Source organism: Variovorax sp. YR634, assembly GCF_900106655.1.
Taxonomy (GTDB): Bacteria; Pseudomonadota; Gammaproteobacteria; order Burkholderiales; family Burkholderiaceae_C; genus Variovorax.
Window position 1 is genome coordinate 226264 of record NZ_FNOL01000001.1, and the last position, 55707, is coordinate 281970.

The window sequence follows — 55707 nt, forward strand, 5'->3', positions numbered from 1 at the left end:
GATCTTGATATTGGGCGGGGCCTTGTCGGAGAGGCCGGACTGCGCGGGCTTGAGGCCGTCGCCGGTGATCTGCACGGGGTCGCCGTTGCCGCGCACGGCGTCGATCTGCTTGGCAGTGGCCTTGAGCACGACCGCTGCCATCACGTCGCCGTTGTCGGGGTGGTCGCTGAGTGCGTCGTCCACCGCCTCGTCGAGTTCCTTGGCGTCGTTCGGCAGATCGACGAACTTCTCGGGGCCGCGATAGATCTGGCGGCGCTCGTAATCCATGATGCCCTTGCGCAGCGCCTTGTAGGCTGCCGCCTGGTCGGCCGCGACCAGCGAGGTGTAGACCTTCAGGCCACGCGTGTAGGTGCTGTCGCCGTACTGGGCGTACATCAGCTGGCGCACGGTTTCCGCGACGTATTCGGCGTGCAGGCGGTTCGGGTCGGCGGCATCGCGCAGATGCAGTTCTTCCTTCTTGGCTTCGGCGGCCTGTTCGGCGGTGATGAAGCCGGCTTCCTGCATGCGGTCGATCACGTAGAACTGGCGGCCGCGTGCACGCTGTGGGTTGTTGACCGGGTTGTTCGCACCCGGCGCCTTCGGCAGGCCGGCCAGCATGGCGGCCTGTGCGATCGTGAGTTCTTGCAGCGGCTTGCCGAAATACGCTTCGGAGGCGGCGGCGAAGCCGTAGGCGCGGTTACCGAGGTAGATCTGGTTCAGGTAGATCTCGAAGATCTGATCCTTGGTGAGCAGGTGCTCCAGCTTGAAGGTCAGCAGCACTTCGTAGATCTTGCGGGTGAGCGTCTTCTCCGAGCTCAGGTAGACGTTGCGTGCTACCTGCATCGTGATGGTCGACGCGCCCTGGCTCTTCACGCGATTCATGTTGGCCAGGCCCGCGCGCACCATGCCCTTGTAGTCCACGCCGCCGTGGTCGTAGAAGCGTGCATCTTCGGCCGCGAGCACGGCGTCTTTCACGACCTTGGGAATGGCGGAAATCGGGGTGAGATTGCGGCGTTCCTCGCCGAATTCGCCGATCAGGGTGCCTTCGGCCGAGAACACCCGCAGCGGCAGCTTGGGCCGGTAGTCGGAGAGTTCGCTGATGTCCGGCAGGTTCGGATACGCGACGGCAAGAGCCACCGCCACCACGCAAAGCACCGCCAGCACACCGGCCGCGGCAATGCCGAAGCCCCAGAAGAAAAAGCGCAACAGCCATTTCAGCCAGGTCGGGCGCTTGGGGGGAGGGGTCTTGGCTGGCCCTTTGGGGCTTGAAGTTTCTTGCATGAGGGGCCGGAGAGTCACCGGACATTATAAAAAGCCGTCCTCTTTTCACGATCCGATCTTTGCTGCCCTTGCATCGCCATAATTCAAAAGTTACAAAATGCGGATTTGACGTCAGGTTTTGACAACGCTTCAGGGTTTTGCCCCCCGGCGCTGCTTGGTTGCCGCTACGCCTGCTGCTAGCATGCAACCGAACGCACATTTTTCTATTGGTTACAAATACAGGGGGAGAGGGACTTAACTTGGCTGCTCTTGGATCATTGTTTCGTCGTCAGAACGCTCCCCTGCTTGGGCTGGATGTCAGTTCGTCCAGCGTCAAGCTGGTCGAGCTCGGCCGCGAGGCCAGCGGCAAGCTGGTCCTGGAACGCTGTGCCATCGAGCCCCTGGAACGTGGCTGGATCACTGACGGCAACGTCGAGAAATTCGACGAGGTGGCGGAAGCCGTCCGGCGCGTCGTCCGCAAGAGCGGCACGCGCACGCGCAATGTGGCGCTTGCACTGCCGCCGTCGGCCGTGATCACCAAGAAGATCATTCTTCCGGGCGGCATGAGCGAGCAGGAGCTCGAGATTCAAGTCGAGTCCGAAGCCAACCAGTACATCCCGTTCTCGCTGGACGAAGTCAGTCTCGACTTCTGCGTCACGGGGCCGAGCGCCACGTCCGCCGGCGACGTGGAAGTGCTGATTGCCGCGTCCCGCAAGGAAAAGGTGCAGGATCGCGAAGGCCTGGCGGAAGCCGCCGGCCTGAAGGCGATGATCCTCGACGTCGAGTCTTATGCCTCACGCTTAGCCACCGCCCGCCTGATCGAGCAACTGCCTGGCAAGGGCGTGGATTCGATCGTGGCGCTCTTCGAAGTGGGTGCCTTTACCACCAGCATGCAGGTGCTGCGCAATCAGGAAGTGCTGTACGACCGCGATCAGGCGTTCGGCGGCGCGCAACTCACTCAACTGATCGTGCGCCAGTACGGTTTTTCCGCTGAAGAAGCCGAAGCCAAAAAGCGCAGCGGCGATCTGCCCGACGACTACGGTTCCGGTGTGCTCAAGCCTTTTGTGGAAGGCATCGCGCAGGAAATCGCGCGTGCGCTCCAGTTCTTCTTTACGAGCACGCCGCACAATCGTGTCGACTACGTGTTGCTGGCGGGTGGATCGGCATCGCTGCCGGGCCTGACCAACGCCGTGACGCGACAGACCTCGTTCGCCTGCTCGCTCCTGAATCCCTTCGACGGCATGGACTTCAGTTCGAACATCCGCGAGAAGAAGGTTCGTCGCGAGGCGCCGTCCTATCTGACCTCTTGCGGGTTGGCCATGCGGAGGTTCCTGCAGTGATCCTCATCAATCTGCTTCCGCACCGCGAAGCTGCACGCAAGCGGCGGCGCGAGGCTTTCTTTGGCACATTGGGCGCCGCAGCGGTGCTCGGTCTTCTGATTGCTGGCTTGGGCTACCTCTGGTTCGAAGCCCAGATCGCGGCGCAGCAGTCGAAGAACAGCTTTCTCTCGGCCGAGATCAAGAAGCTCGAGGTCGAGATCAAGGAAATCTCGACGCTGCAGGAAGAAATCGCAGCGCTGCGCGCGCGCCAGCAGGCCGTCGAAGACCTGCAGGGCGACCGTAACCTGCCTGTGCACCTGCTCAACGAACTGGTCCGGCAACTGCCCGATGGCGTCTACCTGACCAGCATGAAGCAGGACAACCAGACGGTCACGCTGCAAGGCATGGCCCAGTCGAACGAGCGGGTCTCGGAGTTGCTGCGCAACCTGGGCAACAACAGCCCATGGCTCGTGAAGCCGGAGCTGGTCGAAATCACGTCGGCAAACGTGAACCTGAATCCGCGCGACCAGCGCCGCGTGGCGAACTTCACGATGCGCATTGGCCTGAAACGCCCCACCGATGCTCAAAAGGCCGCTGCCGAAAAGGCCTTGGCCGCAACGGCGCAATCCAAGGGGTAACCGATCATGGCAAGCAATCGCCCCTCCCAAAAAATAGATGTCGGCGCTGCGCTGCAGCGTTTCGGCGAACAGTTCCGCGGGCTCAACCCGAACGATCCGTCGATGTGGCCGCCGGTGCCCCGGTACGCGCTCTGCCTGGCGGTCACCGCGCTGGTACTGGTCGCCCTGTGGTTTGTCTGGCTGACCAATTCGAACGACGAGCTCGAAAGCGAACGTTCCAAGGAAGTTGCGCTCAAGGCCGATTACCAGAAAAAGGTGGCCCAGGCAGCGAACCTCGAACTGCTGAAGAAGCAGCGCGAACAGGTGCAGCAGTACGTGACCCTGCTCGAGAAGCAGTTGCCCAGCAAGGCTGAAATGGACGCTTTGCTGTCGGACATCAACCAGGCAGGCCTTGGCCGCAGCCTTCAATTCGAGTTGTTCCGTCCTGGCACAGTGTCGGTCAAGGATTACTACGCCGAACTGCCGATCGCCGTCCGCGTGACTGGGCGGTATCACGACATGGGCGCCTTCGTGGCCGATGTCGCTGGTCTCTCGCGCATCGTGACGTTGAACAACATCACCGTCACCCCGCAAAAGGACAAGGACGTGCTGACGATGGACACCACCGCACGCACCTTCCGCTACCTCGATGATGACGAGCGGGCTGCACAGAAGCGCGCCGCTGCGCCGAAGGCGAAGAAATGAAGATCGCCGCCAAAGTACTGTGGCTGACGATGGCCGCGTTGGGGCTGAGCGCCTGCGACTCGGGCCAGGACGACCTGCAACGCTGGATGGCCGAACAGCGCGCCCAGGTGAAGCCTTCGGTGCCGCCCATTTCCGAGCCCAAGAAGTTCACGCCGCAGGCCTATACCGAAGCCTCGTCGTTCGAACCTTTCAACATCCTGAAGCTGACGCAGGCACTGCGCCGCGACTCGAACCAGCCGAGCACGTCGGAGCTGATCGCGCCCGAACTGGCACGCCGCAAGGAGGCGCTCGAAGCCTTCCCGCTCGACTCGATGGCGATGGTCGGCAGCATGAATCGCAACGGCCAGCCGGTGGCGCTGGTCCGTGTCGACAAGCTGCTCTACAAGGTGCGCGTCGGCGAATACCTGGGACTCAACTACGGGCGCATTACCCGTATCAACGAAACCGAAGTCGCCTTGCGTGAAATCGTGCAAGACGCCGCCGGTGAATGGATCGAACGCGTCGCGACGCTGCAGCTGCAAGAGAGTGCGAAATGAACCAAAACAAATCAACGATGGCACAGTGGCTGCGCGCTGCCGGCCTGGGTCTGCTGGCCTTCGGTGCATTGGCCGTGGCCCATGCGCAAAACGCCATCGAGGCCGTGACCAGCTCGACACAGTCCGGTGCGGAAGTGATCCGCATCGACCTTGCGCAGCCGCTCACCGCGGTGCCCGCCGGGTTTGCCGTGCAAACGCCGGCTCGCATTGCGCTCGATTTCCCGGGTGTCACGAATGCCATCGGCCGCTCTGCCATCGAAGTGAACCAGGGCAACCTGCGCTCGGTGAACGTGGTTCAGGCTGGTGAACGTAGCCGGGTGGTGTTGAACCTGAAGCAGGCGACTGCGTACAAGGCCGAGATCCAGGGCAAGTCGCTGCTGGTCATTCTCGAACCGGTGGCCGGTTCGGCGCTTGTCACGTCTGCCGCCACGACTTTCGCGGAAAACCGCAACCGGGACATGTTGCCGTTGCGCGACGTCGACTTCCGCCTCGGTGCCGACAGCACGGGCCGCGTCATCGTCGATCTTCCGAATAATCAGGTCGGTGTCGACGTCAAGCAGCAAGGCAAGAACCTCGTTGTGGAGTTCACCAAGTCGACGCTGCCAGAGGGGCTGCGCCGCCGCCTCGACGTGGCCGACTTCGGAACGCCGGTCCAGCTGATCACCTCGCAGCAATCGGGCGACCGTGTCCGCATGACGATCGAAGCCAAGGGCGACTGGGAGCACAGCGCCTACCAGAGCGAGAACCAGTTCGTGGTCGAAGTTCGCGCCCGCAAGGTCGATCCGACCAAGCTGACGCAAGGCGTCGGCTACAACGGCGAGAAACTGTCGCTCAACTTCCAGAACATCGAAATCCGTTCGCTGCTGCAGGTGATTGCCGATTTCACGAACTTCAACATCGTGACTTCGGATTCGGTGAACGGCGCACTGACGCTGCGACTGAAGGACGTGCCCTGGGACCAGGCGCTCGACATCATCATGCAGGCGAAGAACCTGGGCATGCGCAAGAACGGCAGCGTGCTGTGGATCGCGCCCAAGGATGAAATCAACGCCAAGGAAAAGCTCGAATTCGAGGCCAAGGCCGCGATCGAGAATCTGGAGCCGCTGCGCACCCAGTCGTTCCAGCTCAACTACACCAAGGCGATTGCCATCGCGCAGGGGTTGACGGGCACGGGTGCTTCATCGGGCGGTGGCGGTGGCGGTGGCGGCGGTACGACGACGCGCATCCTGAGTCCCCGCGGCAGCGTCATCGCCGAGTCGCGCACCAACCAGCTCTTCGTGTCGGACATCCCGTCGCGCCTGGCTCAGGTGACCGAGTTGATCCAGAAGCTGGACATCCCGGTTCGCCAAGTGCTGATCGAAGCCCGGATCGTTGAAGCCTCTGACACCTTCGGCAAGTCGCTCGGTGTGCGACTGGGCGGCGGTATCTCGGGCGAGCGCTTTGCCTCGTCCGCTGGGAATCGGGCCTATGGCAACGTTGGCGTAATGCCCGTCGTCACGGCGGGCACCAACGGTGGCGCCAGCACTGCCACCACCACTTGGACTAATTCCAACTTCATCAACCTCCCGGCAGGCGATGCAGGCGGTACCGGCAACGCGGCGGGCACCTTCGCGATCTCGCTCTTCAATTCGAGCTTCTCGCGCATGCTGAACCTCGAAATCTCGGCGCTCGAAGCCGACGGCAAGGGCAAGCTGGTGTCCAGCCCCCGTGTCATCACGGCCGACCAGACCAAGGCGCTGATCGAGCAGGGTGAAGAAATCCCGTACCAGCAGGCCACGTCCAGCGGTGCTACCTCGATCTCGTTCCGCAAGGCGGTGCTGAAGCTCGAAGTCACGCCGCAGATCACGCCGGAAGGCAACATCATCCTGACGCTGGACGTGAGCAAGGACGCCCGCGGCGTGAATACCTCGGCGGGTCCAGCGATCAACACCAAGCACGTGCAAACCGAGGTGCTGGTGGAGAACGGCGGCACGGTCGTCATCGGTGGTATCTTCGAGCTCACCGAAACCAATGACGAATCGCGCGTGCCGGTGCTGGGTGAAGTGCCCTACCTGGGGGCACTGTTCCGCAAGCGCGAACGCGTTGCCAACAAGACCGAAATGCTCGTCTTTATCACCCCGAAGATGATTACCGACCGCAACGCCGCGCGCTGACGCGCGGGCGTAGCAGCCACCGCGTGGCGGTCGCACTCGTCGGCTTGCCCGGCGCCGGAAAATCCGCAGTGGGCCGGCGCCTGGGGATGCGGCTGGACCTTCCGTTCATCGACACCGATCACGTGATCGAGCAGCGCATAGGCTGCTCGATCCGCGATTACTTCGAGCGCGAGGGCGAAGTAGCCTTTCGGGATCTCGAACAAACCGTGATCGCCGACCTGGCCGCCAATGCCCAGGGCGTGCTGGCGACCGGAGGCGGCGCGGTGCTGCGGGAGGCCAACCGCACCCAGTTGCGCGATCACTTCCACGTGATCTACCTGCGCTCCTCCCCTGAAGACCTGTTCCGGCGCCTGCGCCACGACGTCAAGCGGCCCCTGCTGCAGGTGGCCGACCCGCTGGGCCGGCTGCGCGAGCTGCACGATGCGCGCGACCCGTTCTACCGGGAAACGGCCCACGACGTGGTCGATACAGGCCGCCCGTCGATCGCCATGCTGGTGAACATCATCGTGATGCAGCTCGAATTGGCAGGTGTCGTCGAGCCGGGCGCCCATCCCGAAGAGCCCCCCGCCTGAGCCTGTCTGGGCCGCAGCGCCTAAACTCGCTGCCCATGTCCTTGCCCGTACTTTCCGCTTCGCCAGAACGCGTCGACATCCAACTCGGCGACCGCAGCTACCCGATCCTGATCGGTACCGGCCTGCTGGACGACCCCAAGAGCTTTGCCGTCACGCCCGCCGCGGCCACGGCCCTGATCGTCAGCAACACCACAGTGGCGCCGCTTTACGCCAAGGCGCTGCAGGCCTCCCTGGCGGGCCGTTTCCGTACCGTGCACTTGCTCGAGTTGCCCGACGGCGAGGTCTACAAGAACCTGCAGACCCTGAACCTGATCTTCGATGACCTGCTGGGCCATGGCAGTGACCGCAAGACCGTGCTGTTCGCCCTGGGTGGTGGCGTGGTGGGCGACATGACCGGCTTCGCCGCCGCCAGCTACATGCGCGGCGTGCCGTTTGTGCAGGTGCCGACCACGCTGCTGGCGCAGGTCGATTCCTCGGTCGGCGGCAAGACGGCCATCAACCACCCGCTTGGCAAGAACATGATCGGCGCGTTCTACCAGCCGCAGCTCGTCGTGTGCGATCTGTCCACGCTGCAGACGCTCCCCCCGCGCGAACTGAGTGCCGGCCTGGCCGAAGTCATCAAGTACGGCCCGATCCACGACATGGCGTTCTTCGACTGGATCGAGGCGAACATCGAGGCCCTCGTCGCAAGAGACCCGGCCGCGCTGGCCTACGCCGTCAAGCGCAGCTGCGAGATCAAGGCGCTGGTGGTCGGCCAGGACGAGCGCGAAACCGGCCTGCGCGCGATCCTCAATTTCGGCCACACCTTCGGCCACGCGATCGAATCGGGCCTCGGCTATGGCGAATGGCTGCACGGCGAGGCCGTCGGCTGCGGCATGGTCATGGCAGCGCACCTGTCGCAGCGGCTCGGCGGCGTCGATGCTGCCTTCGTCGAGCGGCTCACGCGCCTGATCGAGCGCGCCGGCCTGCCGATCGTCGGCCCCGCGCTGGGAGCCGAGCGCTATCTGGAGCTGATGCGCGTCGACAAGAAATCGGAAGCCGGCGAGATCCGCTTCGTGGTGATCGACCGACCCGGCTCCGCCGTGGTCCGCAGCGCGCCCGACGCGCTGGTGCGCGAAGTGCTCGCGCAGTGCTGCGCGGGATGAGCCTCGCGGCCTATGCCTGCCTGCCCGCGCAGTCGCGCGGCCGTCGGCATGCCGAGCCGCCCGCGCCCACGCGCGATGCCTTCCAGCGCGACCGCGACCGCATCGTGCATTCCACGGCCTTTCGCCGGCTGGTCTACAAGACACAGGTGTTCCTGAACCACGAGGGCGACCTGTTCCGCACCCGGCTCACGCACTCGCTGGAAGTCGCCCAACTGGGCCGTTCGATCGCCCGGGCCCTGCGGATCAACGAGGACCTGGTCGAGGCGATAGCCCTGGCGCACGACCTGGGCCACACGCCCTTCGGACACGCAGGCCAGGACGCGCTCAACGACTGCATGGCCGGGCACGGCGGCTTCGAGCACAACCTGCAGAGCCTGCGCGTGGTCGATGCGCTGGAGCACCGCTATCCGCAGTACGACGGACTGAATCTCAGCTTCGAGACCCGCGAGGGCATCCTCAAGCACTGCTCCCGCGCGAATGCGGAGCGTCTGGAGGCGGCCGAGCCCAACGGCGTGGCCCGGCGGTTTCTCGACCGTACGCAGCCGGGGCTGGAGGCGCAGCTGTGCAACCTCGCCGACGCCATCGCCTATAACGCCCACGACATCGACGACGGCGTGCGCTCGGGGCTCATCAGCGTCGAGCAACTGTCCGAGGTCGAGCTGTTCGAGCGCCATCGCCGTGAGGCGCTTGCCGAGCATCCGCAGTTGCAGGGCCGGCGCGTGCTCTACGAAACCATCCGGCGCATGCTGAGCGCGCAGGTCTACGACGTGATCGACGCGACGCGCGCGGCGCTCGAAGCCCTCGCGCCGGTCGATGCCGACGCGGTGCGCAAGGCCCCGCCTGTCGTCGCGTTCAGCGGCACCATGCAGGCCCAGTCGGAAGACCTCAAGCGTTTTCTCTTCCACAACCTCTATCGGCACCCGCAGGTCACCCAGACCACCGATCAGGCGCGTGACGTGGTGCGGGAGCTGTTCGAGGCCTATCTCGAGCGCGGTGCCGAAATGCCAACTTCCTTCGCCGAGCGCGGCGACAGGCACCGAGCCGTGGCCGACTACATCGCCGGCATGACGGACCGTTTCGCTGTGCGCGAGCACGAGCGGCTCACCGGCCGCCGGGGGATCGCGTGAGTTCCGTCGCAGCACGTCCGCGCGTTCCCGCCGCGGCCTTCGCCGTTCTGCTGGGCGGCGTCAGCGGGGCCTTGCATCTGGGCAAGCTGCCGCCTGCCGTGCCGGCGCTGCAGGCATCGCTCGGCATCGGCCTGGTCGAGGCGGGATTCCTGTTGTCACTGGTTCAGGTCGCGAGCATGACCCTGGGGCTGCTGGTCGGGCTTGCGGCAGACACCATCGGCCTGCGCCGCAGCATGCTGACGGGGCTGTTCGTGCTGACGGTCGCGAGCCTGCTGGGTGGCCTGGTCGGCACCAGCGCGGACGGTGGTGTGCATGCTGTGCAATGGCTGCTTCTGCTGCGCGGCATCGAAGGCATCGGCTTCCTGCTGGCGGTCATGCCGGGACCGGGGTTGATCCGCGCCTTGACCCCGCCGGGCGCGGACAAGGCAGCGCTGGGCCTCTGGGGCGCCTACATGCCGCTCGGCGTGGCCCTTGCGCTGCTGCTTGGGCCCGCCCTGATCGCCTGGGGCGGTTGGACGGGCTGGTGGTGGGCGCTGTCGGTCGTGTCGGCTGGTGCTGCGCTCTGGGTGTGGACGGTCGTGCCTGGTGATCGCACCCGCCAGGCGGCGGCAGGCCAGCCCAGCGAAGGCTGGTCATCGCGCCTGCGCGCCACCGTCGGTGCGCGCGCCCCCTGGCTGGTTGCGCTGACGTTCGCCGTGTACTCGTCGCAGTGGATGGCTGTCATCGGCTTCCTGCCCGCCATCTATGCGGGTGCGGGCGTGCCGGCTGCCTGGAACGCGGTGCTCACCGCGCTCGCAGCCGCCATGAATATCGTCGGCAACATCGCGGGTGGCCGCTGGCTGCAGCGCGGCGTGGCGCCCGAACGCCTGCTGCAACTCGGTTTCCTGACGATGGCGCTGGGCGGCGTGGCCGCCTTCGCGCAAACAGGGCAGGGCGCCGACGCCTTGGGCCTGCCACCCGCGCTGCGCTACATCGCCGTCTGCGCCTTCTCGCTGGGCGGTGGCATGGTGCCGGCCACGCTGTTCCTGCTGGGGGTGCGGCTGGCACCCGGGCCCACCACCGTGTCGACGACCGTCGGCCTCATGCAGCAGGCATCGTCGCTTGGCCAGTTCCTGGCTCCGCCTGCGGTGGCGTGGCTGGCCCACCGCGTTGGCGGCTGGCACTGGACCTGGATGGCCACGCTGGCCTGTTCGTTGGCCGGCATGGCGATCGCGCGGCGACTGGGGCGGATTCGCCCTGCGGCGGAGATGGCATGACCCATCCGACGACAATTGCAGCCGCCCAGGCCGAAGCCGACACGCGGCGCTGGCTCGAACGCGCGGTGATCGGCCTCAACCTGTGCCCGTTCGCAAAGGCCGTGCACGTGAAGGCACAGATCCACTACGCCGTGTACGAACCCGCCGAAGCGGCCGACCTGATGGACGCGCTGCTGGCCGAAGCCAAAGACCTCGCAGCGCTCGACGCCGCCGTGCGCGACACCACACTTCTGATTGCACCGAATACCTTGGCCGATTTCCTGGACTTCAACGATTTCACGGCGCGTGCCGAACGCCGGCTTGCGCGCGCCGGTTTCGACGGCGTGTTCCAGCTGGCGAGCTTTCATCCGCAGTTCCAGTTCGCCGGCACCGAAGCCGACGACCTCGGCAACGCCACCAACCGCGCGCCATACCCCACGCTGCACCTGCTGCGCGAGGACAGCGTGAGCCGCGCGGTCCAGGCGTTCCCCGAGGCGGAGGCCATCTTCGAGCGCAACATCGACACGCTCGAAGCGCTGGGGTCCGATGGCTGGTTAGCTCTCGACGTCGGCCCCGGGAGTGCCAGGCCATGAACACCAAAGCCGCATCGAAACCGGTGACGAAGACGAACAAGGCCGCCAAGGCTGATGCCGAACTGGCCGATGCCCTGCGCCCTGGCCAGTCCGTCGAGCTGCTCAAGGAACTGCACATCCTCACCCGCGAGGGGCGCCTCAACCAGGACTCGCGGCGCAAGCTCAAGCAGGTCTACCACTTGTTCCAGTTCATCGAGCAACTGCTGCGCGAGCTGCCGGAAGAGGGCGCAGGCGCCACGCTGGCCGACCATGGCGCGGGCAAGTCGTACCTCGGCTTCATCATCTACGACCTGTTCTTCCGGGCACGGCAGGGCAGCAGCGGCCATGTCTACGGCATCGAGACGCGTGGCGAACTGGTCGAGCGCTCACGCGCACTGGCGCAGCGGCTGGGCTTCGACCGCATGTCGTTCCTGAATCTCACCGTGGCCGAATCGGCGCAGGCAAGCGAGCTGCCGGAGCAGATCGACGTGGTCACCGCGCTGCACGCCTGCGACACCGCCACCGACGATGCCATCGCCTTCGGCCTCGCCAAGAAGGCGCGCTGCATGGTGCTCGTGCCCTGCTGCCAGGCCGAAGTGGCCGCCTGCCTGCGTGAAACCAAGGCGCTGGCGCTTTCGCGCACGCCGCTGGCCGAGCTGTGGCGCCATCCGCTGCACACGCGCGAAATCGGCAGCCAGCTCACCAACGTGCTTCGCTGCCTGTATCTCGAAGCCAACGGCTACAGCGTCACCGTGACCGAACTGGTCGGCTGGGAGCACAGCATGAAGAACGAACTGATCCTGGCGCGCTACACCGGCCAGCGCAAGGCGAGTGCGGCGACGCGGCTGCGCGAGTTGCTGGCGCAGTTCGGGCTCGACACGCTGGGCGACACGCGCTTCCGTCTCGCCTGAGCGCCGGCGCGCAACTCGCGTCTGCAGACCCCATGGCCCGTCTTCCCCGCCTCACGCTGGCCGACATGCCGCACCACGTGATCCAGCGCGGCAACAACCGCCAGCCGATCTTCATGGACCGCGCGGATCACGAGAAGCTGCTCGCGCTGCTGGCCGAAAACGCCACGCGCTTCGGTATCGCGCTGCATGCCTATGTGCTGATGGACAACCACTTTCATCTGCTGGCCACGCCCAACAGCACCACCGGCCTGCCGCAGTTCATGCAATCGGTAGGCCGCAGCTACGTGCGCTACTTCAACGACCGCCACGGCCGCAGCGGCACGCTGTGGGAGGGGCGCTACCGGTCGACGTTGATCCAGACCGACCGCTACCTGCTGACCTGCATGGCCTACATAGACCTCAACCCGGTGCGAGCGGGCATGGTGGCCGATGCGCGCGACTTCCCATGGTCCAGCCACGGTCACTACGCCGGCTTGCGGCATGACCGGCTGCTGACGCCCCATCCGCTGTATTGGGAGCTCGGCAACACGCCGTTCGCGCGGGAGGCTGCGTATGTCGAGTTGGTGCGCGGCGGGGTACGCGCGGCCGACCAGAGCGCGCTGACCGAAGCCACCTTGCGCGGCTGGGCTGCCGGTGACGACGATTTTCTCGATGGCCTGCAGAAGTCCACCGACCGCCGCGTGGTCAAAGCCAAGGCCGGCCGGCCGCCTTCGAACACCTCATCCTGAGCTGAAAAGCAGCACCAATCTATTGTGCTGCCTGGTCTTTTTGCTCCTGTTTTTGATATGTCCCTAATTTAATTCCGAGCAGAAAACTCAACATTTAATAAGAATCTGACCCCTATTAAAGTGTTTGGCATTCTTTGTGCATCGCAATATGCTCCCTTTCCCTGCGAAAACTGAAGGAGCGCGCCCATGACGACGGCTGCCGAGATTCAACATCTCCAAGAACACGGTCTGTATTCCGGTGCCGACGAGCACGATGCCTGCGGCGTCGGCTTCGTTGCACACATCAAGGGCGAAAAAAGCCATGCCATCGTGCTGCAGGGCTTGAAGATCCTCGAAAACCTCGACCATCGCGGCGCAGTGGGCGCTGACAAGCTGATGGGCGACGGCGCCGGCATCCTGATCCAGCTGCCCGACCACCTGTACCGCGAAGAAATGGCGAAGCAGGGCGTCACGCTGCCCCCGCCGGGCGAGTACGGCGTCGGCATGATCTTCCTGCCGAAGGAACACGCCTCGCGCGAAGCCTGCGAACAAGAGATGGAACGCGCCATCAAGGCCGAAGGCCAGGTGCTGCTCGGCTGGCGCGATGTGCCGGTCAACCGCGACATGCCCATGTCGCCCACCGTGCGCGAAAAGGAGCCGCTGCTGCGCCAGGTCTTCATCGGCCGCGGCAACGACGTGATCGTGCAGGATGCGTTGGAGCGCAAGCTCTACGTGATCCGCAAGACCGCCAGCGCCAACATCCAGCGCCTGAAGCTCAAGCACAGCAAGGAATACTACGTTCCCAGCATGTCGAGCCGCACCGTGGTCTACAAGGGCCTGCTGCTGGCCGACCAGGTCGGTACCTACTACCTCGACCTGCAGGACAAGCGCTGCGTCTCGGCCCTGGGCCTGGTGCACCAGCGCTTCTCGACCAACACCTTCCCCGAGTGGCCGCTGGCCCACCCGTACCGCTACGTCGCCCACAACGGCGAAATCAACACGGTCAAGGGCAACTACAACTGGATGAAGGCCCGCGAAGGCGTGATGTCGTCGCCGGTTCTGGGCGCCGACCTGCAGAAGCTCTACCCCATCAGCTTCGCCGGCCAGTCCGACACCGCCACCTTCGACAACTGCCTCGAGCTGCTGACGATGGCCGGCTACCCCATCAGCCAGGCCGTGATGATGATGATTCCCGAGCCCTGGGAGCAGCACGCCACCATGGACCCGCGCCGCCGCGCGTTCTATGAGTACCACGCTGCCATGCTCGAGCCGTGGGACGGCCCGGCCTCCATCGTCTTCACCGACGGCCGCCAGATCGGCGCCACGCTCGACCGCAACGGCCTGCGCCCGTCGCGCTACTGCGTGACCGACGACGACCTGGTCATCATGGCCTCTGAGTCCGGCGTGCTGCCCGTGCCCGAGCAGAAGATCGTGCGCAAGTGGCGCCTGCAGCCCGGCAAGATGTTCCTCATCGACCTGGAGCAGGGCCGCATGATCGACGACGAGGAGGTCAAGGCCACCCTTGCCAACAGCAAGCCCTACAAGCAGTGGATCGAGAACCTGCGCATCAAGCTCGACAGCGTGAAGGCCGAGCCGGTCTCCGCGCCGCTCTCGCAAGTCGCGCTGCTCGATCGTCAGCAGGCCTTCGGCTACACCCAGGAAGACATCAAGTTCCTGATGAGCCCGATGGCGCAGGCTGGCGAAGAAGGCATCGGCTCCATGGGCAACGACAGCCCGCTGGCCGTGCTCTCGAGCAAGAACAAGCCGCTGTACAACTACTTCAAGCAGCTGTTCGCGCAGGTGACGAACCCGCCGATCGACCCGATCCGCGAAGCCATCGTGATGTCGCTGGTGTCCTTCATCGGCCCCAAGCCCAACCTGCTGGACATCAACCAGGTCAACCCACCGATGCGGCTCGAAGTGAGCCAGCCGATCCTCGACTTCGCCGACATGGCGAAGCTGCGCGACATCGGCAAGTACACGCAGGGCAAGTTCAAGAGCTATGCGCTCGACATCACCTACCCGCTCGCCTGGGGTGACGAAGGCGTCGAAGCCAAGCTGGCCTCGCTGTGCGCCGAAGCGGTGGACGCCATCAAGGGCGGCCACAACATCCTGATCGTGAGCGACCGCGGCGTGAGCCCGACGCAAGTGGCCATCCCGGCCGTGCTGGCCCTGTCGGCCGTGCACCAGTACCTCGTTCGCGAAGGCCTGCGCACCACCGCCGGCCTCGTCGTCGAAACCGGCTCGGCGCGCGAAGTGCATCACTTCGGCGTGTTGGCGGGCTACGGCGCCGAAGCCGTGCACCCCTATCTCGCCATGGAAACGCTGGCGGCCATGCACGCAGACCTGCCGGGCGACCTGAGCGCCGACAAGGCGGTCTACAACTACGTGAAGGCCATCGGCAAGGGTCTGTCGAAGATCATGTCGAAGATGGGTGTCAGCACCTACATGAGCTACTGCGGCGCGCAGCTGTTCGAAGCCATCGGCCTGAACAGCGAGACGGTGAACAAGTACTTCACCGGCACCGCCAGCCGCGTGGAAGGCATCGGCGTCTTCGAGATCGCCGAAGAAGCCATCCGCATGCACAAGGCCGCTTTCGGCGACGACCCGGTGCTCTCCAACATGCTCGACGCCGGCGGCGAATACGCCTGGCGCACGCGCGGCGAAGAGCACATGTGGACGCCCGACGCCATCGCCAAGCTGCAGCACAGCACGCGCTCCAACAACTGGAACACGTACAAGGAATACGCGCAGCTCATCAACGACCAGAACCGCCGCCACCTCACGCTGCGCGGCCTGTTCGAGTTCAAGATCGATCCGGCCAAGGCCATTCCGGTGGACGAAGTCGAGTCGGCCGCTGACATCGTCAAGCGCTTCGCTACCGGCGCGATGTCGCTCGGCTCGATCAGCACCGAGGCGCACTCCACGCTCGCCATTGCCATGAACCGCATCGGCGGCAAGAGCAACACCGGCGAAGGCGGCGAAGACCCCGCACGCTACCGCAATGAGCTCAAGGGCATCCCGATCAAGCTGGGCGACACGCTCAAGAGCGTGATCGGCGCCGAAAACGTCGAGGTCGACCTGCCGCTGAAGGACGGCGACTCGCTGCGTTCGCGCATCAAGCAGGTGGCATCGGGCCGCTTCGGCGTCACGGCCGAGTACCTGCATTCGGCCGACCAGATCCAGATCAAGATGGCGCAGGGCGCCAAGCCGGGCGAGGGCGGCCAGCTCCCGGGCGGCAAGGTCACCGAGTACATCGGCAAGCAGCGCTATGCCGTGCCGGGTGTGGGCCTCATTTCGCCGCCGCCGCACCACGACATCTACTCGATCGAAGACCTGGCGCAGCTCATTCACGACCTGAAGAACACCGCGCCGCACGCCAGCATCAGCGTGAAGCTGGTGAGCGAGATCGGCGTCGGCACCATCGCAGCCGGCGTGGCCAAGTGCAAGAGCGACCACGTCGTGATCGCCGGCCATGACGGCGGCACGGGCGCTTCGCCCTGGTCGTCGATCAAGCACGCTGGCAGCCCGTGGGAAATCGGCCTGGCCGAAACGCAGCAGACGCTGGTGCTCAACCGCCTGCGCAGCCGCATCCGCGTGCAGGCCGACGGCCAGATGAAGACCGGCCGCGACGTCGCCATCGGCGCGCTGCTGGGCGCCGACGAGTTCGGCTTTGCGACCGCGCCGCTGGTGGTCGAGGGCTGCATCATGATGCGCAAGTGCCACCTGAACACCTGCCCGGTGGGCGTGGCCACGCAAGACCCGGTGCTGCGCAAGAAGTTCTCGGGCAAGCCCGAGCACGTCGTCAACTACTTCTTCTTCGTTGCCGAGGAAGTGCGCCAGATCATGGCCCAGCTCGGCATCCGCAAGTTCGACGACCTGATCGGCCGCGCCGACCTGCTCGACATGCGCAAGGGCATCGAGCACTGGAAGGCTTCGGGCCTGGACTTCAGCCGCCTGTTCGCACTGCCGAACGTGCCGGCCGACGTGCCGCGCTTCCATGTCGAGAACCAGGACCACGGCCTCGACAAGGCACTGGACGTGAAGCTCATCGAGAAGTCGCGTCCCGCCATCGACAAGGGCGAGAAGGTGCAGTTCATCGAGGTGGCGCGCAACGTCAACCGCTCGGTGGGCGCAATGCTCTCGGGCGCGCTGACCAAGGTGCATCCGCAGGGCCTGCCCGATGACTCGATCCGCATCCAGCTCGAAGGCACGGGTGGGCAGTCGTTCGGCGCCTTCCTGGCGCGCGGCATCACGCTGTACCTGATCGGCGACGCCAACGACTACACCGGCAAGGGCCTTTCGGGCGGCCGCGTGGTGGTGCGCCCCAGCCTCGACTTCCGCGGCGAAGCGGTGCGCAACACCATCGTCGGCAACACCGCGCTGTACGGCGCGACCACCGGCGAGGCCTACCTGTGCGGCGTGGCCGGCGAGCGCTTCGCTGTGCGCCTGTCGGGCGCCACGGCGGTCATCGAAGGCACCGGCGACCACGGTTGCGAATACATGACCGGCGGCACGGTGGCCGTGCTCGGCAAGACGGGCCGCAACTTCGCGGCCGGCATGAGCGGCGGCGTTGCTTTCGTCTACGACGAAGACGGCCAGTTCGCCACGCGCTGCAACCTTTCGATGGTGTCGCTCGACAAGGTGCTGACCTCGGCCGAGCAGACCGCGAGCGTGCATCGCAAGATCTGGCACGGCGGCGTCACCGACGAAGCGCAGCTGAAGAAGCTGCTCGAAGAGCACCACCGCTGGACCGGCAGCAAGCGCGCACGCGAGCTGCTCGACAACTGGGCCGTGTCGCGCACGAAGTTCGTGAAGGTGTTCCCGAACGAATACAAGCGCGCGCTGGCCGAGCTGCACGACCGCAAGGTCGAACTCACCAGCAGCGGCAACAACGCGCACATCGGCCTCGAGCCGCACGCGCTGGCTCCCGCACCGCAAACGGCCCCGGCCGCAGCTTGAAGATCAACCAAAACAGAATGAATCCCTGTACGGCATGCAGCGCGTGAAAGAGTCACAGCCCCTTCGGGGAACACCGCGGAACCGGCTTTGCCGGGCCGCTGGTGTTGCCCCCTTGAGGGGGGAGGCGGCTACACGCAGTGAGCAAGCAACGGGGGTGTAAAGGAATCACGATGGGAAAGATCACCGGCTTCATGGAGCATGAGCGTGTCGAAGAGGGCTACAAGCCCATCGAAGAGCGCGTCAAGCACTACAAGGAATTCGTCGTCGGCCTGAACACCGAACAGGCCAAGGTGCAGGGCGCGCGCTGCATGGACTGCGGCACGCCGTTCTGCAACAGCGGCTGCCCGGTCAACAACATCATTCCGGACTTCAACGACCTCGTGTACCGCAACGACTGGCAAAACGCCTTCGCGGTGCTCGACTCGACCAACAACTTCCCCGAGTTCACCGGCCGCATCTGCCCCGCGCCCTGCGAGGCGGCCTGCGTGCTCAACGTGAACGACGACGCGGTCGGCATCAAGTCGCTGGAGCACGCGATCATCGACCGCGCCTGGGACGAAGGCTGGGTGGCGCCGCGCGTCGCCAAGCACAAGACCGGCAAGAAGGTGGCGGTGGTAGGTTCGGGTCCGGCCGGCATGGCGGCTGCGCAGCAACTCGCGCGCGCCGGCCACGACGTGACGCTGTTCGAGAAGAACGACCGCATCGGCGGCCTGCTGCGCTACGGCATTCCCGACTTCAAGATGGAGAAGTCGCACATCGATCGCCGCGTCGAGCAGATGAAGGCCGAAGGCGTGACCTTCCGCACCGGCGTGATGGTCGGCGCCGCGAAGGACCCGCTGGGCAAGGGCTCCAAGGTCACGAACCTGGCCAAGGAAACCGTCACGCCTGAGCAACTGCAAAAAGAATTCGATGCCGTGCTGCTCACGGGCGGTGCAGAGCAATCGCGCGACCTGCCGGTGCCCGGCCGCGACCTCGACGGCATCCATTTCGCGATGGAGTTCCTGCCGCAGCAGAACCGCGTCAACGCGGGCGACAAGGTCAAGGGCCAGTTGCGCGCCGACGGCAAGCACGTGATCGTCATCGGCGGTGGCGACACCGGCTCCGACTGCGTGGGCACCAGCAACCGCCATGGCGCGGTCAGCGTCACGCAGTTCGAGCTGATGCCCCAGCCGCCCGAGGAAGAAAACCGCCCGCTGACCTGGCCGTACTGGCCGATCAAGCTGCGCACCAGCTCCAGCCATGAAGAGGGCTGCGAGCGCGAGTTCGCGATCTCCACCAAGGAATTCATCGGCGAAAAGGGCAAGGTCACCGGCCTGAAGACCGTTCGCGTCGAATGGAAGGACGGCAAGATGCAGGAAGTGGCCGGCAGCGAGCAGATCCTCAAGGCCGACCTGGTGCTGCTCGCGATGGGCTTCATCAGCCCCGTGGCCACCGTGCTCGACGCCTTCGGCGTGGAGAAGGATGCCCGCGGCAACGCCAAGGCCACGGTCGACTTCATCGGCGGCTATGTCACCAACATTCCGAAGGTTTTTGCCGCCGGCGACATCCGCCGCGGACAGTCGCTGGTGGTGTGGGCCATTCGTGAAGGCCGTCAGGCTGCGCGCTCGGTGGATGAGTTCCTGATGGGGTTCAGCGACCTGCCGCGCTGAATTTTGTTTCAATTTCGCGGGGCCGGTCACGGCCCCGTTATCATCCGCGTCAAACCGCATGCCGGGATGCTTGAAAAAGCGCCCCGGCTTTTTTATTGAGATGGACCCAGCCGCACCACTGCCACATCCCTTCGTAGAGTTCCGCGACGTCACGTTCGGCTATGGTGCACGCGCCATCCTCGACGGCGTTTCGTTCTCCGTGCCGCGAGGCAAGGTAACGGCCCTGATGGGGGCATCGGGCGGTGGCAAGACCACCGTGCTGCGCCTTATCGGCGGGCAGCAGAAGGCACAGCGTGGCGAGGTGCTCTTCGACGGCCACGATGTCGGCAAGTTCGATGCAACCGCGCTCTACGCGGCGCGGCGCCGCATGGGCATGCTCTTTCAGTTCGGCGCGCTGTTCACCGACATGACCGTGTTCGACAACGTGGCGTTTCCGCTGCGCGAGCACACACAACTCTCCGAAGCGCTGGTACGCGACGTGGTGCTCATGAAGCTGGACGCCGTCGGCCTGCGCGGTGCCCGCGACCTGATGCCCAGCGAGGTGTCGGGCGGCATGGCGCGGCGCGTGGCGCTGGCGCGCGCAATTGCGCTCGACCCCGACCTCGTGATGTACGACGAACCTTTCGCGGGGCTCGATCCGATCTCGCTCGGCACCGCCGCGCGCCTGATCCGCCAGCTCAACGACACGCTGGGGCTCACCAGCATCATCGTGTCGCACGATCTCGAAGAAACCTTCCGCATCGCCGACCACGTGATCATCCTGGCCAACGGCGGCATCGCCGCGCAGGGCACGCCCGACGAAGTGCGCCACAGCGCCGATCCGCTGGTCCATCAGTTCGTCAATGCGCTGCCCGACGGGCCTGTGCGCTTCCATTACCCGGGCGTCAGCATCGAGGACGACTTCGGCAATGTCGAAGGAGGGCGCTCATGAGCTGGTGGAAGCCTGCCGACGTCGGCTTCGGCGTGCGCCGCCATCTGGCCAACCTGGGCTATGGCGCGAAGCTGTTCATGCGCCTGGTCGGCCCGGGCGCGCAGATCATGCGCCGCTTCGGGCTGGTGCGTGACCAGATCCATTTTTTGGGCAATTACTCGCTCGCGATCATCGGCGTGTCGGGGCTGTTCGTGGGCTTCGTGCTCGGGCTGCAGATGTACTACGCGCTGCAGCGCTACGGCTCTTCCGAAGCGCTCGGTCTGCTGGTCACGCTGAGCCTGGTGCGCGAGCTCGGGCCCGTGGTGGCGGCCTTGCTGTTCACCGGGCGCGCGGGGACGTCGCTCACCGCGGAGATCGGTCTCATGAAGGCTGACGAGCAGCTGAGCGCCATGGAGATGATGGCGGTCGACCCGGTGCAGCGCATCCTCGCGCCGCGCTTCTGGGCCGGCGTCATCACCATGCCGCTGCTGGCGGCGGTGTTCAGCGCGGTCGGCATCATGGGCGGCTACGTGGTGGGCGTGCTGATGCTGGGCGTGGACCCGGGCGCGTTCTGGGGCCAGATGCAGGGCGGCGTCGACGTGTGGCGCGACGTCGGCAACGGCGTCATCAAGAGCATCGTCTTCGGCTTCACCGTGACCTTCATCGCGCTGCTGCAGGGCTATGAAGCCCAGCCCACGCCCGAAGGCGTGTCGCGTGCGACCACGCGAACCGTGGTGTCGGCATCGCTGGCGGTGCTGGGGCTGGACTTCCTGCTCACCGCCATGATGTTCAGTATCTAAAGAGGCTCGGCCTCCATCGTTCTAGACAGAGAGTCAAACCATGCAACGTTCCAACAACGACATCTGGGTCGGCCTGTTCGTCCTGATCGGCGCGGCGGCGCTGCTGTTTCTCGCGCTGCAGTCGGCCAACCTGCTGAGCCTGAATTTCCAGAAGACCTATTCGGTGACCGCGCGCTTCGACAACATCGGCGGGCTCAAGCCGCAAACCGCTGTGAAGAGCGCGGGGGTTGTGGTCGGCCGCGTGGAGTCCATCTCCTTCAACGACAAGTCCTTTCAGGCCGACGTCACGCTGGCTTTGCAAAACCGCTACAGTTTTCCCAAGGACAGTTCGCTCAAGATCCTGACCAGTGGCCTGCTCGGCGAGCAGTACATCGGGATCGAGGCGGGCGCCGAGGACAAGAACTTGCAGGCCGGCGACACCATCACCTCGACCCAATCGGCCGTGGTGCTTGAAAACCTGATCAGCCAGTTTCTGTACAGCAAGGCAGCCGAAGGCAATTCGACGCCTGGAACAGCCAACAAGAAATGAAAACACGATCTTTTTTGTCTTCTGCTATGAATAACGTAGCAATTCGCGCCCGTTGGGTGGGCGCAGCAGCTTTTTTTGCACTGGTGGCCGGTTGCGCCACCGGACCCAACGCCAATCCGGCCGACCCTCTCGAGCCGTTCAACCGCGGGGTCTCGCGCTTCAACGACACCGTTGACGACGCAGTGCTCGTTCCCGTGGCCACGGCCTACCAGAAGGCGCTGCCTTCGATGGTGCGCACCGGCGTGAACAACTTCTTCGGCAACATCGGCGATGTCTGGAGCCTGGCCAACAACGTGGCCCAGCTCAAGCTGCAGAACAGCGCCGAGACATTCATGCGCCTGAACGTCAACACCTTCTTCGGGCTCGGCGGCCTGCTGGACGTTGCGACCGAGGCCGGCATTCCCCGCCACGAGGAAGACTTCGGCCAGACGCTGGGCTACTGGGGCGTGGGCCCGGGCCCGTACGTCGTGCTGCCGCTGCTGGGCTCCTCGACACTGCGCGACACCGCGGCCAAGCCGCTCGACATGTACGGCGACCCGCTGGGCCATGTGGAAGACATCCCCTGGCGCAATTCGCTGACGGTGCTGCGCATCGTCGACACGCGCTCGCAATACCTGCGCGCAAGCCGCCTGCTCGGCGATGCGGCGCTCGACAAGTATTCGTTCACGCGCGATGCGTTCCTGCAGCGCCGCCGCAGCCAGGTCTACGACGGCAACCCGCCGGACGACGGCGGTGGCAGTGACGGTGGTGGCAGCGACAAGTAAGCCGCAAGAGGAGGGGGCGCTGCTTGCATCCGGTTGCAAGGCTTCACCTCCCGGACAGGAACCCGGTCGGCCCCAGGGGGCTCGAATCCGTTCCTGTCTCAGCACCCGGTTTTTTCGGGTGCCTGCAGATTTTCAAACTTGAATGAGGGACTCTTCATGAACAACAAGACCTTGCAACGTCGCGATCTCGGCCGCCTGGTGCTGGCCGGCGCCCTGCTGTTCGGTGCGGCTGTCGCCTTCGTCCAGCCCGCCCGTGCCGCCGATGAAGCGCCTGATGCGCTCGTCAAGCGCCTTTCGACCGACGTGCTCGAAACGATCAAGGCCGACTCGTCCATCAAGTCGGGCGACGTCAACAAGATCATGCTGCTGGTCGACAGCAAGATCATGCCCAACGTCAACTTCCAGCGCATGACGGCCTCGGCAGTCGGCCCGGCCTGGCGCACTGCAACGCCCGAACAGCAAAAACGCCTGCAGGACGAGTTCAAGGCCCTGCTGGTGCGCACCTATGCCGGCGCCCTCGACCAGGTGACCGACCAGACCGTCACCATCCGCCCGTTCCGCGGCTCGCCTGACGACAAGGACGTGCTGGTGCGCACCGAGGTCCAAGGCCGCGGTGATCCGGTGCAGCTCGACTACCGCCTTGAAAAGACCCCCGGCCAGGGCGCCGGCTGGAAGGTCTACAACCTGAATGTGCTGGGCGTGTGGCTGGTCGACACCTACCGCACCCAGTTCGCGCAGGAAATCAACAAGAGCGGCATCGACGGCCTGATCGCCGCGCTGGCCGCGCGCAACAAGGGCAACGGCAAGGGCTGACCGGGCGCACGCGATGCTGGTCCTGCCCACCCGACTCACCCATGACGAGGCCCCCGCCTGCATGCGCATGCTGCAGCAGGGGCTGAAAGGCCAGGCCGACTCGTCGTCCACCGTGGTCGACGCGACTGCGCTGGCCCAGTTCGATTCTTCGGCGCTGGCCGTGCTGCTCGAATGCCGGCGCGAGTCGAGCGCACTGGGCCGCGGCTTCTCCGTCAAGGGCCTGTCGCCTCGCTTGCGCGAACTCGCGGCGCTGTATGGCATTGCGGGCCTTTTGCCCGCCGCGCCCTGAAAAAGTAACGGCCCCTTAAAATCGCGGGCTCCCATGCCCGCGATTTCATTTCAATCGGTCTCCAAGACCTACCCCCCCTCCAGACAGCAAAAAGCCCAGGGCAAGCCAGGGCTCAAGGCCGTCGACGAGGTCAGCTTCCAGATCGAACCGGGCGAGTTCTTCGGCCTGCTCGGCCCGAACGGCGCGGGCAAGACCACCCTGATCAGCATGCTCGCGGGCCTGTCGCGGCCCACGGCCGGCGCCATCAGCGTCCACGGCTTCGACGTGCAGCGCGACTTTGCACAGGCGCGCCGCCAGCTCGGCATCGTGCCGCAGGAGCTGGTGTTCGACCCCTTCTTCAACGTGCGCGAATCGCTGCGCATCCAGTCGGGCTACTTCGGCATCAAGAACAACGAGGCCTGGATCGACGAGCTGCTGCAAAGCCTGGGCCTCGCCGACAAGGCCACGGCCAACATGCGCCAGCTCTCGGGCGGCATGAAGCGCCGGGTGCTGGTGGCACAGGCGCTGGTGCACAAGCCGCCGGTGATCGTGCTCGACGAGCCCACTGCCGGTGTCGACGTCGAACTGCGCCAGACGCTCTGGCAGTTCGTCGCCCGGCTCAACAAGCAGGGCAGCACCGTGCTGCTCACCACCCACTACCTCGAAGAGGCCGAGGCGCTGTGCAGCCGCATCGCGATGCTCAAGCAGGGCCGCGTGATCGCACTCGACCGCACCAGCGAACTGCTGAAATCGGCCGCGAGCAACGTGCTGCGCTTCAAGACCGACGCCATGCTGCCCTGGGCCATTGCACAGCATGCGCGCATCACCGGGCGCATCGTGCAGCTGCCGGCGCAGAACGCCCATGAAGTCGAACAACTGCTGGCCGCGATCCGCGAAGCCGGCGTCGCGGTGGAAGACGTGGAAATGCGCAAGGCCGACCTGGAAGACGTGTTCATCGACCTGATGGCCGGCGAGCAAACCCCGCTGGAGGTGGCGCGATGATGGCCGTGACCGGTTGGCGCGCGCTGCTCTACAAGGAGACGCTGCGCTTCTGGAAGGTCGGCTTCCAGACCGTGGGGGCGCCGGTGCTCACCGCACTGCTGTACCTGATGGTGTTCGGCCATGTGCTCGAAGACCACGTGAAGGTCTACGGCACGATCGGCTACACGGCCTTCCTGGTGCCTGGCCTCGTGATGATGAGCGTGCTGCAGAACGCCTTTGCCAACAGCTCGTCGTCGATCATCCAGAGCAAGATCATGGGCAACCTGGTCTTCGTGCTGCTCACGCCGCTGTCGCACTGGGGTTGGTTCTTCGCCTATGTGGGCTCGTCCGTCATCCGCGGGCTGGCCGTGGGGCTGGGCGTGTTCGTCGTCACGGTGCTGTTCGCGCAGCCGAGTTTCGTTGCGCCGGTCTGGATCATCGTGTTCGCGCTGCTGGGCTCGGCCATGCTGGGAACACTTGGCCTCATCGCCGGTCTCTGGGCCGAGAAGTTCGACCAGATGGCGGTGTTCCAGAACTTCCTGATCATGCCCATGACCTTCCTGTCGGGCGTGTTCTATTCGATCGGCTCGCTGCCGCCGTTCTGGCAAAGCGTGAGCCACCTGAACCCGTTCTTCTACATGATCGACGGCTTCCGCTACGGCTTCTTCGGCGTGAGCGACGCCTCGCCCTGGCTGAGCTTGGGCATCGTCGGCACCGCCTGGCTGGTGGTGAGCGCGATTGCCGTCCACCTGCTTCGCATCGGCTACAAAATCCGGGGCTGAACAAAGCCTCTTCCCACACCCCATGACCGCCGAACAACTCCAGGCCCTGATCCAGTCCCATCTCCCGTGCGAGCACATCACGCTCGAGGGCGATGGCCGACATTGGTACGCCACCATCGTCTCGGCCGAATTCGAGGGCAAGCGCTCGATCCAGCGCCATCAGCGGGTCTACGCCACCCTCGGTGCGAAAATGCACACCGACGAGGTGCACGCGCTTTCGATGAAGACCTACACGCCGGCCGAATGGGCGGCAGTGGAAAAATAACTCCCGGCCCCTCGTGGCCTCCTGACTTCGCTGGAACTTCGATGGACAAACTTCTGATTCGCGGCGGGCGAGAGCTCCGCGGCGAAGTACTCATTTCCGGCGCCAAGAACGCCGCGCTGCCCGAGCTGTGCGCGGCGCTGCTGACCGACCAGCCCGTGACGCTGCACAACGTGCCGCGCCTGCAGGACGTGTCGACCATGCTCAAGCTGGTGCGCAACATGGGCGTGACGGCCGAGCGCAACGACAACGGCACGGTCCGCCTGAATGCCGGCGACCTCGGCAACCCCGAGGCGCCCTACGAGCTGGTCAAGACCATGCGCGCCTCCGTGCTGGCCCTGGGCCCGCTGCTGGCGCGCTTCGGCCATGCCAGGGTGTCGCTGCCCGGCGGCTGCGCCATCGGCTCGCGGCCGGTCGACCAGCACATCAAGGGCCTGCAAGCCATGGGCGCAGAGATCGTGGTCGAGCACGGCTACATGGTCGCGCGCCTGCCCGAAGGCCGCACCCGCCTGAAGGGCGCGCGCATCCTGACCGACATGGTCACCGTCACCGGCACCGAGAATTTCCTTATGGCAGCCGCGCTGGCCGAGGGCGAAACGCTGCTCGAAAACGCCGCGCAGGAGCCCGAGATCGTCGACCTCGCCGAAATGCTGATCCGCATGGGAGCGAAGATCGAAGGCCACGGCACCAGCCACATCCGCATCCAGGGCGTCGAGAAGCTGCACGGCTGCGAGCACGCCGTGGTGGCCGACCGCATCGAGGCCGGCACTTTCCTGTGCGCCGTAGCTGCCACGGGCGGCGAGGCCTTCCTGCGCCACGCGCGCGGCGACCACCTCGACGCCGTGATCGACAAGCTGCGCGACGCGGGCTGCACCGTCGCCTCCGAAAAAGACGGCGTGCGCATCAGCTCCAGGGGCCCCGCCTACGAACACCTGAAGGCGCAGAGCTTCAGCACCACCGAGTACCCGGGCTTCCCGACCGACATGCAGGCCCAGTTCATGGCCCTGAACGTGATCGCGCGTGGCGCCTCGATGGTCACGGAAACCATCTTCGAGAACCGCTTCATGCACGTGAACGAGATGGTGCGCCTGGGCGCACGCATCCACGTCGAGGGCAAGGTGGCGATGGTCGAGGGCGTGCAGCAGCTCTCGGGCGCTACCGTGATGGCCACCGACCTGCGCGCCTCGGCCAGTCTGGTCATCGCCGGCCTCGTGGCCGAGGGCGAGACGCTGGTCGATCGCATCTACCACCTCGACCGGGGCTACGACCGCATGGAGTCCAAGCTGCGCGGCCTGGGCGCCGACATCGAACGACTGACCGGAGCTGCCGCCGCATGATCACGCTAGCCCTCTCCAAAGGCCGCATCTTCGAAGAGACGATGCCCCTGCTGGCCGCCGCCGGCATCGAGGTCACCGAAGACCCCGAGAAGTCGCGCAAGCTGATTCTCGAAACCACCCGCCCCGACGTGCGCGTGGTGCTGGTGCGCGCCTCCGACGTGCCCACCTACGTGCAGTACGGCGGCGCCGACCTCGGCGTGACCGGCCTCGACGTGCTGCTCGAGCACGGCAACCAGGGCCTGTACCAGCCGCTCGATCTGCGCATCGCGGCCTGCCGCCTGAGCGTGGCCGTGCGCGCCGACTACGACTACGCCTCGGCCGTGAAGCAGGGCTCGCGCCTGCGCGTGGCCACCAAGTACGTCGGCCTTGCGCGCGACTTCTTCGCCAGCAAGGGCGTGCACGTCGACCTGATCAAGCTCTACGGCAGCATGGAGCTGGCACCGCTCACAGGCCTGGCCGACGCCATCGTCGACCTGGTCTCGACCGGCAACACGCTCAAGGCCAACCACCTCGTCGAGGTGGAGCGCATCATGGACATCAGCGCGCGCCTCGTGGTGAACCAGGCCGCGCTCAAGCTCAAGCGCGAGCCCATCCGCCGCATCGTCGACGCGTTTGCGTCAGCCATTCCCACCGCCTGAACCTCAAGCACATGACTCTGAAAGCAGCCCCCGCCCGTCTGTCCACGACTTCAGCCAGCTTCGACGCTGAATTCAAGGCGCGGCTGCATTGGTCCGCGGACGACGACGCGGCCATCGAGAAGGTTGTGGCCGACATCCTCGCCGACGTGCAGAAGCGCGGTGACGACGCGGTGCTCGAATACACGAATCGCTTCGACAGGCTCGATGCCAAGGCGCTGCCCGAGCTTGAGCTGACGCAAGCCGAACTCAAGGCCGCCTTCGAGGCTCTGCCCGCCGCTCAGCGCGACGCGCTCGAAGCCGCCGCGCGCCGCGTGCGCAGCTACCACGAGGCCCAAAAGAAGGCCAGCGGCGAAAGCTGGAGCTACCGCGATGCAGACGGCACGCTGCTCGGCCAGAAGGTCACGCCGCTCGATCGCGTCGGCATCTACGTGCCGGGCGGCAAGGCCGCGTACCCGTCGAGCGTGCTGATGAACGCCATTCCCGCGCACGTCGCGGGTGTCGGCGAAATCATCATGGTGGTGCCGACGCCGAAGGGCGAAAAGAACCAGCTCGTGCTCGCCGCCGCCTACGTGGCCGGCGTGACGCGCGGCTTCACCATCGGCGGCGCGCAGGCCGTGGCAGCGCTGGCCTACGGCACCGCCACCATCCCTGCCGTCGACAAGATCACCGGCCCCGGCAATGCCTACGTGGCGGCCGCCAAGCGCCGCGTGTTCGGCACCGTGGGCATCGACATGATCGCCGGCCCGAGCGAAATTTTGGTGCTGGCCGACGGCACCACGCCGCCCGAGTGGGTGGCCATGGACCTGTTCAGCCAGGCCGAGCACGACGAGCTGGCCCAGAGCATCCTGCTGTGCCCCGACGCCGCCTACATCGACCGCGTGCAGGCCGAGATCGATCGCCTGCTGCCGGCCATGCCGCGCGCAGAAATCATCGCCGCCTCGCTCAACGGCCGCGGCGCGCTGATTCACACGAAGAGCATGGAAGAGGCCTGCGAGATCAGCAATCGCATCGCCCCCGAGCATCTGGAAGTCAGCAGCAGCGAACCGAACCGCTGGGAGCCGCTGCTGCGCCACGCCGGCGCGATCTTCCTGGGCGCCTTCACCAGCGAAAGCCTGGGCGACTACTGCGCCGGCCCGAACCACGTGCTGCCCACCAGCGGCACGGCGCGCTTTTCCAGCCCGCTGGGCGTGTACGACTTCCAGAAGCGCTCCAGCCTGATCGAGGTCAGCGAGGCGGGCGCCCAGGTGCTGGGCCCGATCGCCGTCACGCTGGCCGAAGGCGAGGGCCTGCAGGCGCACGCCGAAGCTGCCCGCATGCGGCTGCGTAAGATCTGAGCTCAAACAACCGATCACCGGGAGGAGCAAGCAAGATGATCGATCGTCTCCGTCATTCGCGTCTTTTTCGATTCGCCACGGGCCTCGTTGCGGGCGCCGCACTGCTGGCCGCCTGCAGCCAGATGCCGCAGGCGCCGCGCACGTCGGCTGCCGTCAGCGCTACGCCCAGCGCCGCGCCGGCAGCGCCTGCCCCGCAACTCGGCACGCAGTGGGGCGAGGGCCTCGAATCGAAGACCCGCACGGTCATCACCAAGCGCCTGTCCGACCAGCCGGACGACGTGGCCTCGCTGGGCTACAACGAGGCCTCTGCCGTGCGCCGCTCCGTGGGCAGCAATCCTGAGAGCCGCCTGAGCCTGATGCTGGCCGACGGCGACGTCGAATGGTCGGTGCTCGGCGAAGACAGCCGCCCGCTGCCGCTGCAGCGCGCCCGCCGGGGCAGTGGCGGCGAAGACATGTTCCGCCTCGCCGGCGTGCAGGGCTCGCGCTACACGCTGCGCTTTCGCAACCTCAGCGAGCGCAGCTACGAGGTGATCGCCACGGTCGACGGTCTCGACGTGCTCAACGGCAAGCCCGGCAGCCTGCGCAACGGCGGCTATGTGCTGCGCCCGCTGCAGGCGCTCACCATCGAAGGCTTTCGCAAGAGCGAGAACGAGGTCGCGGCCTTCCGCTTTTCCGCGCCCGGCCGTGCCTACGCAGCGAACACCGAAGCGGGCGACGTGCGCAACATCGGCGTGATCGGCGCTGCGCTGTTCGAACTCGAAGAGCGCGACGCACCGCGCCGCCAGCGCCGCGACGCCACCCCGTCGCAGCCCAGCGCCTTCCCGGCCGACGGCGCCTACGCGCCGCCGCCGCGCTACCGCAAGTGATGCCGATGAAGCGTGCCGCCGCCTTCCTGCTGCTCGCGCTGGCGGCCGCCACCGGCGCGCAGGCCATGAGCATCCGCGAACTGCGCACGCTCGAAGCCAGCGAGAAAGACGGCAAGGCCTACGCCAGCTACTACCTGGTCGGTGTGCTCGAAGGCCTGCGCGAAGGTGTCGAATCGTCGCAGCGCAACGGGCAGAAGCCCGTGTTCTGCGTCGAGGGCCGCCGCCTCGAACCCTCCATGGCGCGTTCGCTCTACCAGACCGAGCTGACCCGCAACGCCGACAGTTACGAAGCCGACATGCCAGTGCAACTGGTCATGGCCGGCGCCCTCCGAAACAGCTACCGCTGCACCCGATGACCGCTGCTCCCCAATCCGCCCGCCCGCCGCTCGACCGCATCCGCAACGACGTGCGGTCCATGCATGCCTACGCGGTGCAGGACGCGCGCGGCTTCGTCAAGCTCGACGCCATGGAAAACCCCTTCGGCCTGCCGCCCGCGCTGCAGGCCGAACTCGGCGCGCGCCTCGGTGCGCTGGCGCTCAACCGCTACCCGGGCGAGCGCGGCGCCGACCTTCAGCGCGCGTTGGCCGCGCACGCGCAGATGCCCGAGGGCTTCAGGCTGATGCTGGGCAACGGCTCGGACGAGCTGATTTCGCTGCTGGCCATTGCCTGCGACCTGCCCGGCGCCGCCGTGCTGGCGCCCGTGCCCGGCTTCGTCATGTACGCCATGAGCGCGAAGCTGCAGGGCCTGAAGTTCGTCGGCGTGCCGCTCACGGCCGACTTCGAACTCGACGAAGCCGCCATGCTGTCCGCCATTGCGAGCGAGAAGCCCGCCATCGTCTACCTCGCGTATCCGAACAACCCGACCGCCAACCTCTGGGACGACGCCGTCGTCGAGAAGATCGTCGAAGCCCAGGGCGCGCAGGGCGGCCTGGTGGTGATCGACGAGGCCTACCAGCCCTTTGCCGCCCGCAGCTATATCGACCGGCTCGCGAAGCACGGCCACGTGCTGCTGATGCGCACGCTCAGCAAGTTCGGCCTGGCCGGCATCCGCTTGGGCTACCTCATGGGGCCGGCCGCGCTGGTCGCCGAGGTCGACAAGGTTCGCCCGCCCTACAACATCAGCGTGCTCAACTGCGAGTGCGCGCTGTTCGCGCTGGAGCACGCCGAGGTGTTCGAGGCGCAGGCCCGGCAGATCCGCGAGGAGCGCGAACGCCTGATGATGGGGCTCGGCCGCCTGCCCGGCGTGAAGACCTGGCCCAGCGACGCCAACATGATTCTTCTGCGCGTGCCCGATGCCGCCAAGACCTTCGAGGGCATGAAGGCACACGGCGTTCTGATCAAGAACGTTTCTAAAATGCACGAACTGCTCGCAAACTGCCTGCGCCTCACCGTCGGAACGGCCGACGAGAATGCGCGGATGCTCGCGGCACTCGAAGCCTCACTATGACCACCCCCACCAACCCGGGCAGCGCCGATCGCACCGCGACGGTCACCCGCAACACCGCCGAGACGAAGATCACCGTCAGCGTCAACCTCGACGGCACCGGCAAGGCCAAACTTGCTACCGGTATCGGCTTCTTCGACCACATGCTCGACCAGATCGCCCGCCACGGGCTGATCGACCTCGACATCGACTGCCAGGGCGACCTGCACATCGACGGTCATCACACGGTGGAAGACGTCGGCATCACGCTGGGCCAGGCCGTGGCCAAGGCCATCGGCGACAAGAAGGGCATCCGCCGCTACGGTCACGCCTACGTGCCGCTCGACGAGGCGCTGAGCCGCGTGGTCATCGACTTCTCGGGCCGTCCCGGCCTCGTGATGCACGTGCCGTTCACCAGCGGCATGATCGGCACCTTCGACAGCCAGCTCACCTACGAGTTCTTCCAGGGCTTCGTGAACCACGCCTTCGTCACGCTGCACATCGACAACCTCAAGGGCGTCAATGCGCACCACCAGTGCGAGACGGTGTTCAAGGCCTTCGCGCGCGCCATGCGCGGCGCGCTCGAACTCGACCCGCGTTCCGTCGGCGTCATTCCCTCGACGAAGGGCTCGCTCTGAACGCGTTCGCCCATCAGCTATGAAATCTGTAGCAAATACCGTTGCCGTGGTCGACTACGGCATGGGCAACCTGCACTCCGTGTCGCAGGCCGTGCGCCATGCGGCCGACCAGGTCGGCGTGGAGGTGTTCGTCACCTCCGACCCCGACGTGGTCCGCAAGGCGACCCGCGTGGTGCTGCCGGGGCAGGGCGCTATGCCCGACTGCATGCGCGAGCTGCGCGACTCCGGCCTGCAGGAGTCGGTGCTCGAAGCCGCGGCGAGCAAGCCGCTGTTCGGTGTGTGCGTGGGCATGCAGATGATGCTGTCGCGCAGCGACGAGGGCCCCACCGATGGCCTGGGCCTCATTCCGGGCGAGGTCGTCAAGTTCGACCTGGCTGGCCGCCTGCAGCCCGACGGCAGCCGCTTCAAGGTGCCGCAGATGGGCTGGAACCAGGTGCGCCAGGCCCAGCCGCATGCCGTGTGGGCGGGGGTGCCAGACCAGAGCTACTTCTACTTCGTGCACAGCTTCTACGCCCGCCCGACCGACCCCAAACACAGCGTGGGCGAGGCGGAATATGGCGCGAGCTTTACCGCAGCCATCGCACGCGATAACATTTTTGCAACCCAGTTCCACCCGGAGAAGAGTGCGGACCACGGGCTGCAGCTCTATCGCAACTTCCTCCACTGGAATCCCTGAACCTATTTTTCCGACCGGGCCGAACCTCTCACAGCCCGGCTTCCGCATACTCGCGTCACTTCCATGCTCCTCATTCCCGCCATTGATCTCAAAGACGGCCACTGCGTTCGCCTCAAGCAGGGCGACATGGACCAGTCCACCATCTTCAGCGAGGACCCCGCTGCCATGGCCCGCAAGTGGGTCGAGGCCGGCGCGCGCCGGCTGCACCTGGTCGATCTGAATGGCGCCTTCGCCGGCAAGCCGCAGAACCACGCGGCCATCAAGGCGATCCTGAAAGAGGTGGGCGACGACATTCCGGTGCAGCTCGGCGGCGGCATCCGCGACCTCGACACCATCGAGCGCTACATCGACGACGGCCTGCGCTACGTGATCATCGGCACCGCCGCGGTCAAGAACCCCGGCTTCCTGAAGGACGCCTGCAGCGCCTTCGGCGGCCACATCATCGTGGGCCTGGACGCCAAGGACGGCAAGGTCGCCACCGACGGCTGGAGCAAGCTCACGGGCCACGAGGTGGCCGACCTGGGCAAGAAGTTCGAGGACTACGGCGTCGAGTCGATCATCTACACCGACATCGGCCGCGACGGCATGCTCTCGGGCATCAACATCGAGGCCACCGTCAAGCTCGCGCAGGCGCTGACCATTCCGGTGATCGCCTCGGGCGGCCTGTCGAACATGGCCGACATCGACAAGCTCTGCGCAGTCGAGTCCGATGGTGTCGAGGGTGTGATCTGCGGCCGCGCCATCTATTCGGGCGACCTCGATTTCGCCGCCGCGCAGGCTCGCGCGGACGAACTGGCCGGCGCCTGACGCTCTAACCGCGTAGCGCGTGCTTTCCGCGCTCGCCATCGCCAATTACCGCTCGCTGCGGCAGCTGACCGTGCCGCTGGGCCGGCTCACGGTCGTGACCGGGGCCAACGGCAGTGGCAAGTCGAGCGTGTACCGGGCGATGCGTCTGCTGGCGGACATCGCCAATGGCGGCGTGATCCGCTCGCTGGTGCGCGAGGGTGGGCTTTCATCGACCTTGTGGGCCGGGCCCGAGCGCTTCTCGGCGGCCATGCTGCGGGGCGAGGTGCCGGTGCAGGGCACATCGCGCAGCGAGCCGGTCGCGCTGAAGCTGGGGTTCGCTGGCGTCGAGGCTGAAGATTTCGGCTACGCCATCGACATCGGCCTGCCGCCACCGAGTTCATCGACGGCCTTTTCGAGCGACCCGCAGATCAAGCACGAGGCCATCTGGAGCGGCCCGCTGCTGCGCCCCTCGACGCAGCTGGTCGACCGCAAGGGCGCCGCGCTGCGCCTGCGTGAGGGCAAGAGCTGGCAGGCTGTCGGCCGGCCGATTCCGGCCTTCGCCAGCATGATGACGGAGCACGCCGACCCGCGCGATGCACCCGAGATGCTCACGCTGCGCGAGCAGATGCGCTCCTGGCGCTTCTACGACCACTTCCGCTCCGACGCCGATGCGCCCGCGCGCCAGCCTCAACTGGGCACGTACACGCCGGTGCTGGCCAACGACGGCGCTGATCTGGCCGCGGCGTTGCAGACCATCCGAGAGATCGGCGACGGCGAAGCACTCGACCGCGCGGTGGACGACGCCTTCCCCGGCGCAAGCATCGAGGTTCAGGTGACAGGCGACCGCTTCGAGACGCTGATGCGCCAGCACGGCCTGCTGCGGCCCCTTACAGCCGCTGAACTCTCCGACGGCACCCTGCGCTACCTGTTGTGGATTGCGGCGCTGCTCACGCCCCGCCCGCCTGCGCTGCTGGTGCTCAATGAGCCCGAGACCAGCCTGCACCCCGACCTGCTGCCGGCCCTGGGGCGGTTGATTGCGCAGGCCGCGCGGCAGTCGCAGGTGATCGTGGTGTCGCACGCCGCCCGGCTGATTGCCGCGCTGGACGACAGCGAAGGCCTGCAGCCGGTAGTGCTCGAAAAGCAGTTCGGCGAAACGCGCATCGCCAACCTCGACATGAGCGAAATACCGCGCTGGGATTGGCCAGCGCGGTAGCAGTTGAATGAGGGCTTATTCGGCCTTCACCGACATCGTCTGGATAATCGTTTCCAGCTGCGCGCTCATCGGCAGGTTGATGCTTTCCCCCGACGGCAGCTTGCGCAGGAACCAGCGCTTGTACTGCCGCTCGATCTCGCCGTCTTCCGCCAGCACCTGGAAGGTGTCGACGACCACCTTGTTCAGCTGCGGGTCGCCCTTGCGGTACATGATCCCGTAGGGGTCGTAGGAGAGGAAGTCGCCGACCACTTCGTAGTCGGCCTTGGCGGCGTCTTGCGCGATCAGGCCGTAGAGCAGCACGTCGTCGGTCGCGAAGGCATCGGCCTGGCCGCTCTTCACCAGCCCGAACGACTCCGCATGGTCGCGCGTCACCTGCAGGTTGATGTTCAGCTTGAACTTCTCCGACAGGTCGCGCAGCGTCTTCTCGTTGGTGGTGCCGGCCGTCACTGCCACCTTCCTGCCCGCGAGGTCGCGGAACGACTTGATCGGCGAGCCCTTCTTCACCAGCACCTTGGTGCCCGAGACGAACATCGTGGGCGAGAAACTCACGCGCTTCTGGCGTTCGAGGTTGTTGGTGGTCGAGCCGCATTCCAGGTCGACCTTGCCGCTCGCGACCGCGTCGATGCGAGAGTCCGACGTGACGGGCACCCACTTGATCGTGAGGCTCCTGTTCACCGCGTCCTCGATGGCCGTTACCAGCGCGCGGCAAAGCTCGATCGAATAGCCGATCGGCTCCTTGCGCGCATTGAGGTACGAGAACGGCACCGACGACTCGCGGTAGCCGATGGTGATGGCGCCGGTTTCGCGGGCCTTGGCGAGGGTGCCGGTCAGCGCGGTGGGCGCTGCCTGTTCCTGCGCCTGTGCCGGTGCCGCCAGCACGAACACGGCGGCCGCCAGCAGTCCGGCGAGGAAAACCGACAGCGTGGCCTTGGGCTTCATGGCGCGCCTCACGCGTGGGCGGGGTGGGCGAGGGTGGCGCTGGCTTCCTCGTCGAGCGCCTTGGCGTTGACCTCGGCATCGCTCTCGGACATCAGCTCGCCCTCCCACTTGGCAACCACCGCGGTGGCGATGGAGTTGCCCACTGCGTTGGTGGCCGAGCGGCCCATGTCGAGGAAGGTGTCCACGCCCAGGATCAGCAGCAGGCCGGCCTCGGGAATGTCGAAGTGGTTCAGCGTGGCTGCGATCACCACCAGCGAGGCGCGCGGCACGCCGGCCATGCCCTTGGAGGTGAGCATCAGGATCAGCAGCATGGTGATCTGCGTGCTGATCGGCATGTGGATGTTGTAGGCCTGCGCGATGAAGAGCACGGCGAAGGTGCAGTACATCATCGAGCCGTCGAGGTTGAACGAGTAGCCCATCGGCATCACGAAGCTGGAGATCTTGCGCTTCACGCCGAAACGGTCGAGCGCCTGCAGGATCTTCGGGTAGGCCGCTTCCGAACTGGCAGTGGCAAACGACAGCAGGAAGGCTTCCTTGATGAGCACCAGCAGCTTGAACACGCGCGGGCCGAGGAACAGGAAGCCCGCCAGCACCAGCACGCTCCACAGCACGAACAGGCCCAGGTAGAAGTCGCCCATGAACACCGCGAACTTCAGCAGGATACCCAGGCCGTTGACGGCCACCGTGGCGGCCATGGCGGCCAGCACCGCGAGCGGCGCGAGCTTCATGACGTAGCCGGTGATCTTGAGCATGGCGTGCGACAGCTCCTCGATGGCGGCGACCAGCGTCTTGGCCTTGTCGCCCAGCGAGGCGAGCGCCACGCCGAAGAACATCGAGAACACCACGATCTGCAGGATCTCGTTGTTGGCCATGGCCTCGACGAAGGACTTCGGCACCGTGTGGCTCACGAAGTCTTTCAGCGTGAATTTCGAGGTGGCAAGGTTGGCCGAGGCGCCGATGTCGGGCAGCGGCAGGCCGAGGTTTTCGCCGGGCTTGAGCAGGTTGGCCATGACCAGGCCGATGACCAGCGAGATCAGCGAAGCGGTGAGAAACCAGCCGATGGCCTTGCCGAAAACGCGGCCGACCGACTTGGCGTCGCCCATGTGCGCGATGCCCACCACCAGCGTGGAGAACACCAGCGGGCCGATCAGCATCTTGATCAGGCGCAGGAACACGTCCGAGATGATGGAGACGTAGTCTGCGATTTCTTTCGCGGCTTTCTTGTCCGGAAAGCTGGAGAAGATCATGTAGCCCACGATGATGCCGAGCACCATCGCGATCAGGATCCAGGCGGCCATCGGCAGCTTCTTCATGCGTATCCCCTTGTCGTGTGAGAGTAGTTTTTCCGAGTGCACGGGACCGACTTGCACGTTGTCCCTCGATGCAAGCGATCACAGGGTATCCAAGAAGGCCCCGGGCACGCAATGGCCCTTGATGCCAATTCCGTGCCACGGTGCGGGTGCTGCCTACAATTCTCGCCATGGAAATCACCCCGATCGAGTTTCGCGGCCAGCCCGCTCTGCGTGCCAACGGCATCGATGGGAGCACCCTCACGGTGGCCTTGCATGGGGCGCAAGTGCTCTCTTGGACCGCGGCTGACGGGGTGGAAAGGCTCTACCTGAGCCCTTCGGCGGTGTTCGACGGGCATACGGCCATCCGCGGCGGCGTGCCCATTTGCTGCCCCCAATTCAACCAGCGCGGCATGTTGCCCAAGCATGGATTCATGCGCAATTTGCCTTGGGGGCACGAGGTCTCGGATGCGCCCGAAACGCTGAGGCTGACGCTTCGCGACTCCGAAGCCACCAGAAAGCTCTGGCCGCACGCTTTTGAGGCGCGGCTGGAAGCCGCTTTGTCCGGCGGCCAGCTGCGCACGACGCTCACGCTGGCCAACATCGACCGCGCACCCTGGACCTTTGCCGCCGCGCTGCACACCTACCTGCGCGTCGACGACATCGCCAACGTGCGGCTTGAGGGCCTGCAGGGCGCCAACCGCTGGGATTCGCTGCGCGACGACCGCTGGGTGGAAACCGCGGCGGCGTTGCATTTCGATGCAGAGTTCGACAGCGTCTATGCCGCGCCCGCCCAGCCGCTGCGGCTGGTCCAGCCGGGCGGCAAGCTCGAGATCTCCCAAAGTGCGAGCTGCAGCGAAACCGTGGTCTGGAACCCCGGCGCGGTGCTCGGTGCGAAACTCGCCGACATGCCTGCCGATGGCTTTCGCCACATGCTCTGCGTGGAGGCCGCCCGCATCGACGAGCCCGTGCTGCTGATGCCCGGCGCCCAGTGGCAGGGCTGGCAACAGCTCCGCGTTCTCTGATTCCCTACCGGTTGTTCAACATCCCATGCTTGCCAAACGCATCATTCCCTGCCTCGACGTCACCGGCGGCCGCGTCGTCAAGGGCGTCAACTTCCTCGAACTGCGCGATGCCGGCGATCCGGTCGAGATCGCCGCGCGCTACAACGCCCAGGGCGCCGACGAACTGACCTTTCTCGACATCACCGCCACCAGCGATGGCCGCGACCTGATCCTGCCGATCATCGAGGCTGTGGCTTCGCAGATCTTCATTCCGCTGACTGTGGGCGGCGGCGTGCGCACGGTGGCCGATGTGCGCCGGCTGCTCAACGCCGGAGCCGACAAGACCAGCTTCAATTCGGCCGCCATCGCCGATCCGCAGGTGATCAGCGACGCCGCGCAGAAGTACGGCTCGCAATGCATCGTGGTCGCCATCGACGCCAAGCGCCGCAGTCCCGAAGAAGCCGCCACCCGCGGCGCGGGCTGGGACGTGTACAGCCACGGCGGGCGCAAGAACACCGGCCTCGACGCCGTCGAATGGGCGACCGAGATGGCGCGCCGCGGCGCCGGCGAGATCCTGCTGACCAGCATGGACCGGGACGGCACCAAGAGCGGCTTCGACCTGGAATTGACCCGCGCGGTGAGCAACGCCGTCAGCGTGCCGGTGATCGCCTCGGGCGGCGTGGGCAGCCTCGACGACCTGGCCGATGGCATCCAGACCGGCGGCGCCGACGCCGTGCTGGCGGCCAGCATCTTTCACTACGGCGAGCACACGGTGGGCGAGGCCAAGGCCCGCATGGCTGCGCGCGGCATTCCCGTGCGGATCGACGCTTGAAGCGTGTCCAAAGGGTCTTTTCCTATCCCCGACAATACTTCCATGAATTGGCTCGATGAAGTGAAGTGGGACGCGAACGGCCTGGTGCCGGTCATCGCGCAGGAACAGGGCAGCAACGACGTGCTGATGTTCGCCTGGATGAACCGCGAGGCGCTCGAAAAGACCGCCGAGCTGGGCCGCGCGGTGTATTTCAGCCGCTCGCGCAACAAGCTCTGGTTCAAGGGCGAGGAGTCGGGCCACGTGCAGACCGTGCACGAGATCCGCCTCGACTGCGACAACGACGTGGTGCTGCTCAAGGTCACCCAGCTCGGCCACGAGCCCGGCATCGCCTGCCATACCGGGCGCCACAGCTGCTTCTTCAGCAAGTACGAAAAGGGTCAGTGGACGGTGGTCGAACCCGTCTTGAAAGACCCGGAGTCGATCTACAAATGACGGTCACAGTGAACAGCAACACCTCCGACGCCCTCGCACGCCTGGCCGCGGTCATCGAAAGCCGCCTGCCCGCGCGCGGCGGCGATCCCGAGAAGAGCTACGTCGCACGCTTGCTGCACAAGGGCCCCGACGCCTTCCTCAAGAAAATCGGCGAGGAAGCCACCGAGGTCGTGATGGCCGCCAAGGACGCCGACCACGGCGGCGACCGTTCGAAAATAGTGAACGAAGTGGCCGACCTGTGGTTCCACACCATGGTGGCGCTGGCGCACTACGGTTTTTCCCCGTCAGACGTCACCGCGGAACTCGAGCGCCGGGAGGGCACCAGCGGCATCGAGGAAAAAGCGCTGCGCAAGGTGCAGCAACGCGGCATCGAAGAGCAGCAGAAAGGCCAGGCCTCCGAATGAACGAAATCACCGCGATCGACGACATCTCCGGCAAGACGCCCGAGCAGCTGGAAAGCCTGCGCCAGATCACGCTGGCGGTGTACATCCTCTATGCGCTTTCGTGGTTCACGGGCGGCCTCACGGGGATCGTGGGCATCGTGCTCAACTACCTCAAGCGCGAGGATACGGAGGGCACGCTCTATCAAAGCCACTTCACCTGGCAGATCCGCACCTTCTGGTGGGGCCTGGTCTGGTCCATCCTGGGGTTTATCACCATCTGGATCCTGATCGGCTTCCCCATTCTCTTCGTCACTGCCGTGTGGATGATCTACCGGCTGGTCAAGGGCTGGCTGAACTGGAGCGAACGCAAGCCCATGGCTGTCTAACGAACAACCTCCATGTCACACGATCCCAACTGCATCTTCTGCAAAATCATCGAGGGCAAGATTCCCTCGCGCAAGGTCTACGAAGACGAAGACCTGTTCGGCTTCCACGACATCGCGCCCTGGGCGCCGGTGCATTTCATGCTGGTGCCCAAGAAGCACATCGCCTCGATGGCCCAGCTGACGCCCGACGACGAGGCGCTGATGGGCAAGATCATGATCCTGGCGCCCAAGCTGGCGCTGGAGCAGGGCTGCAGGCCCTATCCGGACGGCGGCTACCGGGTCGTGGTCAATACCGGCACCGAGGGTGGGCAGGAGGTTCACCATCTCCATGTCCATGTCATGGGTGGTCCCCGGCCGTGGCTTCGCGGCTGAGCGGCATTAAGCCAAACTGTCACATTCCGCCCGACTAAAATCGGACACATTCTTAGGAGTTCTCCATGGGTTCTTTTTCCATCTGGCACTGGCTGATCGTGCTGCTCGTAGTGGTCATGATCTTCGGCACCAAGAAGCTGCGGAACATGGGTTCGGATCTTGGCGGCGCCGTCAAGGGCTTCAAGGACGGCATGAAGGACGGCAGCTCGTCCGATGCCGCCGCTTCGTCGGCCCCCGCCCAGCAAGTGACCGGCCAGCCGGCCAACAGCGACAAGCCGACGATCGACGTCGAAGCGCGTCAGAAGTCCTGAGCGCGGACCGCACGTGCTCGACCTCGGCATTGAGAAGCTGGCGCTGATCGGCGTCGTGGCGCTGATCGTCATCGGCCCGGAAAAGCTGCCGCGCGTGGCCCGCACCGTTGGCACCCTGCTTGGCAAGGCGCAGCGCTACGTGAACGACGTCAAGGCCGAAGTCAACCGCTCGATGGAGCTCGACGAGCTCCGCAAGATGAAGACCACCGTCGAGGATGCGGCGCGCGACGTCGAGCACAGCATCCACACGGGCGCGAGCGAATTCGAGAAGCAGTTCAGCGGTTCGGGCGAAACCCTCTCGGCGCTGGCCGAACCCGAGCCGTCGCCGCCCGAATACAAGCATCCCCGCAAGAACTGGCGCCTGAAACAGGGCGCCACGCCACAGTGGTACAAGGCGCGCAACGGCGTGCGCACCAAGGCGCTGTCGGGCGCGGCGCGCGTTGCGCGCTTCCGCCCGCATACGATCAACAAGATCAACTAGCGCATCCACAACACCGCGTTCTGCGCGCGCCGCACGCCGGCCGACGTCACGCTATCTTCTTTTCCAATGGCCGATTCCGACAACAAGAACAAAGACAAAGAAGACGAGCTGGCGGGCACCGAACAGCCGTTCGTGGCGCACCTGGTCGAGCTTCGCGACCGCCTGCTCTATTGCGTCTACGGCCTCGTGGTCGCGGGCATCCTGCTGGCCATCTGGCCCGGCCCGGGCGGGCTGATCGACCTGATCGCGATGCCGATCAAGGCGCACATGCCGCACGACGCGAAGCTGATCGCCATCGGCGTGTTCTCGCCGTTCTTCGTGCCGCTCAAGGTTTTGATGATGGCCGCCGTGCTGCTGGCGCTGCCCTGGCTCATGTACCAGGCGTGGATGTTCATTGCGCCGGGGCTCTACAGCCATGAAAAGAAATTCGCGCTGCCGCTGATCTTCTTCGGCAGCCTGCTGGCCTATGCGGGCATCGCGTTCGTGCAGCTCTTCGTGCTGGACAAGATGTTCAGCTTCATCCAGCGCTTCGCACCGTCCGCGGTGCAGGCAACACCCGACATTTCCTCGTACGTCGAGGCGATCCTGTCGCTCTACATCGCCTTCGGCGTGGCCTTCCAGGTGCCGATCGTCGTGATGCTGCTGGTGCGCTTCGAGATGGTGACCATCGAGAAGCTGAAGTCCTTCCGCGGCTACTTCATCGTGGTGGCATTCGTCGTTGCCGCGGTGCTCACGCCGCCCGACGTGGTGTCGCAGCTGGCGCTGGCGGTGCCGATGTGCCTGCTGTACGAGGTGGGCATCATCGGTGCCAGGTACTTCGCCAGTTCCGGCAAGAAGTCCGAGGAAGAGGAAAGCGCTGATTCAGCGCAATCCTGATCGACCGACCTGACAGCCCGTTATTCGGGCTGACTCGGCGGCACCTGCCGGACCGGGCTCTTCGGGCGCAGACCCGGCGTCACATCCAGCTCCATCTTGTCGCTGCCGCGCTGCAGCGCGAACCGCGAGGTGCTGCCTGGCTTCAGGCCGGCCACGGCGGTCAGCAGCGCCTGCACGTTGTCGGTCTTCTTCTCGCCCACCGAGGTGATCACGTCACCCGGGCGAATGCCGGCCTTGGCGGCCGGGCCGTTCTGCAGCACGCCGGTGATGATCACGCCCGCGTCCGCCTTCACGCCGAAGGTCTCGGCGAGTTCGGGCGACAGGTCGCTCGGCTCCACGCCGATCCAGCCGCGGCGCACCTGGCCTTCCTTCACGATCCCTTCGAGCACGATCTTGGCCATCGACACCGGAATGGCGAAGCCGATGCCCATGCTGCCGCCCGAGCGCGAGTAGATCGCGGTGTTGATGCCCTGCAGGTTGCCGTTGACGTCGATCAGCGCGCCACCCGAGTTGCCGGGGTTGATGGCCGCGTCGGTCTGGATGAAGTTCTCGAAGTTGTTGATGCCGAGCTGGTTGCGGCCCAGTGCCGAGACGATGCCGCTGGTCACGGTCTGGCCCACGCCGAAGGGGTTGCCGATGGCCAGCACCTGGTCGCCCACCTGCAGCGCGTCTGAATCGCCCAGCACGATCACCGGCAGCTTGTCGAGCTCGATCTTCAGCACGGCCAGGTCGGTGTCGGGATCGGTGCCGATCACCTTGCCGCGCGCATGGCGGCTGTCGTTGAGCGTCACTTCGATCTCGTCGGCGCCCTCGACCACGTGGTTGTTGGTGAGGATGTAGCCGTCGGGGCTCACGATCACGCCGCTGCCCAGGCCCACCTGGGGCTGGTCGTCCTGGTCGCCGAAGAAGAAGCGGAACCACGGGTCGTTGCTTCGCGGGTGGCGCTGCGCGGCCTTGCTGGTGTTGATGCTCACCACCGCCGGGGAGGCCTTCTTGGCCGGCACGCTCAGGCTGCCGGGCGTTGTCACGCCCGGGTTGCCGGCCGGTGCCTCGACGATCGACACCACGCCGCCCAGCGAGGTTGCGCGCTTGTTGATCCACTCGGGCTTGAGCGTCGCGACGACGAAGTAGGCCGCGAGCAGGACGGTCACGGCTTGGGCGAAGAGCAGCCAGGTGCGTTTCATGAAAGATTGGTGAAAAAGACGTTGGAAGGCTGCAGTGCAACGCAGCAATGTTGTCAATTGTCCCTCAACCGCCTGGTGCAGAAACCGCTCGCAGAGGTCGAGATTAAGACTTCCTGCGTACGTAAAGCCGGGTTAACACCTAGGATCGCAGGTCGGTCCCATCCGGCCCGTGTTTTTCAGGCCTCCCGCGCTGCCCACCCGGTGGAAGCGGCCAGGCATTTCGCCAGCGCGCCATTTTTCCGTTTTCTCACCCGGTCCCGCGGGCTGGCGCGCGATCACGATCTCCCTGCCAGCCATGACTTCAGAAGCAACCTTCCCGGACGGCGCGCAGCCAGCACCGGCACGCACGCTCGACTCGAGCGACTACAAGACCCTCGGCCTGTCCGCTCTCGGCGGCACCCTGGAGTTCTACGACTTCGTCATCTACGTGTTCTTCGCCACCGTGCTGGGCGCGCTGTTCTTCCCGGTCGACATGCCCGACTGGCTGCGGCAGCTGCAGACCTTCGGCATCTTCGCGGCCGGCTACCTCGCACGCCCGGTGGGCGGCATCGTCATCGCGCATTTCGGCGACATCTTCGGCCGCAAGCGCATGTTCACGCTGTCGATCTTCCTGATGGCTGCGCCCACGCTGGTGATCGGCCTGCTGCCGACCTACGCGAGCATCGGCGTCGCCGCGCCCCTGCTGCTGCTGGCGATGCGCGTGCTGCAGGGCGCGGCCATCGGCGGCGAGATGCCCGGCGCCTGGGTGTTCGTGGGCGAGCACGTGCCGGCAAAGCGCTACGGCTTCGGCATCGGCATGCTGACTTCGGGCATCACCGGCGGCATCCTGCTGGGCTCGCTGATCGCGGTGGCCATCAACCGCCACTATTCGCCCGAGCAGGTGAGCGACTTCGCCTGGCGCATTCCCTTCATCCTGGGCGGCGTGTTCGGGCTGGTGTCGGTGTACCTGCGCCGGTTCCTGCACGAGACGCCGGTCTTCAAGGAGCTGGCTGGCCGCCGCAGCGTGGCGCGCGAGATGCCGCTGCGCACCGTGCTGCGCGAGCACCGCCTGGCCTGCGTGTACGTCGCGCTGCTGACCTGGGTGCTGTCTGCCGCCATCGTGGTCGTGGTGCTGTACACGCCCACGTATCTGCAGAAGGTGCACCACATTCCCGCTGCGCTGGCGCTCGAGGCCAACGCGCTCGCCACGCTCACGCTGACCATTGGCTGCATGCTGGCTGGCTGGGCCAGCGACCGCATCGGCACGCGCACTGTGATGCTTGTCGGCTGGGGCGGCCTGTTCGTCACGGCCTACCTGTTTTACAGCGGGCTGCCCGGCACGCCGGCCACGCTGTTCTGGCACTACGGGCTGGTGGGCTTGTTCGTGGGCACCATCGCCACCGTACCGATCGCAGGTGTGCGCGCCTTCCCGGCACCGGTGCGCTTCACCGGGCTTTCGTTCGCCTACAACATGTCTTACGCGGTCTTCGGCGGGCTGACGCCGGTGATCCTCACGCTCTGGCTGCAGCGTGACACGATGGCGCCGGCGCACTACGTCGCAGTGCTGGCCGGGCTGGGCTTCCTGCTGGCGTTCCTGCCCCTGGCCGCGCGCGGCCATGCCATGCGGGATGGCGCGGCCCCCGCGGGCGGCGCGACAATGGCGCGATGAGCACCACCCGCCACGAACTGCTCCATGCATTCGACCTGCTGCTGGCCCCCGGGCGCTTCAAGGATTACGGACCCAACGGCCTGCAGGTCGAAGGGCGCACCGTGGTCCGCAAGATCGTCTCGGGCGTGACCGCCAGCCGCGCGCTGATCGAGGCCGCGATCCACGCCGAGGCCGATGCCATCTTCGTTCACCATGGCCTGTTCTGGCGCGGCCAGGACGGCTGCGTCACCGGCTGGATGAAACAGCGCCTGGGCCTGCTGCTGGGCGATGACGTCAACCTGTTCGCCTACCACCTGCCGCTCGATGCGCATCCCGAACTCGGCAACAACGCGCAGCTCGGCCTGAAGCTGGGGCTCGTGGCCCATGCCGGTTCGACCGGGCGCTTCGGCGAGCAGGAGCTGGGCTTTCTCGGCATGCAGGAAAGCGGCGAGAGCTTTGCCAACGCCCAGGCGCTCGCCATGCACGTCGAAGGTGTGCTTAAAAGGCCGGTCACGCTCGTCGATACGGCGCATCGTGCTATCAAAAACGTAGCTTGGTGCACGGGTGGCGCGCAGGGCTATTTCGAAGCCGCCATCGCGGCCGGCGCCGACGCCTTCATCACCGGCGAAATCTCGGAGCCCCAGGCTCACTACGCGCGCGAGATGGGCGTGGCTTTCCTGGCTTGCGGGCACCACGCCACCGAACGCTACGGCGCGCCGGCGGTGGCCGGGCATGTGGCGGCGCAGCTCGGGCTGAAGCACGAGTTCATCGACATCGACAACCCGGCATGAGCGCAGCGCCGGGCCGCCCCAAGCAAGCTCGCACCGCAGTGCGAAGCGCGGAGGTATTTCAATGAGCGGGGCCATTGCCATCACGCTGGGCGATCCCGCGGGTATCGGGCCGGAGATCATCGCCAAGGCGTTTCGTGATGCACCTGATGCGACCCGCAGCGCCTTCGTCGCCGGCGACGTGGGCACGATGCGCCAGGCCTCGCAGGCCCTGGCCGGGCCGGGTCAGCTGGCCTGGCCTGTGCTCGAGATCGAATCCGTCGCCGAAGCCGCGACCGTACCGCCGGGCTGCATCCCCGTGCTGCAGGTGATCGCGCCACCTTCGCACATCGAAACGGGCCGCATCAGCGCAGAGGCCGGCCGCGTGGCTGGCGAATGCGTGATCTGGGCCGCGCGGGCCGCGTTGCGCGGCGAGATCGGCGCCATCGTGACCGCACCGCTGCACAAGGAAGCGCTGTCGGCCGCCGGCTTTCCGTACCCCGGCCACACCGAGCTGCTGCAGGCCGAGGCGGCCGCGCATCTGGGCCGCACCGTGGCCGACGTGCCGGTGCGCATGATGCTGGCCAATGACGAGCTGCGCACCGTGCTCGTCAGCATTCACATGTCGCTGCGCAATGCCATCGAGGCCGTGCGCTTCGAGGGTGTGCTCGAAACCCTGCGCATCGCGCATCGCGCGCTGACGCATGCGCTGGGCCGCGTGCCGCGCATCGGCGTGGCGGGCCTCAACCCGCATGCGGGCGAGGGCGGTCTGTTCGGTTCGGAAGAGCGCGAGATCATCGCGCCGGCCATCGAGGCCGCGCGCGCCGAAGGCATCGACGCCAGCGGGCCCTATGCGCCCGACACGGTCTTCATGCGCGCACGCGCCAGGCACGGCGTGCCCTCCAGTGGCGAGTTCGACGTGGTGGTGGCGATGTACCACGACCAGGGCCTGATCCCGGTCAAGTACCTGGGCGTGGAGAAGGGTGTGAACGTGACGCTGGGCTTGCCGCTGGTGCGCACCAGCCCCGATCACGGCACCGCGTTCGACATCGCGGGAACGGGGCTGGCCGATGCGTCGAGCCTCGTCGAGGCGCTGCGCATGGCCCGGGTGCTCAAGGGCGCTTGATCAGGGGCGCTTGAGGCTGTCGCGGATTTCGCGCAGCAGCACCACGTCTTCGGGTGTCTCAGGGGCCGCGGCCGGTGCAGGCTCTTCGTTGCGCTTCAGGCGGTTGATCTGCTTGACCATGATGAAGATGATGAAGGCCAGGATCACGAAGTTGACTGCGATGGTGATGAAGTTGCCATACGCCAGCACCGGAACGCCGGCCTTCTTCAGGTCTGCCAGCGTGTTTGCCACGCCGGCGGGCGCCGTGCCCAGCACCACATAGAGGTTGGAGAAGTCGAGCTTGCCGAACACCACGCCGACCAGCGGCATGATGATGTCGGCCACGAGCGAGTCGACGATCTTGCCGAACGCTGCGCCGATGATCACGCCGACCGCAAGGTCGATGACATTGCCCTTGACGGCAAATTCCTTGAATTCACTGAGGATGCTCATGATTCAAAAGGCTGCTGGAGCTCTGCTGTTGAAGGAAAGTCGAGTATGCCCGCGATTGCTCACTTCTCCAGCGAGCGTGGCGCAACATCGACATGCGCGGCCGGCAACCCTTCACGACTGCGCGCGGCAATTTGCCTGAAGCCGTCCTCGAGATGGCGCACGAAGCGCGGCGTGTCGAAGTAGCCGCGGCGCGCGTCCTTGGCCGCCACGAGCCGCGCGCGCAATGCGGCCAGCTCCTCCGGGTGCGTGGCGTAGTGGATGGCCTTCTGCACGTACTCGCCGTGGTTCGTAGCCACCAGCTCCGGCAGCCCGATGGCGTCGAGCAGGCTGCCCGCCATACGCGACACCATCGTCGTGCCCGTGAGCGCCAGCAGCGGCACGCCCGACCACAGCACGTCGTTCGCGGTGGCGCCGCTGCTGTAGGGGAAGGTGTCGATGAACAGGTCGGCCAGGCCGATGCGCGCCAGGTGCTGGTCGACCGGCATGCGCGGCGACACGATCAGGCGCTCGGCCGGCAGGCCCGCCTTGTCCCATTGCGCGCGCAGGTTGTGCTCGAAGCCGTGCGGGCCCTGTGCCAGCCACAGCACCGAGTTCGGAATGCCCTGCACGATGCGCACCCACGCCTCGAAGGTCTCGGGCTGGATCTTGAACGACTGCGAGAAGTTGCACAGCACGAAGGCGTCTTCGGGCAGGCCGTGCTCGGCGCGTGTGGCCTTTTGCGGGTTGACCGGGCGCTTCGTGTCGATCACCTGGAAGGTCTCGGGCAGGCGCAGCAGCTTCTCGGTGTAGCAGTCTTCCGTGCCCGGCGGCGAGAGGAAGTTGTCGGACACCAGGTAGTCGTAGTTAGGCGTGCCGCTGGTGCCCATGTAGCCCAGCCACATGAGCTGCGCTGGCGCCGCGTGATAGGCCATGACCTGCGGCTTGGCGCCGCGCGTGTCGCCCGAGAGGTCGATCAGGATGTCGATCTCGTCCTCGCGGATGCGCTCGGCCATCTGCTGGATCGACTGGCCGTGCATGTCGACGAAGTGCTCGGCCGACGCGGCGATGCGCGCCCGCGCAGGATGGCCGTCGTCCGGACCGTAGGAGTAGACGAAGACTTCGAAATCTTTACGGTCATGCTGGCCGTACAGCTCGGCGGTCAGGTGCGCGACCGGGTGGTTGCGGAAGTCGAATGAGTAGTAGCCCACGCGGATGCGCGGCGCCGTGCGGCGCGCGCCGGCATCGGCGAAAGGCCTGATGCCCGTGTTCCGGTCGGCCAGCGTGGCGGAGCGCTGGGTCCAGTTCATCAGCCGGCGCGCATCGTCGTAGTTCGACATCAGGATGAACGACGACACGGTCTGGTCGTTGTTCGGGTTGTCCAGCAGCGCCGCGATCCTGGCGCGCAGTTCGGGTACGCCGTTCCAGTCGGCGATGTGCGCCTTTTCGCCCAGCATCCACACCATGGCCGGCATGAAGTCGGGGTCGTCGCGCAGGCACTGCTCGAACTCCGCAATGGCCGCCTCCGACCGGCCAGCCATTACATAAGTCACGCCCAGGTTGCAGCGTGCGAGCACCTGGCGCGGATGCACTTCGAGCGCCTTCTTGAGCACTTCGATGGCGGTGTCGAAATGGCCGAGGCGGAAGTTCACCGTGCCCAAGTTGTTCAGCAGCAGCTCGTGCTCGGGCAGGCTTTCCAGCGCCAGCTTGTAGAGCTCGGCCGATTCCGCAAAGCGCATCGACACGCCTTCGAGCGCGCCGCACACGCCGTAGAGCGCGGCCACGCCTTCGGGGTCGGACAGCGCCTTGTGGCGCTCCTCGGCCGGCCAGTTGCGCATGGCGCGCTGCATGGGCGCGATGGCCTCCTCGGTGCGGCCGCAGCTCTGCAGCGCCCTGGAGAGCATGAATGCGGCCTCGCAATCCTGCGGGTCGGCCGCAGCCCGCTCGTACGAGTCGAGCGCGGCGGCCCAGTCTTTTTGATGCGCGCGGATCTTGCCGATGTTCTTGTGCGCGGCCGCATAGCCAGGATCGAGCGCGAGCGCCTGGCGGAACTGCACGATCGCCTCGTCGAAGCGGTCCTGCTCCATGTCGATTGCGCCGGCGTTGTTCCATGCCGCGGGCGCCTGCGGTGCGAGCCGCGTGGCTTCGGCCGCGGCTTCGCGTGCCTGGCGGAACTTCTTCTGCTGGCGGTACACCGCCGACAGGTTCACGTAGGCCTCGGGGTAGTTCGGCAGCGCCTTGATCGCGCGGCGAAGGTCTTGCTGCGCTTCGGCCGGCTGGCCCATGTGCATGAAGATCGTCGCGCGGGTGTTGAAGTAGAAGTGGTGCGGCGACCGCGCGATTGCGCGGTTCACATAGTTCAGTGCCAGCTTCGGCCGTCCTTGCCGGTACAGCGCCTCGCCCGTCAGGTGCAGCGCATCGGCATGCTCCGGAAAGCGCGACAGCAGGGCTTCGTAGACCTGGATGGCCTCGGCGAAACGGCCCACCCGGTGCAGCACCAGTCCCTGTTCCAGAAGGCTGCCGGCATCTGCTGCCGATGTGGAGGGTGCGGGGGCGAGAGAAGGTGAGTTCATGAAGCCGTGTGATGGACGGGTCAGAAGGTCGGCCGCTGCAGGAAATGCCGGCCTTCATGCAAGTGAAAAAGGCCGGCAACCCAGTATAGGGGCCGGCCTTCCGTTTCATCAGCGGGCGTTCCCGCAGCGCAGGGGCGCCGCAGGCACGCCGGGCCGGATTACCAGGACCAGGAGGCGCCGATGCCGCCGCCGACCTTGCCGCTGCTGCCGCTGCCGATGTTCACCTTGATCTGCGCGCCTTCGCCGATACGGAAGCTGGCTGCCGCAGCGAGGGCCGAGCGGCCGTCGTACGAGCCCACGCCCACGCCGATGCCGAAGCTCTTGCCCGCTTCGAGCGCCGGCACCGAGGCTGCTGCCAGGGCGATGGCCGCACCGGTGCTGCTGGTCTTGCGCATGTCCTGCACTTCGTTGCGGACCTGGTTCAACTGCGACATGTTCGCGGCGTCCGTCGGCAGGACGCCGGGAGCCACGTTCTGCACGCGGCCGTTGGCGACCACGCCGTTGCCCGCCGTGATGGTGCCGCCCGCCGTCACGTTGCCGGTGACGTTGACCGTGCCCGCGTTCAGTGTCGTGACGTTGCCGGTCACGGCGTTGATCGTGGTGATGTTGCCGGTCTGCGTGTTCAGCACCGTGATGTTGCCGTTGGCCGCCGTGACCGTCTGGAAGTTGCCGGTGGTGGCGTTCACCGTGCTTGCATTCACCGTCGTGGCGCTCACCGTGTTGGCGGTCAGCGCGTTGATGGTGGCGCTGGCTGCCGACAGGTTGGTGGTGCTGACGTTGGTTGCGCTCAACGTGTTGATCGTGCCGCGGCTCGCCGACAGGTTCGTCGTGCTGACATTGGTAGCGCTCAGCGTGTTGATGGTGCCGGCGTTGGCTGTCAGGTTGGTGGTGCTGACGTTGGTGGCACTCAGCGTGTTGATGGTGCCGGCGTTGGCCGTCAAGTTCGTGGTGCTGACGTTGGTGGCACTCAGCGTGTTGATGGTGCCGGCGTTGGCCGTCAAGTTCGTGGTGCTGACGTTGGTGGCGCTCAACGTGTTGATGGTGCCGTTGTTGGCAGTCAGATCCGTCGTGCTGACGTTGGTAGCACTCAGCGTGTTGATCGTGCCGTTGCTGGCTGTCAGGTTCGTCGTGCTGACATTGGTCGAGCTCAACGTATTGATGGTGCCGTTGTTGGCAGTCAGGTCCGTGGTGCTGACGTTGGTGGCACTCAGCGTGTTGATGGTGCCATTGCTGGCAGTCAGATCCGTCGTGCTGACGTTCGTTGCGCTCAACGTGTTGATGGTGCCGTTGCTGGCCGTCAGATCTGTGGTACTGACATTGGTCGCGCTCAGCGTGTTGATGGTGCCGTTTGCAGCCGTCAGGTCCGTGGTGCTGACGTTGGTTGCGCTCAGTGTGTTGATCGTGCCGTTCGACGCCGTCAGGTTCGTCGTGCTGACGTTGGCCGAGCTCAACGTATTGATCGTGCCGTTGCTGGCCGTCAGGTTCGTGGTGCTGACATTGGCGGAGCTCAGCGTGTTGATGGTGCCGTTCGACGCCGTCACGTTGGTGGTGCTGACGTTGGTGGACGTGAGCGTCGAGATGCTGCCGGTGTTCGACGTCAGGTTGGTCGTGACGACGCTGGTGGCATCGACATTGGTTGCCTGCACGTTGGTCGCGGTGATGCCGGTCGTCAGGATGTTGGTCGAGGTCAGCGACTGGATAATGCCGTTGCCCGACGACAGGTTGCCCGTGGTCACGTTGCTCGCGCTCAGCGTGTTGATCGTGCCGTTGGCTGCCGAGATGCTGGTCGTGGCCAGGTTGTTGATCGTGCCGTTGGCGGCCGAGACGTTGGTGGCGCTGACGCTGCCGGCAGACACGGTGCCTGCGGTGAGAGAGGCCGTGCTGATGCTGGTGGAGGTCAGGTTGGTGACCGTACCGGTGCCGGCCGTGACGGTCGCGGCGCTGACGTTGCCTGCAGACACAGTGCCTGCGGTGAGGGTGCCCGTGCTGATGCTGGTGGATGTCAGGTTGGTGATCGTGCCGGTGCCGGCCGTGACGGTCGCGGCACTGACGTTGCCTGCGGACACGGTGCCTGCGGTGATCGTGCCGGTGCTGATGCTGGTGGAGGTCAGGTTGGTGGCCGTTGCCGATGTTGCGCTCAGGCTGGTGGTGGTCACCCGGGTTGCGGTGATGCTGCCTGCGGCGACTGTGCCGGCCGTGATGCTGCCCGAACTCAACGTATTGATGGTGCCGCTGTTGGCAGTCACGCTGCCCGCACTGACGCTCGTTGCGGTCAGCGTGGGCGTAGATATTCCGTCTGCGGAGGTCAGGACCCCGTTGTTCGGCCCCCCCACCACATTGACGTTGTTTCCGCCCACCTGGACCTGGGCATATGCCACCGGCAACGTCATCACATAGCCGGCGCCCACGAGCACCGAAGCGAGAAGGCGGCTGACGCCCGGGCGATGAACGATGAACGAGCGAACGCTGGAGCGCTTGGATGTAGTCATTTGGACTTTTTTCCTTGAAGAATCAGTTGCCATTTCTGGTCTTCCAAGCGCCCTCGTCGCGTGGAAGCGGGGTTGGGTTTCATTGCGTTACCCAATGCAACTGATGCTAGGAATCGAGGTCTTCGATGAACATCACCGAGATCCGTAGTTCTGGATGTATGCACGCAGCTTGACGACGCATCGGAAAATCAACGGGGTGCTCGCAAAGCCAACGCCCATGCGGCTTCGCAGACATCGCGCAAATCGCGTGGTGACGTTTCGATACGCGTTCCGGAGCGCGTTTCGTGTGGCGCGGTGCTACGTAACACACGCAGTAACCCGCACGTAACAACGGCGAAAAAACGGCAGTTTCAAGGCCTCCTCAAGCCCTCGTTTTTCGGGTCGTTCGAGGCAATTTCTTCAATGAAATCAAAGTACTACATGCGCTGGCGCGCCGCGCGCCCCGGTGTTCCTCCGCGCGGGCATCGTTCCTGCGGTATCTGAAACGAAAGTCAACATTTCGTCGCTACCTGCGGGTAGCTACAGAGCCAGAGGACGTCGCGTGATCAATTTTTTCTTGGGCATTGAAAACGCATGCAGCGCGGGCGAAGTCCGCTGCGTGCCGGCAGGAGAGCGGTCATGGAAATGAGCATGCAATACGCCGCCGCCGTGCGGCATGTGCCATCGGCCGCGCAGTTGTATGGCGGCGTTTTTCACGCAGCGTTGATCGTCGCTGACGATTCCATCGCCGCCGACCGCATGCGGCGCATCCTCGCCGAACTCGCGCCGCATCGCCGCGTGGTGATCGCGTCGGGCCGGGCCGAGGCGCTCAACCTGCTGGCGGCATTGCCCTATGACCTCGTGCTGGTCGACATGCGGCTGCCGGGCAACGACGGCGCTGCGCTGCTTCATCATGTGCGCCAGGCTTATCCGCGCATCGAGAGCATCGGCATGTCGGCAACCGACGACCAGGAACTCGTGAACGCAGCAATCGCTGCCGGCGCCATCGGCTATCTGCTGACCGAAGCCGACGACGCCGAACTCGCCTATCTGCTGCGCTCCATCGAGCGCGGCGGCTCGCCGATGGATTCGCGCATCGCGCGGCGCATCCTCGGTTCGATTGCCGCCTACGCGAAGGCGCGCACGATCGAACCCATCCGCGTCCAGGCCCCGGTGCCGTCGTCGGAGCAGGTTTCTTCCGCCAGGCTGCCGCAGGGCCTGCTGTCGCCACGGGAACTCAAGGTGCTGCGCCTCATCGCACAGGGCTGGAGCAACCGTCAGATCGCGGACGCGGTCTACCTGTCGGTCAACACCATCGAGTTTCATGCGAAGAGCATCTATCGCAAGCTCTCCGTCAAGTCGCGGACCCAGGCGGTCCACGAGGCGATGCAGCACGGTCTTCTGAACTGAAGTCCCCGCGGCGACAGCCCTTGTCGCCCCCGGCGGGCGCCCCGCGAATGCGGCGCGCCTTGCCGTCGTTCGCCGGCCACGCGCATGGCGGCCATTGAATATCCCTTGAGCGCCCCGCTACAATCGCGGGTTGACTCCTGCTCCAGCGAAGAAGACAAGAGGATCCCCATGAGTGACATGACCTCCGGCTCGCCCCGGATCGACACCAGCAAGCGGACGTGGTTGATTGCATCCAGCTGCGCCGGCGTGGTGGGCGGCGTGGCAACCGCCGTTCCCTTTGTGAGCACTTTCCAGCCTTCCGAGAAGGCCAAGGCCGCGGGCGCCGCGGTCGAGGTCGATATCTCGGGCCTCAAGGTCGGCGAGAAAATCACCGTCGAATGGCGCGGCAAGCCGGTCTGGATCCTCAAGCGCACCCCCGCGCAGATCGCCGAACTTCCCAAGCTGGACGGCCAGCTGGCCGATCCCCTCTCCAAGCGTCATCCCGACGAATTCACCCCCAAGTACGCGCAGAACGAGCACCGCTCGATCAAGCCCGACGTGCTGGTCGTGGTCGGCATCTGCACCCACCTGGGCTGCTCGCCGACCGACCGCTTCCAGGCCGGTCCGCAGCCTTCGCTGCCGAACGACTGGGAAGGCGGCTTCCTCTGCCCCTGCCACGGTTCCACTTTCGACCTGGCTGGCCGGGTCTTCAAGAACAAGCCCGCGCCCGACAACCTGCCGGTGCCGCCGCACATGTACCTGTCGGACACCAAGCTCCTGATCGGTGAAGACTCCAAGAAGGCCTGAGGCGGAAGAAGAACATGGCTGAATTCCACGAGATTTCCCCCAACGCTCCTGCCAGCGAGAAGCTGCTGAACTGGGTCGACAACCGTTTCCCGCTCAGCAAGCTCTGGAACGACCAGTGGGGCAAGTACTACGCGCCGAAGAACTTCAACTTCTGGTACATCTTCGGCTCGCTGGCCATGCTGGTGCTGGTGATCCAGATCGTCACCGGCATCTTCCTCGTCATGCACTACAAGCCCGACGCGAACCAGGCGTTCGCATCGGTCGAGTACATCATGCGCGACGTGCCGTGGGGCTGGCTCATCCGCTACATCCACTCGACGGGCGCCTCGGCGTTCTTCATCGTGGTGTACCTGCACATGTTCCGCGGCCTCATGTACGGCAGCTACCGCAAGCCGCGCGAGCTGATCTGGGTGTTCGGCTGCGCGATCTTCCTGTGCCTGATGGCCGAAGCCTTCATGGGCTACCTGCTGCCCTGGGGCCAGATGTCCTACTGGGGCGCCCAGGTCATCGTGAACCTGTTCGCCGCCATTCCCTTCGTCGGCCCCGACCTGGCCCTGCTGATCCGCGGCGACTACGTGGTGAGCGACGCCACGCTGAACCGCTTCTTCAGCTTCCACGTGATCGCCGTGCCGCTGGTGCTGCTCGGCCTGGTGGTGGCCCACCTGATCGCGCTGCACGAAGTGGGTTCGAACAATCCCGACGGCATCGAGATCAAGGCCAAGCGCGGCCCCGACGGCCATCCGCTGGACGGCATTCCGTCGCATCCGTACTACACGGTGCACGACATCTTCGGCGTGGTGGTGTTCCTCACGATCTTCTCGGCGGTGATCTTCTTCGCCCCTGAAGCCGGCGGGTACTTCCTCGAATACAACAACTTCATTCCGGCCGATTCGCTGAAGACGCCGAACCACATCGCTCCGGTCTGGTACTTCACGCCCTTCTATTCGATGCTGCGTGCGACGACCGACGACATGGTCAACGTGTTCGCGCTCATCGTTGCCGCGGCCGCCATCTGGAACCTCGTCAAGGGCAAGTCGGGCATGGGCCTGAAGATTGCCGGCGTCGTCGTGGCGGCTGTCGTGATCTTCCTGCTCAAGAACTTCGACGCCAAGTTCTGGGGCGTGGTCATCATGGGCGGCTCGGTCATCATCCTGTTCTTCCTGCCGTGGCTCGACCACAGCGAAGTCAAGTCGATCCGCTACCGTCCGGGCTGGCACAAGTATGTGTACGGCGTGTTCGTGTTCTTCTTCCTGATCCTGGGCTACCTGGGCATCCAGGCGCCCGGCGTCTGGGGCAACCTGGTCATCGGCTCTTTCGCCCTCGACATCGCGCAGACCATTTCGCAGATCGGCACGCTCTTCTACTTCGGCTTCTTCCTGCTGATGCCGTGGTGGAGCCGCAAGGGCGAGTTCAAGACCGTGCCCGAGCGCGTGGTCTTCGCCGCTCATTGAGAACCAGAAGCGCAAGAGAGCTGAGAGAAACACGATGAAGAAAAGCATTTCCGGCTGGCTCGCGGTCCTGGGTCTCGCACTGGGCCTGACCTTTTCCGCGGCGGCATCGGCCGAGTCCGAAGGCATCGCGTGG

56 protein-coding genes (2 of these 56 cut by a window edge) are annotated in these 55707 nt (G+C 65.6%); 49 read left to right on the forward strand and 7 right to left on the reverse strand.

From position 1 onward, the window contains the following. Positions 1–1260, reverse strand: partial view of a penicillin-binding protein 1A gene (locus tag BLV60_RS01020; protein WP_093048530.1) — the 5' portion only. Its footprint begins 1149 nt before the window's first position; only the first 1260 of its 2409 coding nucleotides appear in the window; the start codon lies at positions 1258–1260; the stop codon falls past the left edge of the window. Between the two features lie 239 nt (positions 1261–1499). On the opposite strand from BLV60_RS01020, the gene BLV60_RS01025 reads away from it, so the two are divergent. The 33 genes from BLV60_RS01025 (at position 1500) to BLV60_RS01185 (ending at position 34469) form a co-directional block, all read left to right on the forward strand. Next, positions 1500–2579, forward strand: coding sequence for a pilus assembly protein PilM (locus BLV60_RS01025; protein ID WP_093048533.1), 1080 nt, complete (start codon positions 1500–1502; stop codon positions 2577–2579). Then, positions 2576–3196 carry a PilN domain-containing protein gene (locus BLV60_RS01030; protein WP_093048536.1) on the forward strand — a complete coding sequence of 207 codons (621 nt, stop codon included), beginning with the start codon at positions 2576–2578 and terminating at the stop codon, positions 3194–3196. Before BLV60_RS01025 ends, BLV60_RS01030 begins: the two co-directional genes overlap by 4 nt. Positions 3197–3202: 6 nt before the next feature. After that, entirely contained in the window at positions 3203–3880 is a 678-nt protein-coding gene (locus tag BLV60_RS01035) for a type IV pilus inner membrane component PilO (protein ID WP_093048539.1), read from the forward strand. Beyond that, on the forward strand, positions 3877–4416 hold the full coding sequence (locus tag BLV60_RS01040; RefSeq protein ID WP_093048542.1) for a pilus assembly protein PilP: 540 nt from the start codon (positions 3877–3879) through the stop codon (positions 4414–4416). Before BLV60_RS01035 ends, BLV60_RS01040 begins: the two co-directional genes overlap by 4 nt. Next, the gene (gene pilQ / locus BLV60_RS01045) at positions 4413–6569 is read left to right on the forward strand and encodes a type IV pilus secretin PilQ (RefSeq protein ID WP_093048545.1); all 2157 of its coding nucleotides are present in this window, start codon (positions 4413–4415) and stop codon (positions 6567–6569) included. The genes BLV60_RS01040 and pilQ overlap by 4 nt, the downstream gene beginning before the upstream one ends. A 23-nt stretch (positions 6570–6592) precedes the next feature. Further along, on the forward strand, positions 6593–7141 hold the full coding sequence (locus BLV60_RS01050; protein ID WP_093048548.1) for a shikimate kinase: 549 nt from the start codon (positions 6593–6595) through the stop codon (positions 7139–7141). A 35-nt stretch (positions 7142–7176) separates the two neighbouring features. Continuing rightward, positions 7177–8286: a 3-dehydroquinate synthase gene (aroB, locus tag BLV60_RS01055; RefSeq protein WP_176928688.1), complete on the forward strand. Its 1110-nt coding sequence runs from the start codon at positions 7177–7179 to the stop codon at positions 8284–8286. Next, the gene (locus BLV60_RS01060) at positions 8283–9413 is read left to right on the forward strand and encodes a deoxyguanosinetriphosphate triphosphohydrolase (RefSeq protein ID WP_093048550.1); all 1131 of its coding nucleotides are present in this window, start codon (positions 8283–8285) and stop codon (positions 9411–9413) included. Before aroB ends, BLV60_RS01060 begins: the two co-directional genes overlap by 4 nt. Then, the gene (locus tag BLV60_RS01065; protein WP_093048552.1) at positions 9410–10669 is read left to right on the forward strand and encodes an MFS transporter; all 1260 of its coding nucleotides are present in this window, start codon (positions 9410–9412) and stop codon (positions 10667–10669) included. The genes BLV60_RS01060 and BLV60_RS01065 overlap by 4 nt, the downstream gene beginning before the upstream one ends. Further along, a complete protein-coding gene (locus BLV60_RS01070; protein WP_093048555.1) occupies positions 10666–11241 on the forward strand; it encodes a DUF1415 domain-containing protein in 576 nt (191 codons plus the stop codon). Before BLV60_RS01065 ends, BLV60_RS01070 begins: the two co-directional genes overlap by 4 nt. Next, positions 11238–12131: a class I SAM-dependent methyltransferase gene (locus tag BLV60_RS01075; protein WP_093048558.1), complete on the forward strand. Its 894-nt coding sequence runs from the start codon at positions 11238–11240 to the stop codon at positions 12129–12131. Before BLV60_RS01070 ends, BLV60_RS01075 begins: the two co-directional genes overlap by 4 nt. A gap of 32 nt (positions 12132–12163) precedes the next feature. Further along, positions 12164–12859, forward strand: a complete 696-nt coding sequence (locus BLV60_RS01080; protein WP_093048561.1) for a transposase — start codon at positions 12164–12166, stop codon at positions 12857–12859. A gap of 186 nt (positions 12860–13045) precedes the next feature. Continuing rightward, positions 13046–17800, forward strand: a complete 4755-nt coding sequence (locus BLV60_RS01085; protein WP_093048563.1) for a glutamate synthase-related protein — start codon at positions 13046–13048, stop codon at positions 17798–17800. 170 nt (positions 17801–17970) lie between these two features. Next, positions 17971–19449 (forward strand): glutamate synthase subunit beta, encoded by a 1479-nt coding sequence (locus tag BLV60_RS01090; protein ID WP_093048566.1) that lies wholly within the window; start codon positions 17971–17973, stop codon positions 19447–19449. Positions 19450–19549: 100 nt separating this feature from the next. Then, positions 19550–20380, forward strand: coding sequence for an ABC transporter ATP-binding protein (locus BLV60_RS01095; RefSeq protein WP_256328784.1), 831 nt, complete (start codon positions 19550–19552; stop codon positions 20378–20380). Continuing rightward, the gene (gene mlaE / locus BLV60_RS01100; protein WP_093048571.1) at positions 20377–21159 is read left to right on the forward strand and encodes a lipid asymmetry maintenance ABC transporter permease subunit MlaE; all 783 of its coding nucleotides are present in this window, start codon (positions 20377–20379) and stop codon (positions 21157–21159) included. Before BLV60_RS01095 ends, mlaE begins: the two co-directional genes overlap by 4 nt. Positions 21160–21199: 40 nt before the next feature. Beyond that, complete coding sequence (gene mlaD, locus BLV60_RS01105; protein WP_093048574.1) at positions 21200–21688, forward strand: outer membrane lipid asymmetry maintenance protein MlaD; 489 nt, start codon at positions 21200–21202, stop codon at positions 21686–21688. Between the two features lie 26 nt (positions 21689–21714). Next, positions 21715–22452: an MlaA family lipoprotein gene (locus BLV60_RS01110; protein WP_176928689.1), complete on the forward strand. Its 738-nt coding sequence runs from the start codon at positions 21715–21717 to the stop codon at positions 22450–22452. 156 nt (positions 22453–22608) lie between these two features. Beyond that, positions 22609–23265 (forward strand): MlaC/ttg2D family ABC transporter substrate-binding protein, encoded by a 657-nt coding sequence (locus BLV60_RS01115; protein ID WP_093048580.1) that lies wholly within the window; start codon positions 22609–22611, stop codon positions 23263–23265. A gap of 13 nt (positions 23266–23278) precedes the next feature. Then, the gene (locus BLV60_RS01120; RefSeq protein WP_093048583.1) at positions 23279–23554 is read left to right on the forward strand and encodes an STAS domain-containing protein; all 276 of its coding nucleotides are present in this window, start codon (positions 23279–23281) and stop codon (positions 23552–23554) included. A 33-nt stretch (positions 23555–23587) separates the two neighbouring features. Then, entirely contained in the window at positions 23588–24535 is a 948-nt protein-coding gene (locus BLV60_RS01125; protein ID WP_093048586.1) for an ABC transporter ATP-binding protein, read from the forward strand. 5 nt (positions 24536–24540) lie between these two features. Beyond that, a complete protein-coding gene (locus BLV60_RS01130; protein ID WP_093050307.1) occupies positions 24541–25296 on the forward strand; it encodes an ABC transporter permease in 756 nt (251 codons plus the stop codon). A gap of 22 nt (positions 25297–25318) precedes the next feature. Next, the gene (locus BLV60_RS01135) at positions 25319–25561 is read left to right on the forward strand and encodes a BolA family protein (protein WP_093048598.1); all 243 of its coding nucleotides are present in this window, start codon (positions 25319–25321) and stop codon (positions 25559–25561) included. A 41-nt stretch (positions 25562–25602) separates the two neighbouring features. Further along, entirely contained in the window at positions 25603–26895 is a 1293-nt protein-coding gene (gene murA / locus BLV60_RS01140; protein WP_093048601.1) for a UDP-N-acetylglucosamine 1-carboxyvinyltransferase, read from the forward strand. Further along, positions 26892–27533, forward strand: a complete 642-nt coding sequence (hisG, locus tag BLV60_RS01145; RefSeq protein WP_093048604.1) for an ATP phosphoribosyltransferase — start codon at positions 26892–26894, stop codon at positions 27531–27533. The genes murA and hisG overlap by 4 nt, the downstream gene beginning before the upstream one ends. A gap of 11 nt (positions 27534–27544) precedes the next feature. Continuing rightward, positions 27545–28867 (forward strand): histidinol dehydrogenase, encoded by a 1323-nt coding sequence (gene hisD / locus BLV60_RS01150; protein WP_093048607.1) that lies wholly within the window; start codon positions 27545–27547, stop codon positions 28865–28867. Between the two features lie 35 nt (positions 28868–28902). Further along, a complete protein-coding gene (locus tag BLV60_RS01155) occupies positions 28903–29733 on the forward strand; it encodes a hypothetical protein (protein ID WP_093048610.1) in 831 nt (276 codons plus the stop codon). A gap of 5 nt (positions 29734–29738) precedes the next feature. Continuing rightward, entirely contained in the window at positions 29739–30089 is a 351-nt protein-coding gene (locus tag BLV60_RS01160) for a hypothetical protein (protein ID WP_256216704.1), read from the forward strand. After that, the gene (gene hisC, locus BLV60_RS01165) at positions 30086–31180 is read left to right on the forward strand and encodes a histidinol-phosphate transaminase (RefSeq protein ID WP_093048616.1); all 1095 of its coding nucleotides are present in this window, start codon (positions 30086–30088) and stop codon (positions 31178–31180) included. The genes BLV60_RS01160 and hisC overlap by 4 nt, the downstream gene beginning before the upstream one ends. Beyond that, a complete protein-coding gene (gene hisB, locus BLV60_RS01170) occupies positions 31177–31794 on the forward strand; it encodes an imidazoleglycerol-phosphate dehydratase HisB (RefSeq protein ID WP_093048619.1) in 618 nt (205 codons plus the stop codon). The genes hisC and hisB overlap by 4 nt, the downstream gene beginning before the upstream one ends. A 19-nt stretch (positions 31795–31813) precedes the next feature. Continuing rightward, positions 31814–32470, forward strand: coding sequence for an imidazole glycerol phosphate synthase subunit HisH (gene hisH, locus BLV60_RS01175; protein WP_093048622.1), 657 nt, complete (start codon positions 31814–31816; stop codon positions 32468–32470). A gap of 63 nt (positions 32471–32533) precedes the next feature. Then, positions 32534–33277, forward strand: a complete 744-nt coding sequence (gene hisA / locus BLV60_RS01180; protein WP_093048625.1) for a 1-(5-phosphoribosyl)-5-[(5-phosphoribosylamino)methylideneamino]imidazole-4-carboxamide isomerase — start codon at positions 32534–32536, stop codon at positions 33275–33277. 19 nt (positions 33278–33296) lie between these two features. Then, positions 33297–34469, forward strand: a complete 1173-nt coding sequence (locus tag BLV60_RS01185; RefSeq protein ID WP_093048628.1) for an AAA family ATPase — start codon at positions 33297–33299, stop codon at positions 34467–34469. Between the two features lie 15 nt (positions 34470–34484). Here BLV60_RS01185 and BLV60_RS01190 read toward each other — a convergent pair whose 3' ends face one another. Beyond that, positions 34485–35408, reverse strand: coding sequence for an amino acid ABC transporter substrate-binding protein (locus tag BLV60_RS01190; RefSeq protein ID WP_093048631.1), 924 nt, complete (start codon positions 35406–35408; stop codon positions 34485–34487). Positions 35409–35416: 8 nt separating this feature from the next. Then, on the reverse strand, positions 35417–36721 hold the full coding sequence (locus BLV60_RS01195) for a dicarboxylate/amino acid:cation symporter (RefSeq protein WP_093048634.1): 1305 nt from the start codon (positions 36719–36721) through the stop codon (positions 35417–35419). A 167-nt stretch (positions 36722–36888) separates the two neighbouring features. Here BLV60_RS01195 and BLV60_RS01200 point away from each other — a divergent pair, with 167 nt between their 5' ends. The 9 genes from BLV60_RS01200 (at position 36889) to tatC (ending at position 41774) form a co-directional block, all read left to right on the forward strand. After that, positions 36889–37722, forward strand: coding sequence for a D-hexose-6-phosphate mutarotase (locus BLV60_RS01200; RefSeq protein ID WP_093048637.1), 834 nt, complete (start codon positions 36889–36891; stop codon positions 37720–37722). A 25-nt stretch (positions 37723–37747) separates the two neighbouring features. Next, positions 37748–38533, forward strand: coding sequence for an imidazole glycerol phosphate synthase subunit HisF (gene hisF / locus BLV60_RS01205; RefSeq protein ID WP_093048640.1), 786 nt, complete (start codon positions 37748–37750; stop codon positions 38531–38533). A gap of 42 nt (positions 38534–38575) precedes the next feature. Then, the gene (hisI, locus tag BLV60_RS01210; protein WP_013539725.1) at positions 38576–38965 is read left to right on the forward strand and encodes a phosphoribosyl-AMP cyclohydrolase; all 390 of its coding nucleotides are present in this window, start codon (positions 38576–38578) and stop codon (positions 38963–38965) included. Next, positions 38962–39369, forward strand: a complete 408-nt coding sequence (locus BLV60_RS01215) for a phosphoribosyl-ATP diphosphatase (RefSeq protein WP_093048643.1) — start codon at positions 38962–38964, stop codon at positions 39367–39369. Before hisI ends, BLV60_RS01215 begins: the two co-directional genes overlap by 4 nt. Further along, a complete protein-coding gene (locus BLV60_RS01220; protein WP_176928690.1) occupies positions 39366–39734 on the forward strand; it encodes a DUF4870 family protein in 369 nt (122 codons plus the stop codon). Before BLV60_RS01215 ends, BLV60_RS01220 begins: the two co-directional genes overlap by 4 nt. Before the next feature lie 12 nt (positions 39735–39746). Beyond that, positions 39747–40106 (forward strand): histidine triad nucleotide-binding protein, encoded by a 360-nt coding sequence (locus BLV60_RS01225; RefSeq protein WP_093048646.1) that lies wholly within the window; start codon positions 39747–39749, stop codon positions 40104–40106. A gap of 65 nt (positions 40107–40171) precedes the next feature. Continuing rightward, a complete protein-coding gene (gene tatA / locus BLV60_RS01230) occupies positions 40172–40417 on the forward strand; it encodes a Sec-independent protein translocase subunit TatA (RefSeq protein ID WP_093048649.1) in 246 nt (81 codons plus the stop codon). 13 nt (positions 40418–40430) lie between these two features. Then, a complete protein-coding gene (gene tatB, locus BLV60_RS01235) occupies positions 40431–40898 on the forward strand; it encodes a Sec-independent protein translocase protein TatB (protein WP_007835284.1) in 468 nt (155 codons plus the stop codon). Positions 40899–40964: 66 nt separating this feature from the next. Continuing rightward, positions 40965–41774, forward strand: a complete 810-nt coding sequence (tatC, locus tag BLV60_RS01240) for a twin-arginine translocase subunit TatC (RefSeq protein ID WP_093048652.1) — start codon at positions 40965–40967, stop codon at positions 41772–41774. A gap of 20 nt (positions 41775–41794) precedes the next feature. Here the strand turns inward: tatC and BLV60_RS01245 are convergent, their stop codons facing one another. Next, a complete protein-coding gene (locus BLV60_RS01245) occupies positions 41795–42958 on the reverse strand; it encodes a trypsin-like peptidase domain-containing protein (RefSeq protein WP_093048655.1) in 1164 nt (387 codons plus the stop codon). Between the two features lie 295 nt (positions 42959–43253). Here BLV60_RS01245 and BLV60_RS01250 point away from each other — a divergent pair, with 295 nt between their 5' ends. The 3 genes from BLV60_RS01250 (at position 43254) to pdxA (ending at position 46478) form a co-directional block, all read left to right on the forward strand. Further along, positions 43254–44606 carry an MFS transporter gene (locus BLV60_RS01250; RefSeq protein WP_093048658.1) on the forward strand — a complete coding sequence of 451 codons (1353 nt, stop codon included), beginning with the start codon at positions 43254–43256 and terminating at the stop codon, positions 44604–44606. Next, positions 44603–45376 carry a Nif3-like dinuclear metal center hexameric protein gene (locus BLV60_RS01255; protein ID WP_093048660.1) on the forward strand — a complete coding sequence of 258 codons (774 nt, stop codon included), beginning with the start codon at positions 44603–44605 and terminating at the stop codon, positions 45374–45376. The genes BLV60_RS01250 and BLV60_RS01255 overlap by 4 nt, the downstream gene beginning before the upstream one ends. 61 nt (positions 45377–45437) lie before the next feature. Continuing rightward, the gene (gene pdxA, locus BLV60_RS01260; protein WP_093048663.1) at positions 45438–46478 is read left to right on the forward strand and encodes a 4-hydroxythreonine-4-phosphate dehydrogenase PdxA; all 1041 of its coding nucleotides are present in this window, start codon (positions 45438–45440) and stop codon (positions 46476–46478) included. Here the strand turns inward: pdxA and mscL are convergent, their stop codons facing one another. The 3 genes from mscL to BLV60_RS01275 all read right to left on the reverse strand — a co-directional run bounded on the left by mscL (position 46479) and on the right by BLV60_RS01275 (position 51948). Then, on the reverse strand, positions 46479–46910 hold the full coding sequence (gene mscL, locus BLV60_RS01265; RefSeq protein ID WP_093048667.1) for a large conductance mechanosensitive channel protein MscL: 432 nt from the start codon (positions 46908–46910) through the stop codon (positions 46479–46481). 59 nt (positions 46911–46969) lie between these two features. Next, positions 46970–49459, reverse strand: a complete 2490-nt coding sequence (locus BLV60_RS01270; protein ID WP_093048670.1) for a tetratricopeptide repeat protein — start codon at positions 49457–49459, stop codon at positions 46970–46972. 158 nt (positions 49460–49617) lie between these two features. Next, positions 49618–51948, reverse strand: a complete 2331-nt coding sequence (locus tag BLV60_RS01275; RefSeq protein WP_256328790.1) for an S-layer family protein — start codon at positions 51946–51948, stop codon at positions 49618–49620. Between the two features lie 630 nt (positions 51949–52578). On the opposite strand from BLV60_RS01275, the gene BLV60_RS01280 reads away from it, so the two are divergent. From BLV60_RS01280 to BLV60_RS01295, 4 genes are all read left to right on the forward strand, one after another. Beyond that, complete coding sequence (locus BLV60_RS01280; RefSeq protein WP_256328791.1) at positions 52579–53337, forward strand: response regulator transcription factor; 759 nt, start codon at positions 52579–52581, stop codon at positions 53335–53337. Positions 53338–53505: 168 nt separating this feature from the next. Next, the gene (gene petA, locus BLV60_RS01285; RefSeq protein ID WP_093048676.1) at positions 53506–54123 is read left to right on the forward strand and encodes a ubiquinol-cytochrome c reductase iron-sulfur subunit; all 618 of its coding nucleotides are present in this window, start codon (positions 53506–53508) and stop codon (positions 54121–54123) included. A gap of 14 nt (positions 54124–54137) precedes the next feature. Continuing rightward, on the forward strand, positions 54138–55574 hold the full coding sequence (locus BLV60_RS01290) for a cytochrome b (protein ID WP_093048679.1): 1437 nt from the start codon (positions 54138–54140) through the stop codon (positions 55572–55574). A gap of 34 nt (positions 55575–55608) precedes the next feature. Then, on the forward strand, positions 55609–55707 hold the beginning of the coding sequence (locus BLV60_RS01295) for a cytochrome c1 (protein WP_093048682.1). Its footprint extends 675 nt past the window's final position; only the first 99 of its 774 coding nucleotides appear in the window; the start codon lies at positions 55609–55611; its stop codon lies off the right edge, out of view.

What these genes read in the sequence shown, in the direction of transcription:
- BLV60_RS01275 (WP_256328790.1), bottom strand. Translation starts at nt 51,948, where the DNA reads ATGACTACATCCAAGCGCTCCAGCGTTCGCTCGTTCATCGTTCATCGC.
- BLV60_RS01080 (WP_093048561.1), top strand. Translation starts at nt 12,164, where the DNA reads ATGGCCCGTCTTCCCCGCCTCACGCTGGCCGACATGCCGCACCACGTG.
- mlaE (WP_093048571.1), top strand. Translation starts at nt 20,377, where the DNA reads ATGAGCTGGTGGAAGCCTGCCGACGTCGGCTTCGGCGTGCGCCGCCAT.
- BLV60_RS01095 (WP_256328784.1), top strand. Translation starts at nt 19,550, where the DNA reads ATGGACCCAGCCGCACCACTGCCACATCCCTTCGTAGAGTTCCGCGAC.
- BLV60_RS01120 (WP_093048583.1), top strand. Translation starts at nt 23,279, where the DNA reads ATGCTGGTCCTGCCCACCCGACTCACCCATGACGAGGCCCCCGCCTGC.
- BLV60_RS01155 (WP_093048610.1), top strand. Translation starts at nt 28,903, where the DNA reads ATGATCGATCGTCTCCGTCATTCGCGTCTTTTTCGATTCGCCACGGGC.
- BLV60_RS01280 (WP_256328791.1), top strand. Translation starts at nt 52,579, where the DNA reads ATGCAATACGCCGCCGCCGTGCGGCATGTGCCATCGGCCGCGCAGTTG.
- BLV60_RS01190 (WP_093048631.1), bottom strand. Translation starts at nt 35,408, where the DNA reads ATGAAGCCCAAGGCCACGCTGTCGGTTTTCCTCGCCGGACTGCTGGCG.
- hisD (WP_093048607.1), top strand. Translation starts at nt 27,545, where the DNA reads ATGACTCTGAAAGCAGCCCCCGCCCGTCTGTCCACGACTTCAGCCAGC.
- BLV60_RS01290 (WP_093048679.1), top strand. Translation starts at nt 54,138, where the DNA reads ATGGCTGAATTCCACGAGATTTCCCCCAACGCTCCTGCCAGCGAGAAG.
- hisA (WP_093048625.1), top strand. Translation starts at nt 32,534, where the DNA reads ATGCTCCTCATTCCCGCCATTGATCTCAAAGACGGCCACTGCGTTCGC.
- BLV60_RS01200 (WP_093048637.1), top strand. Translation starts at nt 36,889, where the DNA reads ATGGAAATCACCCCGATCGAGTTTCGCGGCCAGCCCGCTCTGCGTGCC.
- BLV60_RS01225 (WP_093048646.1), top strand. Translation starts at nt 39,747, where the DNA reads ATGTCACACGATCCCAACTGCATCTTCTGCAAAATCATCGAGGGCAAG.
- hisI (WP_013539725.1), top strand. Translation starts at nt 38,576, where the DNA reads ATGAATTGGCTCGATGAAGTGAAGTGGGACGCGAACGGCCTGGTGCCG.
- BLV60_RS01085 (WP_093048563.1), top strand. Translation starts at nt 13,046, where the DNA reads ATGACGACGGCTGCCGAGATTCAACATCTCCAAGAACACGGTCTGTAT.
- BLV60_RS01110 (WP_176928689.1), top strand. Translation starts at nt 21,715, where the DNA reads ATGAATAACGTAGCAATTCGCGCCCGTTGGGTGGGCGCAGCAGCTTTT.
- pilQ (WP_093048545.1), top strand. Translation starts at nt 4,413, where the DNA reads ATGAACCAAAACAAATCAACGATGGCACAGTGGCTGCGCGCTGCCGGC.
- BLV60_RS01115 (WP_093048580.1), top strand. Translation starts at nt 22,609, where the DNA reads ATGAACAACAAGACCTTGCAACGTCGCGATCTCGGCCGCCTGGTGCTG.
- mscL (WP_093048667.1), bottom strand. Translation starts at nt 46,910, where the DNA reads ATGAGCATCCTCAGTGAATTCAAGGAATTTGCCGTCAAGGGCAATGTC.
- BLV60_RS01090 (WP_093048566.1), top strand. Translation starts at nt 17,971, where the DNA reads ATGGGAAAGATCACCGGCTTCATGGAGCATGAGCGTGTCGAAGAGGGC.
- BLV60_RS01160 (WP_256216704.1), top strand. Translation starts at nt 29,739, where the DNA reads ATGAAGCGTGCCGCCGCCTTCCTGCTGCTCGCGCTGGCGGCCGCCACC.
- hisB (WP_093048619.1), top strand. Translation starts at nt 31,177, where the DNA reads ATGACCACCCCCACCAACCCGGGCAGCGCCGATCGCACCGCGACGGTC.
- BLV60_RS01195 (WP_093048634.1), bottom strand. Translation starts at nt 36,721, where the DNA reads ATGAAGAAGCTGCCGATGGCCGCCTGGATCCTGATCGCGATGGTGCTC.
- BLV60_RS01040 (WP_093048542.1), top strand. Translation starts at nt 3,877, where the DNA reads ATGAAGATCGCCGCCAAAGTACTGTGGCTGACGATGGCCGCGTTGGGG.
- BLV60_RS01215 (WP_093048643.1), top strand. Translation starts at nt 38,962, where the DNA reads ATGACGGTCACAGTGAACAGCAACACCTCCGACGCCCTCGCACGCCTG.
- hisG (WP_093048604.1), top strand. Translation starts at nt 26,892, where the DNA reads ATGATCACGCTAGCCCTCTCCAAAGGCCGCATCTTCGAAGAGACGATG.
- aroB (WP_176928688.1), top strand. Translation starts at nt 7,177, where the DNA reads ATGTCCTTGCCCGTACTTTCCGCTTCGCCAGAACGCGTCGACATCCAA.
- hisC (WP_093048616.1), top strand. Translation starts at nt 30,086, where the DNA reads ATGACCGCTGCTCCCCAATCCGCCCGCCCGCCGCTCGACCGCATCCGC.
- hisH (WP_093048622.1), top strand. Translation starts at nt 31,814, where the DNA reads ATGAAATCTGTAGCAAATACCGTTGCCGTGGTCGACTACGGCATGGGC.
- BLV60_RS01220 (WP_176928690.1), top strand. Translation starts at nt 39,366, where the DNA reads ATGAACGAAATCACCGCGATCGACGACATCTCCGGCAAGACGCCCGAG.
- pdxA (WP_093048663.1), top strand. Translation starts at nt 45,438, where the DNA reads ATGAGCGGGGCCATTGCCATCACGCTGGGCGATCCCGCGGGTATCGGG.
- BLV60_RS01125 (WP_093048586.1), top strand. Translation starts at nt 23,588, where the DNA reads ATGCCCGCGATTTCATTTCAATCGGTCTCCAAGACCTACCCCCCCTCC.
- BLV60_RS01070 (WP_093048555.1), top strand. Translation starts at nt 10,666, where the DNA reads ATGACCCATCCGACGACAATTGCAGCCGCCCAGGCCGAAGCCGACACG.
- BLV60_RS01060 (WP_093048550.1), top strand. Translation starts at nt 8,283, where the DNA reads ATGAGCCTCGCGGCCTATGCCTGCCTGCCCGCGCAGTCGCGCGGCCGT.
- tatC (WP_093048652.1), top strand. Translation starts at nt 40,965, where the DNA reads ATGGCCGATTCCGACAACAAGAACAAAGACAAAGAAGACGAGCTGGCG.
- tatA (WP_093048649.1), top strand. Translation starts at nt 40,172, where the DNA reads ATGGGTTCTTTTTCCATCTGGCACTGGCTGATCGTGCTGCTCGTAGTG.
- BLV60_RS01250 (WP_093048658.1), top strand. Translation starts at nt 43,254, where the DNA reads ATGACTTCAGAAGCAACCTTCCCGGACGGCGCGCAGCCAGCACCGGCA.
- BLV60_RS01270 (WP_093048670.1), bottom strand. Translation starts at nt 49,459, where the DNA reads ATGAACTCACCTTCTCTCGCCCCCGCACCCTCCACATCGGCAGCAGAT.
- murA (WP_093048601.1), top strand. Translation starts at nt 25,603, where the DNA reads ATGGACAAACTTCTGATTCGCGGCGGGCGAGAGCTCCGCGGCGAAGTA.
- BLV60_RS01075 (WP_093048558.1), top strand. Translation starts at nt 11,238, where the DNA reads ATGAACACCAAAGCCGCATCGAAACCGGTGACGAAGACGAACAAGGCC.
- petA (WP_093048676.1), top strand. Translation starts at nt 53,506, where the DNA reads ATGAGTGACATGACCTCCGGCTCGCCCCGGATCGACACCAGCAAGCGG.
- BLV60_RS01135 (WP_093048598.1), top strand. Translation starts at nt 25,319, where the DNA reads ATGACCGCCGAACAACTCCAGGCCCTGATCCAGTCCCATCTCCCGTGC.
- BLV60_RS01245 (WP_093048655.1), bottom strand. Translation starts at nt 42,958, where the DNA reads ATGAAACGCACCTGGCTGCTCTTCGCCCAAGCCGTGACCGTCCTGCTC.
- hisF (WP_093048640.1), top strand. Translation starts at nt 37,748, where the DNA reads ATGCTTGCCAAACGCATCATTCCCTGCCTCGACGTCACCGGCGGCCGC.
- mlaD (WP_093048574.1), top strand. Translation starts at nt 21,200, where the DNA reads ATGCAACGTTCCAACAACGACATCTGGGTCGGCCTGTTCGTCCTGATC.
- BLV60_RS01035 (WP_093048539.1), top strand. Translation starts at nt 3,203, where the DNA reads ATGGCAAGCAATCGCCCCTCCCAAAAAATAGATGTCGGCGCTGCGCTG.
- BLV60_RS01255 (WP_093048660.1), top strand. Translation starts at nt 44,603, where the DNA reads ATGAGCACCACCCGCCACGAACTGCTCCATGCATTCGACCTGCTGCTG.